This is a genomic window from Streptomyces angustmyceticus (genome assembly GCF_040701845.1).
GTDB classification, from domain to species: Bacteria; Actinomycetota; Actinomycetes; order Streptomycetales; family Streptomycetaceae; genus Streptomyces; species Streptomyces angustmyceticus_A.
Window position 1 is genome coordinate 1 of sequence record NZ_JBFBHQ010000003.1, and the last position, 57,671, is coordinate 57,671.

At 72.2% G+C, this 57,671-nt stretch carries 41 protein-coding genes, 7 tRNA genes and 1 riboswitch (1 of these 49 running past the window's edge); of the genes, 24 read left to right on the forward strand and 24 right to left on the reverse strand.

The annotated features are described in order from the left end of the window. Window positions 1-602: 602 nt before the first annotated feature. Window positions 603-1,163, reverse strand: coding sequence for a MarR family winged helix-turn-helix transcriptional regulator (locus AB0411_RS07445; RefSeq protein WP_152104820.1), 561 nt, complete (start codon window positions 1,161-1,163; stop codon window positions 603-605). Window positions 1,164-1,352: 189 nt separating this feature from the next. On the opposite strand from AB0411_RS07445, the gene AB0411_RS07450 reads away from it, so the two are divergent. Beyond that, window positions 1,353-2,651, forward strand: coding sequence for an MFS transporter (locus tag AB0411_RS07450; RefSeq protein WP_366416912.1), 1,299 nt, complete (start codon window positions 1,353-1,355; stop codon window positions 2,649-2,651). A gap of 84 nt (window positions 2,652-2,735) precedes the next feature. Here the strand turns inward: AB0411_RS07450 and AB0411_RS07455 are convergent, their stop codons facing one another. Beyond that, entirely contained in the window at window positions 2,736-4,544 is a 1,809-nt protein-coding gene (locus AB0411_RS07455; protein ID WP_366416327.1) for an ATP-binding SpoIIE family protein phosphatase, read from the reverse strand. A gap of 309 nt (window positions 4,545-4,853) precedes the next feature. Then, the gene (locus AB0411_RS07460) at window positions 4,854-6,233 is read right to left on the reverse strand and encodes an NAD(P)/FAD-dependent oxidoreductase (RefSeq protein WP_366416913.1); all 1,380 of its coding nucleotides are present in this window, start codon (window positions 6,231-6,233) and stop codon (window positions 4,854-4,856) included. 446 nt (window positions 6,234-6,679) lie between these two features. Between AB0411_RS07460 and AB0411_RS07465 the strand changes: the two genes are divergently transcribed. Together AB0411_RS07465 and AB0411_RS07470 are read left to right on the forward strand one after the other, a co-directional pair. After that, the gene (locus tag AB0411_RS07465; protein WP_366416329.1) at window positions 6,680-7,594 is read left to right on the forward strand and encodes a TetR/AcrR family transcriptional regulator; all 915 of its coding nucleotides are present in this window, start codon (window positions 6,680-6,682) and stop codon (window positions 7,592-7,594) included. 331 nt (window positions 7,595-7,925) lie between these two features. Then, window positions 7,926-9,953: a sigma-70 family RNA polymerase sigma factor gene (locus AB0411_RS07470; protein WP_366416330.1), complete on the forward strand. Its 2,028-nt coding sequence runs from the start codon at window positions 7,926-7,928 to the stop codon at window positions 9,951-9,953. Here AB0411_RS07470 and AB0411_RS07475 read toward each other — a convergent pair. After that, the gene (locus AB0411_RS07475) at window positions 9,940-13,623 is read right to left on the reverse strand and encodes an AfsR/SARP family transcriptional regulator (protein WP_366416331.1); all 3,684 of its coding nucleotides are present in this window, start codon (window positions 13,621-13,623) and stop codon (window positions 9,940-9,942) included. The genes AB0411_RS07470 and AB0411_RS07475 overlap by 14 nt on opposite strands. 319 nt (window positions 13,624-13,942) lie before the next feature. Further along, on the reverse strand, window positions 13,943-16,027 hold the full coding sequence (locus AB0411_RS07480) for an asparagine synthase-related protein (protein ID WP_366416332.1): 2,085 nt from the start codon (window positions 16,025-16,027) through the stop codon (window positions 13,943-13,945). An 810-nt stretch (window positions 16,028-16,837) separates the two neighbouring features. Between AB0411_RS07480 and AB0411_RS07485 the strand changes: the two genes are divergently transcribed. The 6 genes from AB0411_RS07485 to AB0411_RS07510 all read left to right on the forward strand — a co-directional run bounded on the left by AB0411_RS07485 (window position 16,838) and on the right by AB0411_RS07510 (window position 24,307). Then, window positions 16,838-18,286: an MFS transporter gene (locus tag AB0411_RS07485; protein WP_159481635.1), complete on the forward strand. Its 1,449-nt coding sequence runs from the start codon at window positions 16,838-16,840 to the stop codon at window positions 18,284-18,286. Window positions 18,287-18,595: 309 nt separating this feature from the next. Further along, a complete protein-coding gene (lhgO, locus tag AB0411_RS07490; protein ID WP_152104815.1) occupies window positions 18,596-19,807 on the forward strand; it encodes an L-2-hydroxyglutarate oxidase in 1,212 nt (403 codons plus the stop codon). 279 nt (window positions 19,808-20,086) lie between these two features. Then, window positions 20,087-21,010, forward strand: a complete 924-nt coding sequence (trmB, locus tag AB0411_RS07495; RefSeq protein WP_366416333.1) for a tRNA (guanosine(46)-N7)-methyltransferase TrmB — start codon at window positions 20,087-20,089, stop codon at window positions 21,008-21,010. 28 nt (window positions 21,011-21,038) lie between these two features. Then, window positions 21,039-22,340, forward strand: a complete 1,302-nt coding sequence (locus tag AB0411_RS07500) for a PrsW family intramembrane metalloprotease (RefSeq protein WP_366416335.1) — start codon at window positions 21,039-21,041, stop codon at window positions 22,338-22,340. 149 nt (window positions 22,341-22,489) lie between these two features. Next, entirely contained in the window at window positions 22,490-23,878 is a 1,389-nt protein-coding gene (locus tag AB0411_RS07505) for a YDG/SRA domain-containing protein (RefSeq protein ID WP_366416337.1), read from the forward strand. Window positions 23,879-24,004: 126 nt separating this feature from the next. After that, window positions 24,005-24,307 carry a hypothetical protein gene (locus AB0411_RS07510; protein ID WP_366416338.1) on the forward strand — a complete coding sequence of 101 codons (303 nt, stop codon included), beginning with the start codon at window positions 24,005-24,007 and terminating at the stop codon, window positions 24,305-24,307. A 174-nt stretch (window positions 24,308-24,481) separates the two neighbouring features. On the opposite strand, the gene AB0411_RS07515 is transcribed toward AB0411_RS07510, so the two are convergent. Both AB0411_RS07515 and AB0411_RS07520 read right to left on the reverse strand, forming a co-directional pair. Next, complete coding sequence (locus tag AB0411_RS07515; protein ID WP_366416339.1) at window positions 24,482-25,438, reverse strand: aldo/keto reductase; 957 nt, start codon at window positions 25,436-25,438, stop codon at window positions 24,482-24,484. Between the two features lie 75 nt (window positions 25,439-25,513). Next, window positions 25,514-26,632 carry a M23 family metallopeptidase gene (locus AB0411_RS07520; protein WP_366416340.1) on the reverse strand — a complete coding sequence of 373 codons (1,119 nt, stop codon included), beginning with the start codon at window positions 26,630-26,632 and terminating at the stop codon, window positions 25,514-25,516. A gap of 11 nt (window positions 26,633-26,643) precedes the next feature. Next, a riboswitch (cyclic di-AMP (ydaO/yuaA leader) is annotated at window positions 26,644-26,785 on the reverse strand. Window positions 26,786-27,089: 304 nt separating this feature from the next. Here AB0411_RS07520 and AB0411_RS07525 point away from each other — a divergent pair. After that, complete coding sequence (locus tag AB0411_RS07525; protein ID WP_366416341.1) at window positions 27,090-28,280, forward strand: DUF2332 domain-containing protein; 1,191 nt, start codon at window positions 27,090-27,092, stop codon at window positions 28,278-28,280. Between the two features lie 117 nt (window positions 28,281-28,397). Here the strand turns inward: AB0411_RS07525 and AB0411_RS07530 are convergent, their stop codons facing one another. The 5 genes from AB0411_RS07530 to AB0411_RS07550 all read right to left on the reverse strand — a co-directional run bounded on the left by AB0411_RS07530 (window position 28,398) and on the right by AB0411_RS07550 (window position 33,790). After that, a complete protein-coding gene (locus tag AB0411_RS07530) occupies window positions 28,398-29,540 on the reverse strand; it encodes a PP2C family protein-serine/threonine phosphatase (protein ID WP_366416342.1) in 1,143 nt (380 codons plus the stop codon). A 281-nt stretch (window positions 29,541-29,821) separates the two neighbouring features. Further along, a tRNA-Lys gene (locus tag AB0411_RS07535) sits at window positions 29,822-29,897 on the reverse strand. A gap of 177 nt (window positions 29,898-30,074) precedes the next feature. Beyond that, window positions 30,075-32,213, reverse strand: a complete 2,139-nt coding sequence (locus AB0411_RS07540; protein ID WP_366416343.1) for a DEAD/DEAH box helicase — start codon at window positions 32,211-32,213, stop codon at window positions 30,075-30,077. Window positions 32,214-32,506: 293 nt separating this feature from the next. Beyond that, on the reverse strand, window positions 32,507-33,187 hold the full coding sequence (locus tag AB0411_RS07545) for a hypothetical protein (protein WP_366416344.1): 681 nt from the start codon (window positions 33,185-33,187) through the stop codon (window positions 32,507-32,509). 252 nt (window positions 33,188-33,439) lie between these two features. Beyond that, window positions 33,440-33,790 carry a metallopeptidase family protein gene (locus AB0411_RS07550; RefSeq protein ID WP_366416345.1) on the reverse strand — a complete coding sequence of 117 codons (351 nt, stop codon included), beginning with the start codon at window positions 33,788-33,790 and terminating at the stop codon, window positions 33,440-33,442. A gap of 121 nt (window positions 33,791-33,911) precedes the next feature. Here AB0411_RS07550 and AB0411_RS07555 point away from each other — a divergent pair, with 121 nt between their 5' ends. The 4 genes from AB0411_RS07555 to AB0411_RS07570 all read left to right on the forward strand — a co-directional run bounded on the left by AB0411_RS07555 (window position 33,912) and on the right by AB0411_RS07570 (window position 35,974). Beyond that, the gene (locus tag AB0411_RS07555) at window positions 33,912-35,618 is read left to right on the forward strand and encodes a metallophosphoesterase family protein (protein WP_366416346.1); all 1,707 of its coding nucleotides are present in this window, start codon (window positions 33,912-33,914) and stop codon (window positions 35,616-35,618) included. A gap of 82 nt (window positions 35,619-35,700) precedes the next feature. Next, a tRNA-Glu gene (locus AB0411_RS07560) sits at window positions 35,701-35,773 on the forward strand. A gap of 48 nt (window positions 35,774-35,821) precedes the next feature. Beyond that, a tRNA-Asp gene (locus AB0411_RS07565) sits at window positions 35,822-35,896 on the forward strand. A gap of 4 nt (window positions 35,897-35,900) precedes the next feature. Beyond that, window positions 35,901-35,974 (forward strand) — tRNA-Phe (locus tag AB0411_RS07570). 44 nt (window positions 35,975-36,018) lie between these two features. Here AB0411_RS07570 and AB0411_RS07575 read toward each other — a convergent pair. Both AB0411_RS07575 and AB0411_RS07580 read right to left on the reverse strand, forming a co-directional pair. Next, a complete protein-coding gene (locus AB0411_RS07575) occupies window positions 36,019-36,225 on the reverse strand; it encodes a hypothetical protein (RefSeq protein ID WP_366416347.1) in 207 nt (68 codons plus the stop codon). Between the two features lie 97 nt (window positions 36,226-36,322). Continuing rightward, on the reverse strand, window positions 36,323-37,432 hold the full coding sequence (locus AB0411_RS07580) for an ABC transporter permease (RefSeq protein WP_366416348.1): 1,110 nt from the start codon (window positions 37,430-37,432) through the stop codon (window positions 36,323-36,325). 135 nt (window positions 37,433-37,567) lie between these two features. Here AB0411_RS07580 and hrpA point away from each other — a divergent pair, with 135 nt between their 5' ends. The 3 genes from hrpA to AB0411_RS07595 all read left to right on the forward strand — a co-directional run bounded on the left by hrpA (window position 37,568) and on the right by AB0411_RS07595 (window position 42,464). Beyond that, complete coding sequence (gene hrpA / locus AB0411_RS07585) at window positions 37,568-41,686, forward strand: ATP-dependent RNA helicase HrpA (RefSeq protein ID WP_366416349.1); 4,119 nt, start codon at window positions 37,568-37,570, stop codon at window positions 41,684-41,686. A 94-nt stretch (window positions 41,687-41,780) separates the two neighbouring features. Next, a tRNA-Asp gene (locus AB0411_RS07590) sits at window positions 41,781-41,855 on the forward strand. Between the two features lie 375 nt (window positions 41,856-42,230). After that, window positions 42,231-42,464, forward strand: a complete 234-nt coding sequence (locus AB0411_RS07595; protein ID WP_366416350.1) for a DUF6274 family protein — start codon at window positions 42,231-42,233, stop codon at window positions 42,462-42,464. 528 nt (window positions 42,465-42,992) lie between these two features. On the opposite strand, the gene bldC is transcribed toward AB0411_RS07595, so the two are convergent. Beyond that, complete coding sequence (gene bldC / locus AB0411_RS07600; RefSeq protein ID WP_003949541.1) at window positions 42,993-43,199, reverse strand: developmental transcriptional regulator BldC; 207 nt, start codon at window positions 43,197-43,199, stop codon at window positions 42,993-42,995. A gap of 512 nt (window positions 43,200-43,711) precedes the next feature. Next, the gene (locus AB0411_RS07605; RefSeq protein ID WP_366416351.1) at window positions 43,712-44,548 is read right to left on the reverse strand and encodes a hypothetical protein; all 837 of its coding nucleotides are present in this window, start codon (window positions 44,546-44,548) and stop codon (window positions 43,712-43,714) included. Between the two features lie 197 nt (window positions 44,549-44,745). Here AB0411_RS07605 and AB0411_RS07610 point away from each other — a divergent pair, with 197 nt between their 5' ends. Next, window positions 44,746-45,864, forward strand: coding sequence for a Leu/Phe/Val dehydrogenase (locus AB0411_RS07610; RefSeq protein ID WP_366416352.1), 1,119 nt, complete (start codon window positions 44,746-44,748; stop codon window positions 45,862-45,864). A gap of 317 nt (window positions 45,865-46,181) precedes the next feature. Continuing rightward, window positions 46,182-46,427 carry a DUF3073 domain-containing protein gene (locus tag AB0411_RS07615; protein WP_042151574.1) on the forward strand — a complete coding sequence of 82 codons (246 nt, stop codon included), beginning with the start codon at window positions 46,182-46,184 and terminating at the stop codon, window positions 46,425-46,427. A gap of 169 nt (window positions 46,428-46,596) precedes the next feature. Here AB0411_RS07615 and purM read toward each other — a convergent pair whose 3' ends face one another. From purM to purS, 8 genes are all read right to left on the reverse strand, one after another. Continuing rightward, entirely contained in the window at window positions 46,597-47,667 is a 1,071-nt protein-coding gene (gene purM / locus AB0411_RS07620) for a phosphoribosylformylglycinamidine cyclo-ligase (protein WP_366416353.1), read from the reverse strand. A 34-nt stretch (window positions 47,668-47,701) separates the two neighbouring features. After that, complete coding sequence (gene purF / locus AB0411_RS07625) at window positions 47,702-49,261, reverse strand: amidophosphoribosyltransferase (protein ID WP_366416354.1); 1,560 nt, start codon at window positions 49,259-49,261, stop codon at window positions 47,702-47,704. 321 nt (window positions 49,262-49,582) lie between these two features. Next, entirely contained in the window at window positions 49,583-50,380 is a 798-nt protein-coding gene (locus tag AB0411_RS07630; protein WP_366416355.1) for a maleylpyruvate isomerase family mycothiol-dependent enzyme, read from the reverse strand. Between the two features lie 196 nt (window positions 50,381-50,576). Next, window positions 50,577-51,422: a M23 family metallopeptidase gene (locus AB0411_RS07635; protein WP_366416356.1), complete on the reverse strand. Its 846-nt coding sequence runs from the start codon at window positions 51,420-51,422 to the stop codon at window positions 50,577-50,579. Between the two features lie 34 nt (window positions 51,423-51,456). Next, the gene (locus AB0411_RS07640) at window positions 51,457-51,969 is read right to left on the reverse strand and encodes an ArsR/SmtB family transcription factor (RefSeq protein ID WP_366416357.1); all 513 of its coding nucleotides are present in this window, start codon (window positions 51,967-51,969) and stop codon (window positions 51,457-51,459) included. Window positions 51,970-52,099: 130 nt separating this feature from the next. Next, the gene (gene purL / locus AB0411_RS07645; protein WP_366416358.1) at window positions 52,100-54,349 is read right to left on the reverse strand and encodes a phosphoribosylformylglycinamidine synthase subunit PurL; all 2,250 of its coding nucleotides are present in this window, start codon (window positions 54,347-54,349) and stop codon (window positions 52,100-52,102) included. Next, a complete protein-coding gene (gene purQ, locus AB0411_RS07650; RefSeq protein ID WP_088798563.1) occupies window positions 54,346-55,026 on the reverse strand; it encodes a phosphoribosylformylglycinamidine synthase subunit PurQ in 681 nt (226 codons plus the stop codon). Before purQ ends, purL begins: the two co-directional genes overlap by 4 nt. Beyond that, complete coding sequence (purS, locus tag AB0411_RS07655; RefSeq protein WP_042151546.1) at window positions 55,023-55,268, reverse strand: phosphoribosylformylglycinamidine synthase subunit PurS; 246 nt, start codon at window positions 55,266-55,268, stop codon at window positions 55,023-55,025. The genes purQ and purS overlap by 4 nt, the downstream gene beginning before the upstream one ends. Before the next feature lie 300 nt (window positions 55,269-55,568). Here purS and AB0411_RS07660 point away from each other — a divergent pair, with 300 nt between their 5' ends. From AB0411_RS07660 to AB0411_RS07680, 5 genes are all read left to right on the forward strand, one after another. Next, complete coding sequence (locus AB0411_RS07660; protein WP_086720559.1) at window positions 55,569-55,889, forward strand: histone-like nucleoid-structuring protein Lsr2; 321 nt, start codon at window positions 55,569-55,571, stop codon at window positions 55,887-55,889. A gap of 119 nt (window positions 55,890-56,008) precedes the next feature. Further along, window positions 56,009-56,080: transfer RNA gene (locus AB0411_RS07665), tRNA-Gly, on the forward strand. A gap of 73 nt (window positions 56,081-56,153) precedes the next feature. Beyond that, a tRNA-Gly gene (locus tag AB0411_RS07670) sits at window positions 56,154-56,226 on the forward strand. 253 nt (window positions 56,227-56,479) lie between these two features. Then, window positions 56,480-57,526 (forward strand): ABC transporter ATP-binding protein, encoded by a 1,047-nt coding sequence (locus AB0411_RS07675; protein ID WP_366416359.1) that lies wholly within the window; start codon window positions 56,480-56,482, stop codon window positions 57,524-57,526. Further along, window positions 57,523-57,671: the beginning of an ABC transporter permease gene (locus tag AB0411_RS07680; RefSeq protein WP_366416360.1), read on the forward strand. It continues 670 nt past the right edge of the window; only the first 149 of its 819 coding nucleotides appear in the window; the start codon lies at window positions 57,523-57,525; its stop codon lies beyond the right edge, outside the window. Before AB0411_RS07675 ends, AB0411_RS07680 begins: the two co-directional genes overlap by 4 nt.

Here is a 57,671-nt window from a genome sequence, read left to right on the forward strand (position 1 = left end):
AGGAACCTCATCCACCGAAGTGGACGGGGTATCAACATATCTGGCGTTGACTTTTGGCACGCTGTTGAGTTCTCAAGGAACGGACGCTTCCTTTGTGCCTGTTTCACCAGGCTCTCCGGGCGCTTCCCTTCGGTCTTGCGTTTCCGACTCTATCAGATCCTTGCGGTTCCGATTTTCGCCGGTGCGTTTCCGCCTTTCGGCTTCTTCGCGGTTCCAACCGTACCAGATCCGTTTCCGTCTCCGGCGCCCTGTTGGAGCGGGCCCGGCCGTTCGGCTTTCGCTTTCCGGCCTTTCCGACTCTATCAGATCCGATTCGTTCCGTTGCCGGTCCGAATTCGTTTCCGAATCCCCGTCGGAGGGGGTCCGCCGTGGTGCGGCTAATTGTGCGGCCGCGCCTTTCGGCGTGATCACTACGTTAGCGGAATTCCTCGTTGACGCATAATCACGTCACGGTCGAATTTCGGCATGCCGAAATTGGTCCCGGTGAGGGGCCGTGCAGTAGTGGTGTGCCGCGAAGCGGCGGGATGGTCGCCTCGGAACCGTTCCGGCTCTGGGGCAACTCGGAGAACACTACGGATGGGGGATGGGCGTGTCAACCTGCGTCAGTCAAGGTCACTCAGACGCCCGTCGGCATCCGGCTGGGCGTCCTCGACACGGCGCAGCAGACGGGTCAGGACCTGGCCGAGGAGCTGCCGTTCCTCGCCGGAGAGGTCCTGGAGGAGGTCCTCCTCGAAGACCGAGGCCAGGCGCATCGCCTCGAGCCACTTCTCGCGGCCTTCGTGGGTGAGCGCGACGATCACGCGGACGCGGTTGGTCTCGTCGCGCTCCCGCGTCACCAGACCCTCGTTCGCCATGCGGTCGATGCGGTGGGTCATGGCGGCCGGCGTGAGGCCGAGCAGTTTGGCGAGTTCGCCGGGGCCCAGTTCATAGGGGGCTCCGGAGACCACGAGGGCTTTGAGGACCTCCCACTCGGCATTGCTCAGTCCGAGGGTGGCGGTCTGCCGCCCGTAGGCGACGTTCATCCGTCGGTTGAGGCGCTGGAGAGCGGAGACGACCTGCTCCACCTGCGGGTCGAGGTCCTGGAATTCGCGCTGGTAGGCGGCGATCTGTTCCTCGAGGCTCGGTTCGGCCGCGCCGGCGGCCGCATCTGAGGGCTCAGGCATGCGGCGCAGTATGGCATGGAAGTCATTGGCGTTGAAGTTCTTCGGGGTGTACTCTTCAACTTCGAACTTTAGAGTTGAAGTCTTCAGGGTGAGACTGTCCGGCTCCGGACGAGTCTCACCCTGGCGTCTGTCCCGGCTCTCCCGGTTCGTCTCCGTATCCGTTCGATGACCTGACCTAGGTAGGTGAGTGTGACCACCGCGATGGGCGCCGCGTTGCGCCGGATCCAGCTCGGGAACGCGCTGAGTGCGTTCGGGAGCGGCTTCACCGTTCCGTATCTGTACGTCTATGTGGCGAAGGTGCGGGATCTCGGCGCGAGCACCGCGGGTGCGGTGCTCGCCATGCTGGCGGTGGCCGCGCTGGTCGTCCTGCCGCTGACCGGTCGTGCCATCGACCGGCGCGGGCCCCTTCCGGTGGCCATCGTCGGTTCGGTCTCCGCCGCCATCGGATCCCTGGGGATCGGGCTGTCCTCCACCGAGCCGCTGGTCATCGCGTCGGCCATCGCCCTCGGTGCCGGCATAGCGGTGATCCAGCCGGCCCTCGCGACGATGATCGTGTGGTGCTCGACGACGCTGACCAGGTCACGGGCGTTCGCCACCCAGTTCTTCCTGAACAACCTGGGGCTGGGCGTCGGCGGACTGGTCGGCGGCCTGCTGGTCGACGAGACGCATGCGTCGAGCTTTGTACGGCTGTTCGCGATCGAGGCCGCGATGTTCCTGGTGCTCGGCGCGGCGGTGGCGACCGTCCGGCTGCCGCGGGCACCGAAGGTCGAGGACGCGGTGCCGACCGAGGAGCGTGCCAAGGGTGCCTGGCGGGCGATGTTCGCCGACCGGCGGATGGTGTGGCTGTGCGTCCTGGGGTTCGTGCTGTTCTTCGCCTGCTACGGGCAGTTCGAGTCGGGGCTGGCGGCCTATGCGACCGAGGTCACCCGGATTCCGCCGGCCAGCCTGGGGATCGCGCTGGCGGCCAATACGGCGGCGATCGTGGCGGCGCAGTTCGTGGTGCTCAAGCTGGTCGAGCGCCGGCGGCGCAGCCGGGTGATGGCGCTGGTCGGGATGGTCTGGACGGTGGCGTGGATAGCCGCCGGGCTGTCCGGGCTGGTGCACGGCGCGCAGGTGGTGGCGACGACGCTGCTGATCTCGACGTACGCGCTGTTCGGTATCGGTGAGTCGATGCTGTCGCCGACGGTGGCTCCGCTGGTGGCCGATCTGGCGCCGGCTTCCCTGATCGGGCAGTACAACTCGGCGTTCGCCCTGGTCAAGCAGTTGGCGCTGGCGGTCGGTCCGGCCGTGGGCGCGCTGATGGTGGGGCACGGGATGTACGTGGCGTACATCGGGATGCTCGTGGTGTGCGCGCTGGGGATCACGGCGTTGTCGCTGTGGCTGGGACGGATGCTGCGTCCGGCGCAGGACAATCCGCACCGCGCGGTGGCGTCCCTGCCGGCGGCGCGGGTGCCGGCCGAGGCGGAAGCCGTGGCCTGCAGCGCCTGAGCCCCGCGCCCGGTGCCGTGAGAGGCCCGCTTGCTCCAGTGTGCCGCCGGCCCCGTCCGATGGGACGGGGCCGGCGGCACACCGCTATCCGCGGGGCAGCGCGAATTCGCACCACACGGCCTTGCCGCCGCCCGGGGTGCGGCGGGAGCCCCAGGAGGAGGCGATCGTGGCGATGATGGAGATGCCCCGGCCGGCCTCGTCGACGGGCTCGGCGCGGCGGCGCCGCGGGAGGTGGTCGTCGCCGTCGGTGACCTCGACGATCAGCCGGCGGTCCGTGCGGCGCAGGCGGAGGCGCATGGGCGGGGTGCCGTGCTGGAGGGAGTTGGCGACCAGCTCGCTGGCGGCCAGCACGCCGAGGTCGTGCAGCTCGGGCGGGAAGCGCCAGGAGGCGAGGACCCCGGAGGCGAAGGCGCGGGCGCGCGGGGCCGCTTCGGTGCCGCCGTGGAGTTCGAGGGCGGCGTTGTGGAACAGCTCGGCGTCGTGACCGGTCCGTTCGGGGTGCTGCAGGACCAGGATGGCGACGTCGTCGTCGTGGCTGGCGGTGATGCCCAGCGAGCGCAGCAGGCGGTCGCAGACGATGTCCGGTGCGCCGGCGGCACCGGCGAAGGCGCGTTCCAGGGCCTCGACGCCGTGGTCGATGTCCTTGTCGCGGCGCTCGACCAGGCCGTCGGTGTAGAGGACGGCGCTGCTGCCGGGGCCCAGGGGGACCGAGCCGGAGGTGTGCAGCCAGCCGCCGGTGCCCAGGGGCGGGCCGGTCGGCTCGGCGGCGCGGCGGACCGTGCCGTCCGGGTCGCGTACGAGGATGGGCAGATGGCCGGCCGAGGCGTAGACCAGCCGGCCCTCGTTCGGGTCGTGGACGGCGTAGACGCAGGTGGCGATCTGGCTGGCGTCGATCTCGGCGGCCAGGCCGTCCAGGAGCTGCAGGACCTCATGGGGCGGGAGGTCGAGGCGGGCGTAGGCGCGGACCGCGGTGCGCAGCTGGCCCATGACGGCGGCGGCGCGCACCCCGCGGCCCATGACGTCGCCGATGACCAGGGCCGTACGGCCGGCGCCGAGGGTGATGACGTCGTACCAGTCGCCGCCGACCGCGGCGTCCGTGCCGCCGGGCTGGTACGTGGCGGCGACGCGGAGGTCGTCGGGCTGCTCCAGTTCCTGGGGCAGCAGGGAGCGTTGGAGGGTGACCGCGGCCTCGCGCTGGCGGGACTCGCTGGCGCGCAGCCGCTCGGCGGACTCGATCTGGTCGGTGACCTCGGCGCCGAAGACCAGGACGCCCTTGTGCGGGGCGACGCAGGCGACCTCGGGGTCGGGGGCCGGGCCGCTGGCGGCGACCTCGATCGGGGTGCAGGTGAAGGTGTAGTAGCCGTCGCGGGAGCGGTCGCCGCCCGCGCCTCCGGGGACCTTGCGGGACTTGACCGTCCGCGGTCTGCCGCTGCGCAGGACCTGGTCCATCAGGGGGAGCAGGCCGAGAGTGTCGAGCTCGGGGAGGGCCTCGCGGGCGGTGCGGCCCGCCGGGCGGGGGCCGAAGACGCCGGCGTAGGCGCCGTTGACGTAGGCGAGGCGGTGCTCGGGGCCGTAGACCACGGCGACGAGGGCGGGGATGGTGCCGAGGATGTCGTGGACGGACAGGGCGTCGACCGTGGGCGGCAGGGCCGCGGGGGCGACGTCCCGGGAGGGCGCCGGTTCCGCGTGTTCGGCGCGGGCCGCGGGGACGGAGCCCGTGGTCGCGCCGGACGGGGCGGCAGGGGTGCCGTCGGCCGCCGCGGGCGCGGCGGGCGGGGCCGGGGCCGCGGTGGCCGGGGTTCCGGACGCGGGGCGGGGTGCGGCGCGGTCGGACCGCGCGGCGGCTCGCCGTTGGGTGCCGGGGAACTTGGCGCTCCAGCGCGTGAAGATCACGGAGGGGTACCTCTTACTTCGCGTCGTCGCGCGGGATCGGGCCGTCGGCATGGCGGAACCTCCCGGCCGGGGGCCGGGCAAGGGTCGGCTGGGGGCACTCTCGGCGCCCTCGTGCTGAATGCAGCAAACGTCCAGAATCCTCGTGATTGTCACTCTTTGCAGATACGAGCCCACCCATGGTCACACGTCCAGTGTGGCCGACCGGACGGACATCCGTCAGACGTCGGGGTGCCGGCATGGAGTTCCGGCCTCCGGAAATTCCGGCGTTCCCGGGGCTGACGAAACGTCACCTCTTCGGGGTACGGCGCGTCAACTGGCCTCGTTGTGCCGTCCGGTCCCCGCCGCGAGCTCGAACTCCGCGCGCGGGTTCTCCAGCGACCCGAGCGAGACGATCTCGCGCTTGAACAGGCCGGCCAGCGTCCATTCGGCGAGCACCCGCGCCTTGCGGTTGAAGGTCGGGACCCGGCTGAGGTGGTAGGCGCGGTGCATGAACCACGCCGGGTAGCCCTTCAGCTTGCGCCCGTAGACGTGCGCGACGCCCTTGTGCAGGCCGAGCGAGGCCACCGAGCCGACGTACTTGTGCGCGTAGTCCTGGATCGGGCCGCCGCGCACCGCCGCCGCGATGTTCTCGGCGAGCACCTTGGACTGGCGGACGGCGTGCTGCGCATTGGGGGCGCACAGGGCGCGCGGCGCGTCGGGCCCGGCGGGCGGCGGCGCCGTCAGGTCGGGGACCGCGGCCGCGTCCCCGGCCGACCAGGCGTGTTCGACGCCGTCCACCTGGAGCGCGGGAGTGCACTGGAGGCGGCCGTGGGCGTTCAGCGGCAGTTTGGTCGCGGCCAGGATGGGGTGCGGTTTGACGCCCGCGGTCCACACCAGGGTCCGGGTCGGGAAGCGGGAGCCGTCGCTGAGCCGGGCGACCCGCTTCTCGCAGGACTCCAGCCGGGTCTCCATCCGTACGTCGATGTTGCGGGCCCGCAGCTCACGGACGGCGTAACGGCCCATGTCGGGGCCCACTTCGGGCAGGATGCGGTCGGTCGCCTCGACCAGGATCCACTTCATGTCCTCGGGCTGGATGTTGTGGTAGTAGCGGACCGCGTAGCGGGCCATGTCCTCCAGTTCGGCCAGCGCCTCGACGCCCGCGTAGCCGCCGCCGACGAAGACGAAGGTGAGCGCGGCGTCGCGGACCGCCGGGTCACGGGTGGAGGAGGCGATGTCGAGCTGGGCGAGGACGTGGTTGCGCAGTCCGATGGCCTCCTCGACCGTCTTGAAGCCGATGCCGACGTCGGCCAGGCCCGGGACGGGCAGGGTGCGCGAGACCGAGCCGGGTGCCAGGACCAGTTCGTCGTACTCCACCTCGACGGCGCCGTTGCCGGTCTCCTCCGCGGCCAGGGTGGTGATGGTGGCCCGGCGGTCGCCGTGGTCGACGGCGGTGACCTCGCCGATGACGACCTTGCACTGCGGCAGCACCCGGCGCAGCGGTACCACCACATGGCGCGGGGAGATCGAACCGGCCGCGGCCTCGGGCAGGAAGGGCTGGTAGGTCATATACGGCTCGGGGTCGACCACGATGATCTCGACGGTGCCCTGTTGCAGCTCCTGCTTCAGCTTCCGCTGCAGCCGCAGGGCGGTGTACATCCCCACATAGCCACCGCCGACAACGAGAATGCGCGTCACGTCGTTCGAAGACACAGTCTTCACAGAGGTTCTCCTCGCGGTGTCGACCAGGCCCCGGGCGGCACCGATCCGGAGGACGGCCGGCGGCGCGGCCACCATCGGGAGCTGCACCCCCGGGAAAGCACAGCACTCTTCCATGACGCACCGCCGGAGCGCCTTTGTCCACAGGCCCGTCGAAATGTATGACCGGCCGCGACCCTGGGGACGGAACGGCAGGTTCCGCGCGCGAAGGCACAGCTTCCCTGGTCAGAGGGTGGGTGACGGCAAAAGAGCGGGGGTGCAAACCTGGCGGATCGGCCCCCTTGGTCCGATCGGGGGGCGCATTGCGCGGAACGCCCCCTTCATTCTTGACCCGGGCTCAACTATGTTCGTACCTCGTTGGGGTGCACCCTGTCATCGGTACGCCCTGACTGTCAGGGCGGGGAGTCTCCGGGGGGAGACGACATTACCGGGGGATCACTATGCATATTCAGGGCTCTCATTGGCCGACCACCGTCGCGATGGCACAGACCTCCGACGGCGCCGGGAGCGACAAGGAGCACGACAGAACCAACGGCACCCACCACGGCAGGAGCAACGGCGCCGCGGTGAGCAACGGTGCCCGGACGGGGACGGGCGGCCGGAGCACGCCGCTGCGGGTGGACGCCCAGCGCAATCTGGAACACGTGCTGCGCGCCGCGCGCGAGGTGTTCGGCGAGCTGGGGTACGGCGCGCCCATGGAGGACGTGGCACGGCGGGCCCGGGTCGGCGTCGGCACGGTCTACCGCCGGTTCCCGAGCAAGGACGTGCTGGTCCGCCGCATAGCCGAGGAGGAGACCGCACGGCTGACGGACCAGGCGCGTACGGCGCTGGGACAGGAGGACGACGCCTGGTCGGCGCTGTCCCGCTTCCTGCGGACGTCGGTCGCCTCGGGTGCCGGACGGCTGCTGCCGCCGGGCATCCTGCGGGCGAGCGCGGACGCCGACCGGTCCGCGGAGTCGTCCGGGGACGGCGCGGACGGGCCCCGGGTGCCGGACGGCCTGAGCGAGGCGCGGGTGCCGCAGCAGCGGATGGCGCCCGGCACGGACGGGGTACCGGTCGATCTCCGGCTGGTCGCCCCGCGCGACACCCCGGAGGGCGAGCCGGCCTCGCCGGCCGAGGCGGCGCCGGCCGACGAGGAGATGACCGGTGCCGGCGCGCTGCTGGAGGTCGTCGGGCGGCTCGTGGAGCGTGCCAAGACGGCGGGTGAGCTGCGCGCCGATGTGACGGTCGCCGACATCCTGTTAGTGATCGCCACGGGCGCGCCGACGCTGCCCGATCCCGGCCACCAGCAGGCCGCCTCCGCGCGGCTGCTGGAGATCCTGCTGGAAGGGCTGCGGTCGCGGCCCGTCGGATGAGTTCCGGTGACCGGCCCCGCCTGTGCGGGGACCCGATGTCGGGGTCTGCCCGCGGGCGGGGGCCGGTCGGCCGGACGGTGTCGTAGGAATGCGCGGGCCTCGTATGCCCTTCAGGGGGCTTTGCGGGGCCCGCGGAGCGAGTGGCCCGTGTGGGGGCCGCTGAGGCCGTGGCCCGTAGGCGCGGTACGGCCCGGACGGGTGCCTGCCCGTACGGGTGTCCGTGGGTGCACCCCGGATGAGTGGATGGCGGTCAGGACCCCCGACCGCGGGGGTGCGGTGTGGCACGCTGGCGCGGTGTTCCGGTGTGACGGCGGCTTCGGGAGCCTCGAAGATGGGTGTTGACGGGCGGGACGGGCGGCGCGACGGCGAGGCCGGAGTGGACCAGGCCGGTGCCGAGGGGACGCCGTCCGGGCAGATCCCCGGTCAGGCCGGGCCGTTGAGGCCGGACAGCGCGGCCGGCGGGCCGGGCGAGCGGCACGACCGCGCCCGCCACCCGGCGGACGAGGGGCCCAGCGTGCCCCCGCAGCGCGACGGTTCCCGCCGGGCGGTCCCGGCCGCCGCCCCCGCAAGCGGCGAACTCCCGCCGTCCGATACGCAGTTGCTCGCCGAGCTGCGCGCCGGGGACGACGGCGCGTACGAGGAGCTGTACCGCCGGCACGCCGAGGCGGTGCGGCGCTACGCCCGGAACTGCTGCCGGGACGTGCACACCGCGGAGGATCTGACCGGTGAGGTCTTCGCGCGCACCCTGCAAGCGGTGCGCGGCGGCTCGGGCCCCGAGTCCGCGGTGCGCGCGTACCTGCTGACGACCGTGCGCCGGGTCGCCGCCTCCTGGGCGAAGACGGCGCGCCGGGAGCAACTGGTCGAGGACTTCGCGGTGTTCGCGGTGACGGCGACCGCCGCGCCGGGCGAGAAGGCGACCCTGGACCTGGGCGCGGAGGTGCGCGCCCTGCACGAGGCCGAGCAGTCGATGGCCGTGCAGGCGTTCCGCAGTCTGCCCGAGCGCTACCAGACGGTGCTGTGGCACACCACCGTCGAGGACGAGTCGCCCAGCGAGGTCGCGCCGCTGCTCGGGCTGACCGCGAACGCCACCGCCGTATTGGCGCACCGGGCCAGGGAGGGCCTGCGGCAGGCGTATCTGCAGGCCCACGTCAGCCGGTCGCTGACGGCCGGCGGCGACTGCGCGCGGTACGCCGACCGGCTCGGCGCCTATGCGCGCGGCGGGCTGCGGACGCGGGCCGAGCGGGGGCTGCGCAAGCATCTGGACGAATGTGCCCGGTGCCGGCTGGCCGCGCTGGAGGTCGAGGACGTCAATCAGCGGATCGGGGCGCTGCTGCCGGTTGCGGTCATCGGCTGGTTGGCCGCCGGGTACGCCGTCAAGGCGGCGGCCGCCGCGGTGGGTGTCGCGGGAGCGGGCGCGGCGGCCGGTGCCGGTGCGGCGGCGGGCACTGGTGGTCAGGGCGCGGCGGCGGCCGCGGGCGGTGGGGGTTCCGGTGCGGCGGGAGGTGCCGGTGGTGCCGCCGTGGGCGAGGGGTTGGGCGCGGCGGTGAAGGTCGGTCTCGGCGTGGGGGCGACGGTGGTGGCGGGCGCGGCTTTGGCACTGGCGCTGACCGGGTCCCCGAAGCCGTCGCCGCAGCCGCGGGCCGGATCGGCGCAGCAGGCCCCGGCCGCGCCGCACAAGCCGGCGCCTTCGCGGTCGGCGCTGCCGCCGGCGGCGGGCGCCGCACCGGCCCCGGAGCGGAGCGCGCAGCAGAGCCCGCGCCCGAAGCCGAAGCCGACCGCTCGTACGCGGGGGCCGGAGCCGACGGCCGCCCCGTCGCACACGCCGCAGCGGCCCGGGCCCCACCCGGCGCCGCCGTCGGCTCCGGCCCCCGAGCCAGCGCCGCACCGGCCCGCGCCGAAGCCACCGAAGCCGCCGCTGCCCGCCACGACCGTGTACCGGCTCAACGCGCTCGATCGCGACTTCACCGGCGACGGCAGCACACCGGAGGTGCGCACCGTCGCGAGCAGCTGGATGTGGCAGCGACGGTCACCGAAGATCGCCGGCACGAGGTACCCGCATGGCGTGAGCGTGCATGCGCGGTCCTCGGTGACCATCGACCTCAACCGCCGGTGCACCGCGTTCGACGCCGTGGCGGGCATCGACGATCTCAGTCTGGGGCTGGGGGCGCTGCGCTTCTCCGTCTACGCGGACGGGGTGCGGCAGTGGCGGTCGGCGGTGGTGCACGGCGGGCACCCGGCGGTGCCGGTTCATGTCCCGCTGTCGGGCCGTCGGACGCTGCGGCTGGTGACCGAGTCGGCGTCGCCCTTCGACGTGGTGGCGCTGGGGGACTGGGCGCGGTCGACGATCAGCTGTCGTTGAGGGAGCGGGGCGGCCGGGGGTCTGCGGGGCACTGGGGCGGGGGATGGGCTTCGGGGCGCGGAGCCGGGCCGTCGGCTTCGAGGCGCGGGGCCGCGCCGTCGGCCTCAGGGGACGGGCTCAGGAGGGCCAGGGCCGCGGCGGGGGTGAGGCGGGTGCCTTCGGCGTGCAGGGTCTCGTAGCGGCGGGCGGGGGGTATACCGCCCCCTCCGCCAGGACGTCCGCCGTCACGTCCCCGGTCGTGTGCGCCGCCCCGTCCGGCGTCGTATACGCCGTCGCCCGCGCCGTCATGTCCGCTGCGGCCCCCGCCGTCCAGGTCGCCCTCGTGTCCGCGGTCTTCGCTGCCCGCGCCCGCGTCGTCCAGCGTGGCGCGCAGGGTGGCCGTCGTGTGCTGTACGTCCTCCTTCTCGGGGACGGTCCGGGGCAGGTCGCCGCGCCAGGCGTCGGCGGCGCCCAGCAGCCGGGCGGCGTCGTGGGGGCGGCCGGCGCGCTGCAGTGCCGGTGCCGCGGACTCCACGACGGCGGCCAGCACCGGCGGGGTGCAGTGCAGCGTCAGCCCGAAGCTCAGCGCCTGATGGCACCGGCTCAGTGCCTGCGCCGGTTCGTCCGTCTCCGCCGCCAGCCGGCCCGCCAACGCATCGAGTACCACGGCGAAATGGGGCGGCGGAGTCCCCAGAGCGGCGGCCGCACGTGCCGCCTCGCACGCCTCGCGCGCCTCCTCGGGCATCCCGTGCCGCAGCGCGATCCGGGCGCGCAGCATGTGGTTGAAGGCCTGCGGGTCCTGTACGCCCCACTCGACGGCCTGCTCGTCCGCCCGTATCAGTGCCTTCTCGGCACCGTCCACATCACCGGCGGCGAAGTGGAGTTCGGCCAGCCGGGACAGCAGGAACGGCCCCTCCGTGTGCGCACCCAGCTCGCAGGTCAGCGCGAGCGCCTCCGCGTAGGCCGTACGCGCCTCGGCGTAGCGGCCGCGGAGCTGGCGTATCCGGCCGGTGGCGGAGGCGACCTGGGCGAGCATCCAGCGGTCGCCGACCCGCCGGGCCAGCGCGGTCAGCTCCGGCTCGTCCGCCTCCGCCGACTCCAGGCCGCCGGGCAGATCGAGCGCGAGAAGCGTACGGAACATCAGGGAGACGCCCAGCTCCCACCTTCCGCCCAGCGCACGGGTGGTAGCGACGGCGCCGTCCATGAGCGAGAGCATCTCGTCGTAGCTGCCGTGGAAGAACGCGGCGAACGGCCAGAGCAGGCCGGGGAAGCGGGCGCTGCGCGGATGCGGGCCGCGGCAGGTGGTCAGCAGCCGGTCGATCAGGGCGCGGTTCTGCGGGATGTCGGCATGGCGGTCGAGGCGCTGGTCCTGGAGCAGGAAGAGGCGCAGCAGCCGGAGTTCGGCCTGGGGCCAAAACGCCGGGTCGGTGTCGGCGAGGTGCTCGGGGGCGGGGTGGAGGGCAGCGGTCCGCTCCACCCAGGAGGCGCCCTCCTCCCGGTAGTTGCGCAGCCACCAGAACCAGCCCATGGCCAGCACGACCCGCTGTGCGGTGTCCGCGTCCCGGCCGGTGACCGCGCGGTGCAGCACGGCCCGTACGTTGTCCACCTCGGCCTCGATACGCGCCAGCCACGGCAGCTGCTCGGCGGAGCGCACACGCGGCTCGGCGTCCGTGACGAAGTCCAGGAAGTGCCGGGTGTGCCGCGCGAGGGTGCGCCGGTGCTCCTCGGGGCGGCCGGTGGCCCGCTCCCTGGCGTAGGCGTGGATGGTCTCCAGCATCCGGTAGCGGGGCTCGGCGCCGCGGTGGTCGACGACCAGCAGCGACTTGTCCACCAGCGCCCCGAGCAGGCCGAGCACGTCCCCGGCCCGGTCGCCGCAGACCGCTTCGGCCGCCGGGAGGGTGCAGCCGCCGGCGAACACCGACAGCCGGCGCAGCAGTGCGCGCTCGGGCCCGTCGAGCAGTTCCCAGGACCAGTCGACGACCGCGCGCAGCGTCTGCTGGCGCGGCAGCGCGGTCCGGCTGCCGCTGGTCAGCAGCCGGAAACGGTCGTCGAGCCGGCCGGCGATCTGGCGCGGGGAGAGCAGTCGCAGCCGGGCCGCGGCCAGCTCGATGGCGAGCGGCAGACCGTCCAGCCTGCGGCATATCTCGTCGACCGCCGCGGGGTCGTCAGCGGCCCGGAATTCCGGCCGTACCGCCACCGCCCGCTCGGTGAACAGCTGGTGCGCGGGGGCCGGCGGCAGCGGCTCCAGCGGGCGGACGGCCTCGCCGGGTACGCCCAGCGGCTCCCGGCTCGTGGCCACCACGGTCAGCCCCGGGCAGTGCCTCAGCAGCAGATCCGCGAGCGCGGCGGCGGCACCCACGACGTGCTCGCAGTTGTCGAGGACGAGCAGCAGCCGGCGCGATGCGCAGTGGTCGATGATCCGGGCCGCCGGGTCGGCGTGTTCGGCGGCCCGGCCGGCCTCCATGGCCGGCGAGAAGACGGTGGTGTCCCGTCGCCCGAGCGCGGACAGCACGGCTCCCGGCACCGCCTCCGGGGCGTCCAACGGGGCGAGTTCGGCGATCCAGACGCCGTCGGGGTGTTCCCCGGCGAGCGAGCCCGCCAGTTGCTCCGCGAGCCGGGTCTTGCCGGAGCCACCCGCTCCGGTGAGCGTGACGAGCCGGGTCCGGCGGGATCGCAGGGCCTCCTGGAGGGAGACGAGTTCGGCCTCGCGTCCGACGAAGGAGTTGAGCCGGGCCCGGAGATTGCCGTTGCGGAGCGTGGCGTCCGGGGGCGGCGCCTCGGAGGGGGCCGCGTCCGGGGACGCCGTCCCTGGGAGCGACGTGTTCGCAGCCGTCGTCCCTGGGGGAGGCACGTTCGGAGCCGTCATCCCTGGGGGCGTCAGGTGCGGAGCCGCTGCCGCCGGGGCCGTCGCCTCCGATGCCGCCGGCTCCCCTGCCGCCGTATCCCGGCCCGTCTCCTTCGGCTCCATCTTCTGCGCCAGCAACCGGGCGTGCAGCGCGCGCAGTTCGGGACCGGGGTCCACGCCCAGCCGGTCCGCGAGCTGCTGCCGGGTCTGCTCGTACACGGCCAGCGCGGCGGCGTCCCGTCCCGCGCCGTGCAGCGCCCGCATCAGCTGGACGCGGAACGGCTCGTCCAGGGGACGGTCCGCGGTCAGCTGCCGCAGCTCGGGCAGCAGCTCCTCGGCGCGGCCGAGCGCCAGGTCCGCATCGATCCGGCCGTGCAGCGCCGCCAGCCGCAACGCCTCGGGGCCGTGCGCGGCCCCCGCCCCGTCGGGCAGGTCCCTCAGCACCGGCCCGCGCCACAGCGCGAGCCCCGTGCGCAAGGTCTCGGCCGCCGTGGCCGCGTCCCCCTCCTGCAAGCTGCGCGTACCGGCGTCGACCAGCCGCTCGAACCGCAGCAGATCGACCTCGGCCGGCTCCGTGACCAGCCGATACGCTCCGGGCAGCGACTCCACCGCGCCCTTGCCCAGCGTCCGCCGCACCCGCCCCACCAGTGCCTGCAACGCGCCCGGCGCATCCTGCGGCGGCGCGTCGGCCGCCCACACCTCGTCGATCAGCGTCCGCACGGCCACCGGACGCCCGCCCCGCAGGGCCAGCGCGGCCACCAGCGCCCGCACCCGCGGGCCGCCCAGCGGTACCGGCTGCCCCTGCGCGTCCAGGACCTCCGTCGCCCCCAGAATCCGAAATCTCACCCGGTCATTGTCCCGACGCACACCGCTCCCCCGATTTTTATCCACAGCCCGGCTCGCCCCGGCTTTTAGTTGTCCACAGGCCCGCGCGGGCCGGCCCTCTGGTGCCCACAGCCCCGCGCGAACCGGCTCTGTGCTGCCCACAGCCCCCGATGGGACCGGGCCCTCGTTGTCCACAGCCCCGCAAAGGCGGCTCCCGCTCCCGGTTCCCCCGCCGCCCGCCCGCGCCGGGGCGGGACGGCACCACGGGCGGCCGCCGACCGCCACCCGCGCAGCGCAACCCGCCACTTCAGCGTCGCCCGATGACAGCGACGCCCCGGCCTCACGCCAGCCGCGCGCGGGGCACCACGCCGCCCGCGACCGCCTTCTGGCGCGGCGCACCCGCCCCCGTCCAGCACGTTCCCCGCCGCGTCACCAACCGCCGCAGCCACAGCTCCGTGGAGACCAGCTCGGCCAGCCCGTCCAACGGGAGCGCCGCGCCCTCCGCCGCCGACCGCAGTGCCTTGCGGACCACCCGCGCCTCCACCAGGCCGGCGTCGGCCAGCAGCGGCGCGTCGAAGAGCCCCACCAGGTCACCGACCGCGCCGCGCAGCCCGGCGCGTACCGCGGCCGCGTGGGTGAGCTGCGAGGTGGCGCCCCAGCCTGCCGGCAGGTCCCGTACGCCGGCCCCGGCCAGTACGGAGCGCAGCACGGCGGCCCGCGCCCCGGGCTGCACCCGCAGGGTGTCCGGCAGGGCGCGGCAGGCGAGCACCACCTGGTTGTCGAGGAACGGGGCGTGCAGCCGCTGGTCGCGGACCTCGGCGGCCTGCTCGAAGACGCGGTGGTCGGCGGCCTGGCGGGCGAGCGCGGCGCGGGCCCGCCGCTCCCCGGGGCGGCCGGCGGCGGGCGAGCGGTGCGCCGCGTCACCGAGCCGAACCGATACTTCTGCCAGCGCCTCCCCCGTGAGCCAGCGCGCCGCCGGCCCCGGCCCGCACCAGGCGAGCGCGGCCAGCGAGGCGTCCACGGCCCCGCCCGCCACCGGCTCGTCGGCGAACCGCCGCTCCAGGAGGCGCCGCGCCGTATCGGCGAGGCCGTCCGTGTACGGCGTACGGGCGAGCCTGCGGGCGGCCCGGTAGACGGTGAACGGGACGAGGACGGACTGCGCGAAGGGGCCGTCGGCCCTGGCCAGCGCGGTGACCGGGCGCAGCAGGTGCCGCCGGCGGCGGTCCATGAGCAGGTCGGCGAGGCGGGCCGGGTGGGCGTCGAGGACCTGGCGCGCGCCGTGTCCGACGAAGTGGTCCGCGCTGCCGGCCAGCAGGCGCCGGCGGTGGCGGCCGGCGGTGGTGAGGGAGGGGCCCGGCTCGTCCGTGAGCGGGCCCATGCCGAGGTCCGCATACGGGAGGGCCTCTTCGCCGGCCGCGACGACGACATGGTGCAGCCGCGGATTGTCGGCCAGGGCGCGGGCGCGCTCCAACTCGGCGTCGTGGTGGACCTGTCCGCCGCCCGTGGCACGGTCGTTGAAGGTGACGGCCAGGAGGCGTTCGCCGTGGCCGCCCAGGCGTCCGGGCCGGCCGGGCAGTCCGGCGGCCAGCAGGGCGAGAGTTGCGGAGGCGCTGCCTCCCGAGAGGTCGGCGCCGATGCCGGGGGCCGGTGCCCCGCGCGCCGCGCGCCGTTCGGCGGGCCCCATGCCGGGCACCGGCCCGGGGTCGAGGCCGTCGTACCCGTCCGGATCGGGCGCGTGCCGCGGCACGGCCAGCCGGGCGCGGACGGCCTCGACCAACGCGTCGCGGACACCGTCCACGGCTTGTTCCGGGGCGAGTTGGGGCGCGGCGACGGCGAGCGAGGCGGTCGGCTCGTAGGAGGTGATGTCGCTGGCGCCGCCGCGCAGCACCAGGGCGTGGCCGGGCGGGATCCGGCGGACGCCTTCGTAGGGCGTGCCGGCGCCGAGCGCCTCGGGGATGTCCGGGCAGGCCAGCAGCGCGGCCAGGTGGCCGATGTCGAGGCCGGCCTCGACGAGGTCGGCGAGCGGGAGGGCGGCGGTGGCGTAGGCGGTGCCGCCGGCCCAGGGGGTGTGGAAGACGGGGCGGGCGCCGGCCAGGTCGCCGGTGACGGTGATCCGCCGCCCCACCTGGACGACGGCGGTGTAGCTGCCGGGCCAGGCGGTGAGGTGGCGCAGCGCGCCCCCGCGCGCCGCGAACAGCCCTACTTTCAACTGGTCATTGGTGGCGCCGCAGACGCCGAAGACGGCGAGCCGGGTCTCGGGGTCGGCCTGTACGACGCGGACCTCGTCCGGCCGCCAGTCGCCGACCGCCCAGAGGGGGTCCGGGTCGCCCCAGAGGAGCTGGGCGCCCACCGGGAGGACCGCGCGGGGATCCTCACCGGCCGCCGGCCCCGTGGCGGCACTGCTCCACCCCACCAACCAGCGCATCGCCGCCTCCACCCGAGTTCCCCGTGCGCCGGGGCCAACGGCCGCCCCGTACAGCGGATGCCCGGCCGGCACCGGGCTGTTGTGGCGACCATGCTGCCATGACAGGGGCGCACAGGAGGCGCAGAAGCGGGCCCGTATACATGTGGTGCGCGGCGCGTGCGCCCGCTCGGGGCCGCCGGCGAGCCCACGGGAGCGTCACGGTCCCCTGCGGACGGGTCGCCGAGGGGCGGAGCGGACGAGGCGCGGAGCGTCGCGGGACGGCCGTGCGGACCGTGCCGCGGCGCGCCCCGCACCGGGCGCGAGCGCTCCGCCGCTCCGGCCCCGGGAGGCCCCCCGTGTGGCCCCCGGGGCGACCCCCGAGCGGGCGGCGGCGTGAAATCATCACCCGTCGATTTTCGGCCAAAGTCCTTTCCCCACAGCCCAGTTGACGTATGCGGGCATGGCGTCAACCGGCGCCACGGCCGGCCGGAGACCGTGCGCGCGACGGTCCGGGAAGCGGGCTGCGCCCCCCGGACCGGACCGTCACCCGCGGGGAATGAGGTGACGGTATCCCCCAGCCCACTGGATCCAGTACAGCGGGCCGACCCACGCAGAAGACATGGAAGCGCTCCCGATATCGGGCGGCCAGCGCGCACGGACGGGCGCACGGGCACACGTACCCGGAGCACATGCCAATTCCCGTACCCCTGTTTGAACACGAATCTCGCCATCCGGGATACCGGCCCTTAACGGTCGGGATCCGGCGAACTACTCTGGGTGGACGCATGCCCCGGGGTAGCGGGGCGGCCGTCGCTGTGTCGAGGGGTGCGCATGTCCAGGGATATACGCGGGCCGAACGAAAAGCTCGGCACTGTTCTCGCCCTCGCGGGTATCAGCAATGCCGGACTGGCACGCCGGGTCAACGACCTCGGTGCGCAGCGCGGACTGACGCTCCGCTACGACAAGACGTCGGTGGCGCGGTGGGTCTCCAAGGGCATGGTGCCGCAGGGCGCCGCGCCCCATCTGATCGCGTCCGCGATCGGCAGCAAGCTCGGCCGGCCGGTCCCGCTGCACGAGATCGGGCTGGCCGACGCGGACCCGGCGCCCGAGGTCGGCCTGGCGTTTCCCCGCGATGTGGGCGCCGCGGTGCGCTCCGCGACCGAGCTGTACCGGCTCGATCTGGCCGGACGGCGGGCGGGTGGCGGCGGCATCTGGCAGAGCCTGGCCGGATCCTTCGCCGTCACCGCGTACGCCACCCCCGCCTCCCGCTGGCTGATATCCCCGGCCGACAGCTCGGTGGCGCGGGAGGCGGCCGAGGCCCGCGACAAGGACGCCGCGGCGGCCGGCGACGGCGGGATCCCGCAGCACGTCGGCCACAGTGACGTCAGCAAGCTGCGCGAGGCGGCGGAGGACGCGCGCCGCTGGGACTCCAAGTACGGCGGCGGCGACTGGCGTTCGTCCATGGTGCCGGAGTGCCTCCGGGTGGACGCCGCCCCGTTACTCCTCGCCTCGTACAGCGACGAGGTGGGCCGTGCGCTCTTCGGGGCGACCTCCGAACTCACCCGGCTCGCGGGGTGGATGGCCTTCGACACGGGCCAGCAGGAGGCCGCACAGCGGTACTACATCCAGGCGCTGCGGCTCGCCCGCGCCGCCGCCGACGTCCCGTTGGGCGGCTACGTCCTCGCCTCGATGTCCCTCCAGGCGACCTACCGCGGCTTCGCCGACGAGGGCGTCGACCTCGCCCAGGCCGCCCTGGAACGCAACCGCGGCCTGGCGACGGCCCGCACCATGAGCTTCTTCCGCCTGGTCGAGGCGCGGGCGCAGGCCAAGGCCGGCGAGGCGCGCGCCTGCGAGGTGGCGCTGAAGGCCTCCGAGGGCTGGCTGGAGCGCTCCCGCGGCGGCGATCCCGACCCCTCCTGGCTGGACTTCTACTCGTACGAGCGGTTCGCCGCCGACGCCGCCGAGTGCTACCGCGATCTGCGGCTGCCCCGCCAGGTCCGCCGCTTCACCGAGCAGGCGCTGTCCCGGCCCACCGAGGAGTTCGTCCGCTCGCACGGTCTGCGCCTCGTCGTCTCCGCGGTCGCCGAACTGGAGTCCGGCAACCTGGACGCGGCCTGCGCGGCGGGCACCCGAGCGGTCGAGGTGGCCGGCCGGATCTCCTCCGCCCGCACCACCGAGTACGTCCGTGACCTGCTGCACCGCCTGGAGCCGTACGGTGACGAACCCCGGGTGGTCGAGCTGCGGGAGCGGGCGAGACCGCTGCTGGCGGCGCCGGCATAGAGACGGGCTGTGGGGTGGGACGTGCGGGCGGGCCGTACGAACGGGCCGTCTGGACGGGCCGTAGGGACGTCTCGCCTGAGGGCGGGCGGGTCGCATACGGGGCGGGTCGTACGGGCAGGCCGTGCGTGCCGGAGCGGTTCGGCACGCCACCCGCCGGTGGGTCGCCCCCGGCGGCCCGCCGCGTCGGGCTCCCGGGCCTGTCCGATCGGCATTGTCAGTGCCGGCCGTCATGATGGGATACGTCGTCGGCGATGATGCGCGGGTCCGCGGCGACGGGCGGGCCTGCGGTCATGCGGTTGGGGAGGTGCAGTGGCGGCGTACGACTGCGATGTGCTGGTGATCGGTGCCGGCATCGTCGGACTCTCTACGGCCTACGCGATCACGCGTGCCGCGCCCGGCACGCGTGTCGTGGTCCTGGAGAAGGAGTCGGGTCCGGCCCGTCATCAGACCGGCCGCAACAGCGGTGTGATCCACAGCGGCATCTACTACCCACCCGGCTCGCTCAAGGCCCGCTTCGCCCTCCAGGGCTCGGCGGAGATGGTGAAATTCTGCACCGAGCACGACATTCCGCACGAGGTCACCGGCAAGCTGATCGTCGCCACGGACCGCAGCGAGCTGCCGCGGCTGCACGGCCTGATCCAGCGCGGCCGCGAACACGGCCTCCCGGTGCGCGAGCTGGGCCCCGCCCAGATAGCCGAGTACGAACCCGAGGTGCGCGGCCTGGCCGCCATCCATGTCGGCACGACCGGCGTCTGCGACTTCGGCGCCGTCGCCCGCCGCTTCGCCCGGCTCGCCGAGGACGCCGGCACCCGGATCGTCTACGGCACCGAGGTCACCACCATCGGCCGCCGCCCCGGCCGGGTGGCGGTCCGCAGCGCCGACGGCACGGTCCACCGCGCCCGCGCCCTGGTCAACTGCGCCGGCCTGCACTGCGACCGGATCGCCCGGCTGGCCGGTGACGCCCCGGGCATGCGGATCGTCCCGTTCCGCGGCGAGTACTTCACCCTCGCCCCGGAGCGCGCCGCACTCGTCCGCGGCCTGGTCTACCCCGTCCCCGATCCGGCCTTCCCGTTCCTCGGCGTGCATCTGACCCGCGGCATCGACGGCGCCGTCCACATCGGTCCGAACGCCGTCCCCGCCCTGGCCCGCGAGGGCTACGACTGGCGCACGATCCGCCCCGCCGAGCTGGCCGGCACCCTCGCCTACCCCGGCTCCTGGCGGATAGCCCGCCGCCACTGGCGCTACGGCGCCGGCGAACTCCACCGCTCCCTGTCCCGGCACGCCTTCGCCGACGCGGTCCGCCGCCTGCTCCCGGCCGCCCGCGAGGAGGATCTGCTCCCGTCCCCGGCCGGCGTCCGCGCCCAGGCCGTCCTCCCCGACGGCACCCTCGTCGACGACTTCCTCTTCGCCCAGTCCCCCGGCATGATCCACGTCCTCAACGCCCCGTCCCCGGCCGCGACGGCTTCGCTGCCCATCGGGCGGGAGGTGGCGCGACGGGTGCTGGGGCTGGTGGGGGACTGAGCCGGGCCGGAGACCCGCCCGGCCGGCTGGGCACGGGGAGCCCGCCCGGTCAGCCGGGTACAGCCGCAGGAGTCGGGAGACCGACCGCCGCTGCCGCCCCGGCCCCGACCCCGTCCTTTTCCGGGCCCGGCCCCCGGCTCCGGGCCCGAGCCCGGGCGCTCAGCCACCCTGGGCGCTCAGCCCCCCCCGGCCGTCAGCCACCCCAGTCGCTCAGCCACCCCGAGCGCTGAGTCGCGCCCGGGCCCCTCCCCCGCCCACCATCCGTAGAATCAACTCACTGTGTCCGAGAATCCCGCCACCCCCGCCACCGACGCCCCCGAAGCGAACGCACCGGAAGCCGGCGCTCCGGCAGCCGCTGCCCAGGGCTCGCCCGCCCGGGAAGCCGCCTCCCGGCAGCCTGCCTCCCAGGCAGCCGACGCCCCGGCATCCCGCCCCCTCGGAGCCACGGCCGTCTCGGCCGCCACGCCCCGCCGCGGAGAGCCCATGTTCCCCGACGGGACCGGCCCCGCCGCCGACCCCGCGGGGTCGCATCACGAGCGTCGGATCCGGTCGTTCCAGCCGCGCCGCAGCCGGGTCTCGCCCAGCCAGGCGGACGCCCTGCGCCGCCTGTGGCCCACCTGGGGGCTGGACATCGACGGGCTCTCCCGGATCGACCTCGACGAGTTCTTCGGCGGGCTGCCGGTCGTGCTGGAGATCGGCTTCGGCATGGGCGAGGCCACGGCACAGATGGCCGCCGCCGACCCGGGCACCGGCATCCTCGGCTGCGACGTCCACACCCCCGGGCAGGGCAACCTGCTCGGCCTCGCGGAGCGGAACGGCCTGTCCAACGTCCGGGTGGCCAACGGCGACGCGATCATCCTGCTGCGCGAGATGCTGGCCCCCGCCTCCCTCGCCGGCCTGCGCGTCTACTTCCCCGACCCCTGGCCCAAGAAGCGCCACCACAAGCGCCGCCTCATCCAGCCGGAGTTCCTCGCGCTGGCGACCACCCGGCTCGCGCCCGGGGCCCTCGTCCACTGCGCGACCGACTGGGAACCGTACGCCGAGCAGATGCTGGAAGTCCTCTCCGCCGAGCCGACACTGGAGAACCTCCACTCCGGCTATGCACCGCGTCCGGACTTCCGCCCGCTCACCAAGTTCGAGGGCCAGGGCCTGGACAAGGGGCATGTCGTGCACGACCTCCTCTTCCGCCGGCGCGACGCGTAGGGCGACCGCCGCTCGTTAGGGTCGACGGGTGTACCCGCCCCAACCGCCGCCGCACCCGCCGTCCGCGCCCGTCCCGCCCCCGTACACACCCCACCCGCACGCGGAAGCGGCCTCGCGCCCCCGTCACCGGACGGCGCGCTGGCACAGCACCACCCTCCGCGCCGTCGCCCTGGTCTCGATGTTCGCGCTCTCCGGCGTGATCATCATCGGCATGGTCCGCCAGGAGACCGGCACCGAGGGCTTCCTGGTGGGCCTGGGCCTGGCCGTCTTCCCCGTACCGCTCCTGATCGCGGCCTTCTGCTGGCTCGACCGCATCGCGCCCGAGCCCTGGCGCAACCTCGCGTTCGCCTTCGCCTGGGGCACCTGCGCCGCCACCCTGGTGGCGCTCCTCGCCAACGGCTTCGCGACCGACTGGCTGGCCGCCAACATCGCCTCGACGTCCGCCTCCGAGGCCGAGGCCTGGGGCGCCACGGTCATCGCCCCGGTCGTCGAGGAGGTGGTCAAGGCCGCCGCCGTCCTCCTCCTCTACCGCTTCCGCCGCAGCGACTTCGACGGCATCACGGACGGCATCGTCATCGCCGGGATCACCGCCACCGGCTTCGCCTTCACCGAGAACGTCCTCTATCTGGGCAACGCCTTCGGCGAGGACCAGTCGATGGGCCACTCCGGCCTGGACTCCCTCACCGCCGGCACCTTCTTCCTCCGCATCATCGTCTCCCCCTTCGCCCACCCGCTCTTCACGATCCTCACGGGCCTCGCCTTCGGCATCGCCGCCACCCGCTACCCGCGCCGCCGCGCCGCCCGCATCGCGCTCGCCCTCCTCGGCCTGCTCACCTCGGTCCTCCTGCACGCCATCTGGAACGGCGCCTCCGCCCTCGGCGACCTCGGCTTCCTCACCGTCTACGGCCTCTTCATGGTCCCCGTCCTCCTCGCCCTCACCTGGCTGGCCATCTGGGCCCGCAACCAGGAACTGCTCTCCCTGCGCGGCTACCTCGCCCCCTACATCACCGCCGGCTGGCTCGCCCCCACCGAACCCGCCGCCCTCTCCTCCCTCAAAACCCGCGCCCTGGCCCGCGACCTGGCCCACGACACCCAGGGCCCCGCCGCCGCCCGCGCCGTCGCCGAATACGCCACCATCGCCACCACCCTCTCCTTCCACCGCCGCCGAGCCCACCTCCTGGGCCCGTCACCGGACTTCTACACCCGCGAACAGCACTTGCTGGAGCATCTGCGGCATTACCAGCCGTGGGGGCGGACGGCGTTGGTGGATGCGTGGGTTGCCAGGAAACAGCCATGCGGCTCCGGAAGCTCGCATGGCCACAGAATCTGACGTCACCTGCTCAAGCTGAGCCCGATAAGAGCTACCCCGCAGCGGGCTCAAATCTCCATCGACAGGGGGGTGCGGACCACCTTTACTGGTCAACTAGCCCTGTTTTATGGCTGATCCACCCGCACCCTGAGATCGAGGGAAACGCCAAGTTGTCCGAGACCCAGCAGGAACGTGCCGCTCGCTTCTTGGAGGCGCTCGCCTCCCTGCCTCTCCGTCGTCCGTCAGGTGAACCATCGAGAGACCAGCCCGTCGCACTCCTGTGGGCGATCAGCCGTGCGGTCGAACGCTCAAGCCGTCTCACCTCATGGAACAAGGCAAAGACCGACCTTCGGGCCATGCTTGCAGAATACGACCTAGTCGATTCGCGTTCAGCGCCCGAGAAGACTTTCCTGGACTTGCATCAATTCCCTTTCTGGGAGTTTCTCGGCGCGAACGGCACGTTGCCAGACTTCAAGGACCCTGAAGCGCCCACGTGGCTTGCCGAGCAAGCACACCAGGGCGGACTGGAGACCTCTCTACACGAACAGCTCTCGTCAGATAAGGGCCTGTGCCGGAATGCAGTAGAGCTGCTACACGAACAATACTTTCAGGACTATCGCCTCGACTTACTTCTCCTGGAAGCGGGAATTCCTGGAGCGGAATTTGATGGCTTCGGCCACCCACCACACGTACAAGTGGGGGATACCTTCAAGAGGCGGCGGACCTTGGCGCGAGCAAGGGTTCACCGGCCAACCATGGCAGGAATTTGTGGCACAGGAGCCAGCGGCGCCGAGTCCATCGTCGTGTCCGGAGGCTACGAAGACGACGAAGACTATGGCGACGAGATAATCTACACCGGACAAGGAGGACGCGACGAGAAAACGAAGAAGCAATGCAAGGATCAAGACTTGACGCTGGGGAACGCAGCGTTGGTGACCAGCTACTCGACCGGGACGCCTGTACGCGTAATTCGCGGGTCGGGCGGTGACCGTCGACACTCACCTGCGGCCGGACTCCGATACGACGGCCTCTACCGAGTAGAGGAGTACTGGTCGCAACGCGGCGAATCGAACTTCCTCGTATGGCGCTATCGACTTCGTGCCCTCGACACCATCGACAAACAGGCTGCCAAGAACATCACGCGCGCATTCCCTACGGGAAATTCCACCCCCGGACGCAAGGAAACCTCCACTCAGCGCATCATCCGGAGCACTAAGGTAGCCGACTACGTAAAGCAGCTACATGCATACACGTGCCAAGTGTGCGGGCTGCGCCTTGAAACCCCCACGGGCGCCTACGCCGAAGCCGCGCACATTAAGCCACTTGGTCACCCGCACGATGGCCCCGATGAGATCGATAACGTCCTGTGCCTATGCCCCAATCACCACACGGCCTTCGACTTCGGAATGCTGATAATTAACGATGACCGGACCGTGACGCAACGAGGTTCCAAACCGCACATGTACCAACTGCGTGAGATTCCCGGTCATGTCATCAATTCACAATACCTCGCGTATCACCGAGAGCATCACGAACACATAGACGGCGCGTCAGAATAGCCTTCACTCCAATCTCACGCCAGGTGGTTTTGCCGTGCGCGGCAGCCGTCACTTCGCATCGTGCGGGACCCCTGAAGATCGCACGTAAACTCGTCAAAGTTGCCCCTCGATGTGGAGGTTTCTCTCATGCCCGCCGTACCCACAAGCGCGATTGCCGCCACCGGCCTGGTAGGCGGTTACGCCGCCGCTCGTTGGACGAAGAAGCGGCCGCTCGGTGGGGTGGCGCTGGCTGCGGCTGGGGCGGTGGCGGCCAGGGAGTGGCGGCGGAGGGCGGGGAATGCCACGGCGGTGGCGCTGGGCGGGGCGTATGTGGCGGCGTTTGCCGGGTCGCATCCGTTGGCCAAGAAGATCGGGGCGTGGCCTTCGGTGTGCGCGGTGGCGGGTGGGGTGGCGCTCGCTTCATGGGTGGCGGTGGATCGCCGGAAGTAGAGCGGAAGCGGAGTCGGAGGAGAGCCGGAGAAGAGCCGGAGGAGAGCCGGAAAAGGGCGCGGGCAGAGCAGCAGGGCGGCACCGATCACCAGCACATCGCAGTCGTACGCCGCCAGGAGAGGGGAGAGGGCGTGCCGGCAAGGCCCGCCCCCTCCCCCTTCTCTCGCGCGTGGGTCAGGCCGAGGCCTCCGTGAGGATGGTCAGTTCGGCGTCGCTGAGGGTCAGGTCGGTCAGGGCGAGGAGGGCCGGGAGCTGGGCCACGGTGCGGACGCTGGCGATGGGGGCCGCGACGGTGGGCTGGGCGGCGAGCCAGGCGAGGGCGACGGTGGCGGGTTCGACCTGGTGGGTGGTGGCGACGGTGTCGAGAGCCTGCAGGACGCGCAGTCCGCGGTCGGTGGCGAGGTGCTTGGCGGCGGCGCCGGAGCGGGCGCTCTCGGTGGGCGTGTCCGGGCGGTACTTGCCGGTCAGGAAGCCGGAGGCGAGGGCGTAGTACGGGATGGCGGCGACGCCGTGGCGGGCCGCGACGTCGGCGAGTTCGCCCTCGTAGGTGTCGCGGGAGACCAGGTTGTAGTGCGGCTGGAGCGCGACATAGCGGGCCAGGCCCTCGCGGGCGGAGAAGTCCAGGGACTCCTCCAGGCGCTTCGCCGAGATGTTGGACGCGGCGATCTCGCGGACCTTGCCGGCCCGGACGAGGTCGTCGAGGGCGGTGAGGAACTCCCCGACCTCGACCGACTCGTCGTCGTAGTGGGTGTAGTAGAGGTCGATGTAGTCGGTGCGCAGACGGGCGAGGGAGAGGTCGACCGCGGACTTGATGGTGGCGGCGGACAGGCCCTTGAGGTCCGGGTGGGCGCCGACCTTCGTGGCGATGACGACCTCGGAGCGATTGCCCCGGGCGGCCATCCAGTTGCCGAGGACCGTCTCGGACTCGCCGCCCTTGTTGCCGGGGACCCAGGCCGAGTAGACGTCGGCGGTGTCGATGAAGTTGCCGCCGCCGGCCACATAGGCGTCGAGCACGGCGAAGGACTCGGCTTCGTCGGCCGTCCAGCCGAAGACGTTGCCGCCGAGGGACAGCGGAGAGACGGAGAGCGAGCCGAGGGCCCGGCGGCTGTGCGGGGTGTGTGTCGCGGTCATGCGTGATGGCAACGCCGGGGGGCGCGGAGTTATTCCCTCCGCTCTCTCCCCCCGGCGGCAACTCCCGTCAGGCGGTCACACGTTGATGCCGTGGTCGCGCAGCCACGGCATGGGGTCGACCGGGTCGCCGGCGTCGGGGCGCACCTCCAGGTGGAGGTGCGGGCCGGTGACGTTGCCGGTGGCCCCGACGCGGCCGATGACATCGCCCGTGCCGACCTTGCCGGACGTCTTGACCATCGAGGACAGGTGGCAGAACCAGAGCTCGGTGCCGTCGTCGAGGGTGAGCACGATGCGGTAGCCGTACGAGCCGGCCCAGCCGGCCTGGGTGATGGTGCCGCCGTGCACGGCCTTGACGGGAGTGCCGGTCGGCGCGGCGAAGTCCTGTCCGGTGTGGTCCGCGGCCCAGCGGTCGCCGGCCTGGCCGAAGCCGGCGGTGAGGGTGAACGACGAGACGGGGGCGATGAAGTTCTTCGCCAGCTTGGCGAGGCGGGCGGCCTCCGCCTTCTTCCGGGCGGCTTCCTCGGCCTCGCGCTTGGCCTCCATCTCGGCCGCCTTCTTGGCTGCGGCGGCCTTCTCGGCCGACTTCTGGTGGGCGGCGGCGTCCTTCTCGGCAGCCTTGACGGCGGCCTGTTCGGCGGCCTCGCGGGCCTCCTGGTCGGCGGCGCCCTGCTGCGCGTCGGCCTGCTGGAGGATGCGGCTGCGCAGCGCCTCGCCGGCGTCCGCGCCCGAGCCCGTCCGGGCGGCCTGGGTGAGGGGTCCGGAGGCGGCGGCGGCCGACGCGTCCGTGCCGGCGGCCGCGGAGTCCGCGTCGGAGTCCGCGTCCGATATGAGGTCGCCGACGCCGGGGAGGGACGCGGCGTCCGGCAGTTTGCCGGCGAGGTCGTCGGCCATCCCGCCGACGTCGGGCATCGAGATCGGCACCGGCGGGCGGCCCTCGGCCGACGCCATGCCACCGGCCCCGACCGCGGCGATGACGCCGACGCCCAGGACCGTGCCGCCGCGGGTGAGCCCGCCGCTGCGCTGCTTGGCCACCCGGTGTTTGCCGCGGACCGAGCGGACGGAATCCTCGGTGGGATTCCACTCCTCCCACGGCCCGTCGTTGCCGCCCTCCGCCCCGCCGGGGCCGGGGAAGGCACCTCGGTCATCGAGGTCGTAGGCGGACGGACCCTCGGGGGCAGGCCTGTTGGACGCCACGGAGGCGCTCTCCTTTCCTTCCTTCTCGCCTACCGGGTTAGCTGACGGGTTCGGAGCAGGAAGGTCTCCTACGGGCGCCCGCTGGCGGAGAGCGTCCGATTCACCCCAAGGAAGTGGTTCCCCGGTTCCCTGGTGCAGTGGTGCAGTTCGAGGTGCTGGAGGTGCGTGAAAAGCGCATGCGGGATTCGGCGTCGGCGCACGGTGCCGCCTCTTGCGACGGCTGGGACGACCGCGCTGCGTTATCGGACAGTAATAGAGATCGCAGCCGATTTCCAAGCCTTCCCACGATTCCTTAGCGGCTGCGCACAAGCTGTGGCATGGACTTTTTCTGCCGACACGGCCACAAACCGGGCGAGTTGACCGCGCGGCCCTAAACGATCTCGCGCTGATTGTGCGTCAGTCGTTATGCGGAGGGGTGCCCCTCGGTTACGGAACGTGAGAGCAGTAACGTCGGATCATGGTCGTCAACGTCGGGAACACCGGGAACGTCGCGAGGGCTGCCGCCGGCACCTGGGGAGTGGCGGAGCGGTACCGGGAGTTCTCCTGGCGTCGGGCGCGCGGACGGTCCGCGGCGCACGAGGAGCTGAGCGCGCGGATCGGCCAGGACCCCGAGCTCTGCGATCTGCTGTCGGGCTCGCTGCCGGCCGGCGCCACCCAGCAGCCCGACCTCCTGCTCGCCGCCGTCCGCTACCTCGACGGCCCGCACGCCGAGCTGGGGCCGCGCGGTGACGTGGCGTACGGCCGCTGGCGCGAGTGGACGGTCCGGCACTGGGACGAGGTGCGCGCCGTGATCATGCAGCGCACCGCCCGGGCCGACGAGCCGGCCCGCTGCGCGACCCTGCTGCCGCTGCTCGCCCGCCTGCCGCAGCCGCTGGCCCTGCTGGAGGTCGGCGCGTCGGCGGGGTTGTGCCTGTACCCCGAGCGATACCGCTACCGGTACGAAGGCGACGAGGACGGCGGGGCCGCGGGCGGGGACCGGGGCGGCCCCCGGGAGGACGCCCGCCGAGGCGGCACCCTCCTGGCCGAGGCGGGGCCCCCGGAGAGCCCGCTGGTGCTGGAGTGCCGTACGGGAGGGGCGGCCGACGCGCTGCCCGTGCCCGGCCGGCTCCCCCGGATCGCCTGGCGGGCCGGTATCGACCTCGACCCGCTCGACCCGGTCGCCGACCCGGACGATCTGCGCTGGCTGCAGGCGCTCGTCTGGCCGGGCGACGGGGCGCGGGCCGCACGGCTGGCCGCGGCCGTCGAAGCGGTGCGGCCGCTCCCGCGGCCGCGGATGGTGCGCGGCGATCTGCTCCACGAACTGCCGTCGCTCGCCGCCGAGGCGCCGCCCGGGGCGACCCTGGTGGTCTTCCACAGCGAGGTGCTGTCCGGCCTGTCGCCCGCCCGCCGCGAGGAGTTCGCGCATCTCGTCCGGTCGCTGCTGCGCGGACGGCCCGGCGGCGGTCACTGGATCTCCCAGGAGCACCACTCCCTCACGCCCTGGCTCACCACCCCGGCCCAGCGCTCATCGCACCCCCGGGACACCCCGCTGCTGACCCTCGCCCTGGACGAGCGCCCGGTCGCGCTCACCGGCCCGCACGGCGAACTCCTGCACCGGCTGCCGGCGTCGGGGCCCGGGACGGCGGCGGAGAGCGCGGCAGGCGGCTGAGGCCGCCCGTACGACACCGGGACGCGGGCATGGCGGGAGCCTGAGCACGCCCGCGCGCCCCGGCGCGCCGCCACCCCGCGCCCCCTCCCGAGCCCCTGACGTCCCGCTGCCCCTCCCCTACACCCCCATGGGCCGCTGCACCGCCAGCAGCGCCATGTCGTCGGCCGGTGCGCCGCCCGTGTGCCGTGCGACGTCCTCGACGAGGGCGTCCAGGAGGGCGTCCGGGCCCGGGAAGCGGCGGCCGCGCAGTCTGCTCGGCGGGTGGTAGAAGCGGCCCAGCAGGTCCCTGGCCTCGGTCACGCCGTCGGTGAAGCACAGCAGCTGGGCGCCGGCCGGGAAGAACGTCTCGTCCGAGCGGTCCGGCCAGCTCGCCACCTCGCCCATCCCCAGGGGCAGCGCGGGCGCCTCCGGCACCAGTTCGCGCAGCCCGCCGTCCGGGGTGAGCAGCAGCGGGGAGGGGTGCCCGCGGTTGAGCACCCGCAGCACGGACTGCCCGTTGGCGGGGATCTCGGCGAGCACGGCAGTGGTGAACCCCTCGAACTGGTCCAGCCCGGCCCGCCGCCCGCCCTCCCGTTGCAGCGCCCGCTCCAGCCGCCCTGCCACCGCCTCCAGCGTCGTCTCCTGCTCCGCCGCCTCACGGAAGGCGCCGACGACGACCACCGCGGCCTCCACCGCCTCCAGCCCCTTGCCCCGTACGTCCCCGACGATCAGCCGTACGCCGTGCGGGGTGTCCTGCACGGCATAGAGGTCGCCGCCGATCCGGGCGTCGGCCCGTGCGCCCACGTAGCGGGCGGCGACGGCGAGGCCGGCGAGCTGCGGGGGCGGCGGGGGCAGTACGGCGCGCTGGGCGGCCTCCGAGATGTCCCGGGCGGACGCCAGATGGGCGTCGCTCCGGCGGACCAGCCGGTTGATGCCGAGGGCCAGCAGGGCGACCACGACGACCATGGCGCTCTCCGCCACGGACGCGCGCTGGTCCTCCAGGGCGCCGCGGTAGGTGACGGCCCAGATCTCGCCGAGCACGGCGGCCAGGGCCGCCAGGGCGGTGGCGCGCAGGGAGGAGAGCGCCGCGGCGGTCAGCGGGGCGGCGCAGAAGAAGGGGGCGGCGGTGTAGGCGGCCGGCGTCGCGATGCCGAAGGCGAGGCCGCCGGCGATCAGGAGGACGGGCAGCAGGCGCACCAGCCGGCGGCCGGACGTGACCGTCCCGCCGTGGCGCACCTGCCGCTCCCCGTCGTCCCTGGAGGGCGCTTCGTCCTGGAGCATCCGCACCGGCCTCTTCCCACTCCCGCCCGTCCGTACGAGCACCGTGGTGGCGGCCGCGTCGACGTACCCAGGGTTTCCGCTGCGGCGCCGGGCGGCGAATCGTCGGGGGCCGGACGGGTCACACGGCCGGTGGCGTCACAAGATCGCTCACCGCGGGGCCACTTGGCGGACCGCCCCGCCCGGACCCGACCGGGACCGGAAAACGCCGAGGGCCCGGACCACATGCGGTCCGGGCCCTCGGGGCGCTGCTGTGCAGGCCGGACGGTTCTCCCGTCCGCTTCTGGTGGGCCATCAGGGGCTCGAACCCTGAACCAATGGATTAAAAGTCCACTGCTCTGCCAATTGAGCTAATGGCCCGCACCGAGCAGCATAGCCCGAGCGAGTGCCCCCGCCCGAAGGCATTAAGGATCAAGCTACCCGGCAAGGCCCCGAGGAGCCCATCGGCGGGCCGGCCGCGGCCCCCCTTCCGCCCCTCAACGCGCAGGGCCCGTACGGCACTTGCGTGCGTACGGGCCCTGCGGTCAGCGGGTGTGATCAGCCGTTGCGCTTCCAGCGCGGCTTGTCCTCACGGCGGCCGAAGGAACCGGTCGCGGCACCGCGGTGGTCGTCCCTGCGGCCGTACGGACGGTCGCCGCCGGAGCGGTGGCCGCCGTGCGGCGGACGGCCGCCGGAACGGTCGTCACGGTTGAACGGACGGTCGCCGCCGCCGGAGCGGTAGCCACCGGAGGAACGGCCGCCGGAACGGTCGTCACGGTTGAACGGGCGGCTCGGACGGTCGCCGCGGTCGCGGTTGAAGCCGCCACCGGGGCGGTCGTCACGGCGGTCGCGGTTGAAGCCACCACCGGAACGGTCGTCACGACGGTCGCGGTTGAAGCCACCACCGGAACGGTCATCGCGACGGTCGAAGGAACGGCCACCGGAACGGTCGTCACGACGGTCGCGGTTGAAGCCACCGCCCGAACGGTCGTCACGACGGTCGAAGGAACGGCCACCGGAACGGTCATCACGACGGTCGCGGTTGAAGCCACCGCCCGAACGGTCGTCACGACGGTCGAAGGAACGGCCACCGGAACGGTCATCACGACGGTCACGGTCGAACGACCGGCCACCGGAACGGTCGTCGCGACGGTCGCGGCGCTCGAAGTTGCCCCGGTCGTCGCGGCGCTCGTCGGCGGCGGCCTGGGCCGGCACGGCGGCCTCGGCCGCGGCCTCGGCCTCGGCGGTCTCGGCCGCGGCGGCCAGCGCCTCGGCCGGGTCCTCGCCGCGCTCACGGGCGGCGCGGGCGGTCAGCCGGTCGGCCTCCTCGCGCAGCTCGGCGGCGCGGCGCTGCAGGCGCTCCAGCTCGCGGGTGAGCTGGCTCACCTCGCGCTCGGCCTGCTTGGCGGTGTTGTTGGCCGACTCGGCCTGGACCTCGGTGAGGGAACGCGCGCCGGTGATCCGGGCGACGTCCTCGTCGAAGGCGCCGGAGCCGCCGACGATGTGGCGCGAGGCGTCCACGCCCGCGTCCTCCATCAGCCGGAAGATCTGCCGGCGCTGGTGCGGCAGCGACAGCGAGACGACGGTGCCGGACTGGCCGGCGCGGGCGGTACGGCCCGAGCGGTGCAGGTAGTCCTTGTGGTCACCGGCGGGGTCGACGTTCAGGACCAGGTCGATGCCGTCGACGTGGATGCCGCGGGCGGCGACGTCGGTGGCGACCAGCGCGTTGACGTAGCCGTCCTTGAAGTCCGCGAGCACCCGGGTGCGCGCGCCCTGCGTCATGCCGCCGTGCAGCGCGTCGGCCTTCACGCCGGACTCGACGAGCTGCTCGGCGATGCGGTCGGCGCCCAGCTGGGTGCGGACGAAGATGATGGTGCGGCCCTTGCGGGCGGCGATGGCGGCCGTGACCGGCGCCTTGTCCTTCGGCTTCACGACCAGGACGTGGTGGGTCATGGTGGTGACGTTGCCCTGGGCGCTGTCGACCTCGTGGCTGACCGGGTTGGTCAGGTAGCGCTTGACCAGGGTGGAGATCTCGTTCTCCATCGTGGCGGAGAACAGCATCCGCTGGCCGCCGTCCGGCACCTGGTCGAGCAGCTCGGTGACCTCGGGCAGGAAGCCCAGGTCGGACATCTGGTCGGCCTCGTCGAGGACCGCGACCTGGACGTTCTCCAGGGAGCAGGCACCGCGGTTGATGATGTCGCGCAGCCGGCCCGGGGTGGCGACGAGGACGTCGACGCCGCGCTCCAGGGCGTAGATCTGGTTGCCCATGGACGTACCGCCGCAGACGACCTTCATCTTGAGGCCGAGGACGTCGCCGTAGGGCTGGAGGGCGTCCGCGACCTGCATCGCGAGCTCACGGGTCGGGGTGAGGATGACCGCGCGCGGCTTCTTCTTCTCGGTGTGGCCGTCGGCGAGGCGGGCCAGGGTCGGCAGACCGAAGGAGAGGGTCTTGCCGGAGCCGGTACGGCCGCGGCCGAGGATGTCCTTGCCGGCCAGCGCGTCCGGGATGGTCGCGGCCTGGATCGGGAAGGGGGTGGTGACGCCGTTCTGCGCGAGCTTGCGGACGACGCCCTCGGGCAGTCCGAGGGAGGCGAAAGTGACGGTGTCGGTCTCGGGCGCCTCGTCGGCCGCCGTCACCTCGGGAACCGTCTGCTCGTCGAGTGCGGGCATGACGGACTGCTCAGTGGAAATGGACATGCGAAATGCGAAACCTTCCGGAGTCTCGGCACGCGCCCAAACTCCGTGTGTTTCACACGACCGCCTCTATGCGGTCAGCCACGGCAAGGGAGAGAACGCGCCACGCGGCGCGCTTCTGTTCTGGCGCCGGGCAAATGGGATCAAACGATCTACCACCATACGCACTCCGCCCCCCGGATGGCAAATGACCTTGCGGCCCCCGCCGTCCGCCCCCTGACGCCCCCGTACGCACCAGGCTACGCGCCCCCGCCCGGCGCCCGATTCGTCCGGCCGCTATGCCCCTCCCGCTCCCGCTATGCCCCTGCGCCGTCGTACAGGTCCGACTGCGACGACTGTGAGGTCTGCAACGGCGACATCGGCGCGACCGGGGACGGCCCGGAGGCCTGGGTGCTCGGCGGCGGGGGGCTGGCGGGCGGCGGGGTCGCCGGTGCGGTGGGCGTACTGGGCGGGGGCGTGGCCGGCGGGGTCGCGGGGTGGTCGGGGCGGGTCGGCGAGGGCTTCGGGTGCCCGGGCCGGCCGCCGTGCCCCGCGGAGCCGCCGTGCGCCCCGCCGGTCCCCGGCTCGGGCCCCGACGGCTGCACGGGCTGGGACGGCTCGCCGGGCTCGGACGGCGTCGGTTCCGCGCTCCCCGCCTTCTTCTTGCCCTTGTCGTCGCCGCCGGCCGGGCGGCCGGCGCCGTGGTGGCCCATCCGCCGCGGCCCGCCGCCCTGGCCGTCCACGGTCACCCCGCGGCCGGACAGCCCGTCCTTCCCGTCGTGCCGCGCGGCGGAGCCGGAGGGTCTCGGTTTCTCCTCCGGATCGCTCACGCTCATACAGCCGGCCAGCGAGGCGGCCAGCGCGGAGACGGCCACGGCCGCGGCGACGGCCCGGGAGTGCCTGCGGCGCGCCGTCGGACGTGACGGGGCGGCAGGATCGGCCGACGACGAGGACGGTGTCGGCGTCGGGGGCGAGGGGTGGCAGGGGCTCGGGCGCACGGCGGGACCTCCGGATCCGGAGCGCAGGGACAGCGGCACGGACGCCCTGCCCAACTCCCGCCGCCCGCCCGAGGACACGCACGGGGCCCGCCCGATCGCGCCGGTCACGCTCTTTGGCCGGGCCCGGACCCGCGCGCTCCCACCGGGCGGGCGACGCGCAACCGGCCCGTGGGAGCCGCCCCCGCGGGCCCGGTCCGGGGCCCTGCCAGCCGGAGCGGACCCAGGGGGCACGGAGATCCGGGGAGGACGCCCCTAGCCGTAGCCGAGCGCGTGGAGCCGCTCGTCGTCGATCCCGAAGTGGTGGGCGATCTCATGAACGACCGTCACTTCGGTCTCCGCGACCACGTCCTCGCGCGTGGCGCACATCCGCAGCGTCGGCCCCCGGTAGACGGTGATCCGGTCCGGCAGCACCCCCGCGTACCACTCCCCGCGGTCGGTCAGCGGCGTCCCCTCGTAGAGCCCGAGCAGCTCGGGGTCCCCGGCCGGGGGCTCGTCCTCGACGAAGACCGCCACGTTGTCCATCAGCCGGGTCAGCTCCGGCGGAATCCGGTCCAGCGCCTCGGCGACCAGTTCCTCGAAGTCCTCGCGCGTCATTTCCAGCACACCACCATTCTCCGCCACCCGGCCCCACCCCCGATCGTCCCGGCCCGCCCGCCACTCCGCACCCCAACCGGAAGCGAACGCTCCTCGCTTAACGGCGCCCACGACCGGGCATACGGGACCAATGGCCCGCGCCGCGCGCTCCCGGACATCGCACCCCGACCCTCCGCGCCACCCGCTGCACCGGCTGCTCCGCACCTGGCTCGACGGCGTATCCGCACTGCCCGCGGCCGTCCGCCGCGCCTACCGCTCCCGCCGTACGGCCCCCGCCGCCACCCGCGGCGGGCCACCACGCTCCGCACCCCCGCTCGGCACCGCCCCGCGCCGCCCCCTGCGCTCCGCCCTCGGCCTGATATCCGTCACCGTCCTCGGCGCCTGGCTGGGGCTGGTCCTGATCGGCGGCGTCCGGGCCCCCGTCGGCCCGATGGACACCAGCATGGCGCTGCGCCCCTCACTGACCGGCGGCACCAGGATCGACGTCCCGCCCCTCGGCGACCTGGAACTGAGCAGCCACTACGGACCCGTACGGCTCGATGTCGACGTCGACCGGCTGGACCCGGTCCGCTCCCGGGCGCTGGTCGACCACCCCGAGCGGTTCGCCGGCCTGCAGGACGAGGTCACCCACGACGTCACCCGCGCCACCCTGGGGCTGGCGCTGCACTCCTGTGCCGCCGTGGCGTCCGGCGCGGCCGCGCTGGGACTGGCCGTCTACCGCCGCCCGCGCCGGGCACTGGCCGCCGGGGGGCTGGCGCTCGCCCTGCTCGCCGCCTCGGCCGGCACCGCCTACGCCACCTGGAACCCCAAGTCCGTACTGGAGCCGAGGTTCTCCGGGCTGCTCTCCTCGGCCCCGTCCGTGGTCGGCAACGCCCGCAACATCGTCAGCGAATTCAACGTCTACCAGAAGGAGTTGGCGCGCCTGGTCACCAATGTGACCAAGCTCTACGACGCCACCTCGACGCTGCCGGTCTACCAGCCGGACCCCACCACCATCCGGGTGCTGCACGTCTCCGACATCCACCTCAACCCCGGCAGCTGGCGGATCATCGCGTCCCTGGTGAAGCAGTACCGGATCAACGTGATCATCGACACCGGCGACACCATGGACCACGGCTCGGCCGCCGAGAACCACTTCCTGGACCCGGTCCCGTCCCTCGGCGCCCCGTACGTCTGGGTGCGCGGCAATCACGACTCGCGCAGCACGCAGAAGTACCTGACCGGCCGCCCCCGCGTCACCGTCCTGGACCACGGCAGGGTCGCCCGGGTCGCCGGGCTGCGCCTCGCGGGCGTCGGCGACCCGCAGTTCACCCCGGACCGCTCCGTGGTGACGGCCGGCGACCCCGCCGAGCGCACCGCCGGCGGCCGGCTCGCCGACTCGCTGCGCACCCAGCGGCTGGCCGGCACGCCCGTCGACATCGCGCTCGCGCACAACCCCGCCGCGGTGACCGAGGCGGACGGCCTGGCCCCGCTGGCGCTGGCCGGCCACCTCCACCACCGCGAGAACACCACGCTCCCCCAGGGCACCCGGCTGATGGTCGAGGGCTCCACGGGCGGCGGCGGGCTGCGCGCGGTGCAGAACAAGAAGCCCGCGCCGGTCGAGGCGTCGGTGCTCTACCTGGACCGGACGACCAAACGGCTGCAGGCGTGGGACGAGATCACCCTCGGCGGACTGGGCCTGTCGCGGGCCGAGGTCAGCCGCCACCTCCCCCGCGAGAACCAACCCGGCGCCACCCCTTCGCCGTCCGGCTCCCCCCACCCGGCCGGAGGGCCGTCCGCCGCGCCGGACGGCCCGGCCCACCGCCCGGCCAGGGTCCCTTCCGGCGGCCCCCGGTAAACCGTTTTGGCGAACGGTCCTCCCATCCCATATGCTTCTCACGTCCCCGACGGCGCCGGTAACGACGCCAAGGTGGCCACCAGCCCTCATCGTCTAGTGGCCCAGGACGCCGCCCTTTCAAGGCGGTAGCACGGGTTCGAATCCCGTTGGGGGCACGCAACACCGTGTGCGAGACTGGCTCACGCCGCTTTCGCGCAATGCAAGGTCCTGTGGAGCAGTTTGGAGTGCTCGCCACCCTGTCAAGGTGGAGGCCGCGGGTTCAAATCCCGTCAGGACCGCTGCGGCTGGGTAGCTCAGTTGGTACGAGCGATCGCCTGAAAAGCGATAGGTCGCCGGTTCGACCCCGGCCCCAGCCACACCCATTGGGAGAAGGCCCCGATTCCTGGAATCGGGGCCTTCTTCATATCCGGTCGGCGCCGGATTCCGCGGCGCGCCCGTCCTCCGGCTGCCAGAAGATCAGCCGGGCGCCGCCGCTGATCGCCCCCGTCGCGCCCAGGCCCAGTGCCATCCGCACCCACCGCGCCTCGCCGTCCCAGTCGTGCGGCGCGCCGAAGACCAGCCAGCCGGCGAACGCGATGCCCGCGACCATCAGGGCAATGCCCGCCATTCGTCGTAAACCCTTGTCCATACGGTCATCCTCGCGCCTGCGCGAAGGCGTCGTCATGCGGTTTTCCGCAGGGTGCCGCGGCGGCGGGAGCACCGTCTCAGGCGTCCCCGGCGAGCGCCGGCGCCGTCTCGCGGCCACCCGGGTGGCGGTGCCGCCAGATCCAGAAGACCGTGCACGAGAGCAGCGACCAGCCGGCCAGCACCAGGAAGGGGAAGGCGTGCTGGTGGCCGCCGAAGTAGACGGCGGTGTGCTGGGCGTTGACCGAGCCGCCCGGCGGCAGCCAGCGGCCGACGAGACCCAGGGCGGAGGGCAGCAACGGCCAGGAGACCGCGCCGCCCGAGGAGGGGTTGCCGAGCAGCACCATCAGTCCCCAGGTGGGGATCATCGCCCAGCGCCCGATGAGGGCGTTGAACATCGTGAAGACCATGCCGGACGTGAACATCGTCAGCGCCAGGATCAGCCAGGACTCCGTGAACGGCAGGCGCAGCGCGCCCAGCCACCAGTCGACCACCGCGGCGATGGCGAAGCCGCCCAGCAGCGCATAGACCGCGGTGCAGGCGATCCGTTCGGCCGGTTCCAGGGCGCGGGCGTGCACGCTGAGCTGGATCGCGCCGACGAAGCCGATGATCACCGCGGCCAGCGAGATGTAGAACAGCGCCAGGCCGCGCGGATCGCCCTTCTGCAGCGGTTTGACGTCCCGGATCCGGACGTCCACACCGGTCGCCCTGCCGACCTGTACGCCCGACTGGGCCAGCAGCTGGGCCACCGTGGCGCCCGAGGCACTGGAGAGGTCCAGCTCCACGCCCTTGCCGCGGGCCCGCAGGATCGCGAACTCCTCCTGCTCGTCGACGGCCCGCCGGGCCCGGCCGTACGTGGGGTAGCCGGTCAGCCGGAGCGAGGCGTTCAGTGCCTTCTCCATCCCCTGGGTGAACCTCTTCACCGCCGGGGTGTCGGGGGAGCCGACCACGGCGGTGGGGATGGACCGGGGGGTCGGATTGGCCATGGCGTACGTGTACGAGCCCGCGAACAGGCCGGCCGCCGCGGCGACGATGAGGGTCAGCACGACCGCGGGCAGGTAGGGCGACTTCTTGAAGGCCGCCCACTGCGCCGCCACGGTCCCGGGCCGGCCGTGGGCGCCGTGCGGAGCGGGCCCGCCGGGCGCACCGGAATCGCCGGGCGCACCGGAATCGCCGCGATGATCGGACATAGGGACACGCTAAAGGAGCCATGCCGGACATACCCGGGCAGATGCCCCGGGTGCGGCGGCCTCGGTGCCCGTGATCCGGCCGTGCGGGCAAATGGTTCGCCAGTCGATTACGTGAGGTGAGATCCTGGGGGACGTATGTCCAGTCAGCCTGCCTCCGCCCTGCCCGACGGCGCTGCTCCTTCCCCGCCCGGCACCCCCGCTCCCACGCTTCCCGCCCTGCTGGAGCGGCTGCCCGAGCTGATGCTGCGCGACCAGCAGCGGCTGGGCCGCCGGCTCGACGGCGCGCGCCGGATCCGCAAGCCCGACGCCCGGGCGGCCGTGCTCGCCGAGATCGCCGGCGGCATCGACGAGGCGGAGCTGCGGGTCGAGCAGCGGCGCGCCGCGGTACCCGGGATCACCTATCCGGAAGAGCTGCCGGTCAGCCAGAAGAAGGACGAGATCCTCGCCGCGATCCGTGACCACCAGGTCGTGATCGTCGCCGGTGAGACCGGCTCCGGCAAGACCACCCAGATCCCCAAGATCTGCCTGGAGCTCGGGCGCGGCATCCGGGGCCTGATCGGGCACACCCAGCCCCGCCGGATCGCGGCCCGTACGGTCGCCGAGCGGGTGGCCGAGGAGCTGAGGACCCCGCTGGGCGAGGCGGTCGGCTGGAAGGTCCGCTTCACGGACCAGGTCGGCGGCGACACCCTCGTCAAGCTGATGACGGACGGCATCCTGCTCGCCGAGATCCAGACGGACCGCGAGCTGCGCCAGTACGACACGATCATCATCGACGAGGCGCACGAACGCAGCCTCAACATCGACTTCATCCTCGGCTATCTGGCCCAGCTGCTGCCCCGGCGCCCCGACCTGAAGGTCGTGATCACCTCCGCGACCATCGACCCGGAGCGATTCGCGCGGCACTTCGGCACCTTCGCCGCCGTGGACGCGGGGGGCGGCCGGGGCGCCTCGGGGACGCCGGACGGCTCCGGCGGCGACGAGGCGAAGCCGAGCGCCCCCATCGTGGAGGTCTCCGGCCGTACGTATCCGGTGGAGGTGCGCTACCGCCCGCTGCTGGAAGAGGGCGGCCAGGACGCCGACCGGGACCAGATCACCGCGATCTGCGACGCCGTGGACGAGCTGCAGGCGGAGGGCCCCGGCGACATCCTGGTGTTCCTCTCCGGCGAGCGGGAGATCCGCGACACCGCGGACGCGCTCAACAAGAAGGCCCTGCCGTTCACCGAGGTCCTCCCTCTCTACGCGCGGCTGTCGCACGCCGAGCAGCACCGCGTCTTCCAGCGGCACACGGGCCGGCGGATCGTGCTGGCCACGAACGTCGCCGAGACCTCGCTGACCGTCCCGGGCATCCGGTACGTCATCGACCCCGGCATGGCCCGTATCTCCCGCTACAGCTACCGCACCAAGGTCCAGCGGCTGCCCATCGAGCCGGTCTCGCAGGCCAGCGCCAACCAGCGCAAGGGCCGCTGCGGCCGTACCAGCGACGGCATCTGCATCCGCCTGTACTCCGAGGACGACTTCCTCTCCCGGCCCGAGTTCACCGACGCCGAGATCCTCCGCACCAACCTCGCCTCCGTCATCCTGCAGATGACCGCGGCCGGCCTCGGCGACATCGAGAAGTTCCCGTTCATCGACCCGCCGGACCGCCGCAACATCAAGGACGGCATCGATCTGCTGGTCGAGCTCGGGGCGCTCGACACCCAGCAGAAGTCCCCCCGGTCGGGACAGAAGGGGCAGCAGCTCACCCCGCTCGGCCGCAAGCTCTCCCAGCTGCCGGTCGACCCGCGGCTGGCGCGGATGGTGCTGGAGGCCGACCGCAACGGCTGTGTCCGCGAGGTCATGGTCATCGCGGCGGCGCTGTCCATCCAGGACCCGCGCGAGCGGCCCGCCGACAAGCAGCAGCAGGCCGATCAGCAGCATGCCCGCTTCAAGGACGAGACCTCCGACTTCCTCGCCTTCCTGAACCTCTGGCGCTATGTCCGCGAGCAGCAGAAGGAGCTGTCCTCCTCCGCCTTCCGCCGGATGTGCCGGAGCGAGTTCCTGAACTACCTGCGGATACGCGAGTGGCAGGACATCTACTCCCAGCTGCGGTCGGTCGCCAAGACCATGGGCATCCACCTCAGCGAGGAGGACGCGGCGCCGGACCACATCCACACCTCCCTGCTCTCCGGTCTGCTCTCGCACCTCGGGATCAAGGACACGGACGCCAAGAACGAATATCTGGGCGCCCGCAGCGCCAAGTTCGCGGTGTTCCCCGGCTCCGCGCTCTTCAAGAAGCCACCGCGCTGGGTGATGTCCGCCGAGCTGGTCGAGACGTCCCGCCTGTGGGCGCGGGTGAACGCGAAGATCGAGCCGGAGTGGATCGAACCGCTCGCCCAGCACCTGGTCAAGCGGACGTACAGCGAGCCGCACTGGGAACAGAAGATGGCCGCGGTGATGGCGTACGAGCGGGTGACGCTCTACGGCGTCCCGATCGTCGCCCAGCGCAAGATCGCATACGGCCGTATCGACCCGGAGACCTCGCGGGACCTGTTCATCCGCAACGCCCTGGTCGAGGGCGACTGGCGCACCCACCACCGCTTCTTCCACGACAACCGCAAGCTCCTCGGCGAGGTCGAGGAGCTGGAGCACCGCGCCCGTCGCCGCGACATCCTCGTGGACGACGAGACGCTCTTCGACTTCTACGACCAGCGCATTCCCGCCGATGTGGTCTCCGGGGCGCATTTCGACGCCTGGTGGAAGAAGCAGCACCGGGAAGAGCCGAAGCTGCTGGACTTCGAGCACTCCATGCTCATCAACGAGTCCGCCGAGGCCGTCACGAAGGACGACTATCCGGATTCCTGGCGGCAGGGAAAGCTGAAGTTCAAGGTCACCTACCAGTTCGAGCCGGGCGCGGACGCGGACGGCGTGACCGTCCACATCCCGCTCCAGGTCCTCAACCAGGTCTCCTCCGAGGGCTTCGACTGGCAGATCCCGGGCCTGCGCGAGCAGCTGGTGACCGAGCTGATCCGGTCGCTTCCCAAGCCGATCCGCCGCAACTACGTCCCGGCGCCGAACTTCGCGGCCCGCTTCCTGGACACCACGGTCCCCCTCCAGGGCGCCCTGACGACGTCTCTGGCCGCCGGGCTGCAGCGGATGGTGGGCGTACCGGTCGAGGCCGCCGACTTCGATCCGGGGAAGATCCCCGACCACCTCAAGATCACCTTCCGGGTGATCGACGAGCGGCGCCGCAAGCTCGCCGAGGACAAGGACCTGGAGGCGCTGCGGCTCGCGCTCAAGCCGAAGACCAGGGCGGCCATCTCCAAGGCCTTCGAGCAGGCCGCCGAGCGGCCCGCCGGGGACCGCGGGGAGGGCGCGGGCGCCGGGCAGACGGCGGCCGGCCCGGAGCAGCGGACGGGGCTGACGTCCTGGACGATCGGCACCCTGCCGCGCACCTTCGAGACCCGGCGCGGGGGCCAGCCGCTGAAGGCCTACCCGGCGCTGGTCGACGAGGGCAGCAGCGTCGCGGTACGCCTCTTCGACACCGAGGCCGAACAGCTCACGGCGATGTGGGCGGGCACCCGGCGGCTCATCCTGCTCAACATCCCGTCCAATCCGGCCAAGTTCGCCCAGGGCAAGCTCAGCAACCAGCAGAAGCTGGCACTGTCCCGTAATCCGCACGGCTCCATCGGGGCGCTCTTCGAGGACTGTGTGACCGCCGCCACCGACCGGCTGATCGCGGCCCGGGGCGGCCCGGCGTGGGACGAGGAGTCCTTCCGCAAGCTGTTCGACGCCGTGCGCGCCGATCTGGTGGACGTCACGCTCCGGACCGTCCAGCAGGTCCAGGAGGTGCTGGCCGCCTGGCAGGCGTGTGAGCGCCGGCTGAAGGAGACGGCGTTCCCCTCCCTGCTGCCGTCGCTCACGGATGTCAAGGAGCAGCTGGCGGCGCTGATCAAGCCGGGCTTCGTGACGGCACACGGCGCCAAGCGGCTGCCGGACCTGATGCGCTATCTGGTGGCCGCCGACCGCCGCCTGCAGCAGCTGCCCACCCACGCCGAGCGGGACCGCACCCGGATGGCGAAGGTGAAGGAGATGCAGGACGAATACGCCTGGCTGCTGGAGCAGTTCCCGCAGGGGCGCCCGGTGCCGGCCGCGGCCCGGGAGATCCGCTGGATGATCGAGGAGCTCCGGGTGAGCTACTTCGCGCACGCCCTGGGCACCGCGTACCCGGTCTCCGACAAGCGGATCGTGAAGGCGGTGGACGCCGCCGCGCCCTAGGAACGAGGGCCACCGGTACCGAGTTCGACCGCACCCCCTGACCTGCTGTAGAGTCTTGCTTCGCAGCCCGCCGCAAGCGGAAAGCGAAACGCAAGGTCCTGTGGAGCAGTTTGGAGTGCTCGCCACCCTGTCAAGGTGGAGGCCGCGGGTTCAAATCCCGTCAGGACCGCATTTTCACGGCCCGCATCCTTCTCGGATGCGGGCCGTACTGCTGTCCGGACCGGCCCCGCCGCGCGACCACCTCCTCCCGGACACCACACGCCCCGTCAGGCCCCGTCCACACGGCCCGCATCACGAACCCGCGCACGCACCACCCCGGCGCTCCCCCCACCCACGGGCCGAGGGCATCTGCCCCCTCTTCCCCGACCGCTGAGCAGCACCGACGCGCGCCCCGGCCGGGCCCACCGGAAGGGGCCCGCACCTCCGTCCCCACCCACCCCCGCCGAATGCGGTGCGTAGCCGGATTGCAGCCCGCCGTATTGACTGCGGCACGTACCGCCGGTACTCACTGAGGAAGGGCATGGGGGCCGGGGAGGTATGTGCAATGACGGTTGCGGTACGGCACGAGACCAGGGCGCTGCTGCGGGCCCATCTGTCGGCGGCCACGGGCTATCGCCATCTGATGCGGCACTGCCCCATCTGCCACCAGCTGCTACGACTCGCCATGGAGCCGCACACGGCCCGTTCGGGGGGCCCGGCGCCGACGCCCGCCCCCGCGCCGTCGCCGACCGCCTGTGAGCCGCCGGCGGCCGAGGACGAAAGTCCCGCGGCCGGATGACCAACGGCGCATGCGTCACCGCCCGTGCGGTGACACGCTGTTGGGCGTGGCGGGGGAAGTTCTCTACCGCAGCGGACGTATCGTCTTCAAGCGCCGCGTAGTGTGACGGGTGTCACTGAACAAGTTTGGCGCGATGCGGAACTTACACCCCCCATACAACCGGTCAATTTAATATGTGCAATTGCACTACCTGTGAACGACTCAGTAACGAGCCCGCAGGGTCCGCGCACGAAGGCCCTTACAGGACCCCTGAAGGCGCCCTGACCGGCGTCCGGGGTGGTGTCGGCGCCGGGGCGGCCCGACCGCTCTGACGGGCCCTGGAGCGGGCGCACACAAAAAGATCGCGCTGGACCCGGCGGAGTCCAGCGCGATCGGTGACGTACCCAGATGGAGCGGGTGTGGGGCCTGTTGGGGCAGGCGCCGCGTCATATGGAGCTGTGTGGAGCGTGGTGAAGCAGGTGAAGCCAGGGGTGCAAAGCAGGCGCTTTCGGGTTGGGGGCCCCGAAAACGACCTGGTTATGCGGTTGTTCAGGCCTCGCTGCGCTGCTGCGGGATACCCGCAAGCAGTGCGCGGACCTCAGCCTCGCGGTAACGCCGATGCCCTCCGAGCGTGCGGATGGACGTGAGCTTGCCTGCCTTGGCCCAGCGGGTCACCGTCTTCGGGTCCACGCGGAACATCGTGGCAACCTCGGCAGGGGTAAGCAGCGGCTCGGCGTCAGGGGTGCGAGCGGTCATGAGCGGCCTCCTCGGGAGAACCGAACCATCACGGTTCTTTCCTCTAAATTCTGCACCTTGACCCACGTTGCCCGAAATGGCGGACGCGGGCCGAGTCGGTTATAGGACGAACGGCTTGTCCTCGGCACTACAACTACACCATCTGTCCAGCCACGTCGGCCAAACCGATGGAATTGCCCTCTCAGGTGTTCAACCTCGGCGGAAGCCGATGGACCGTGCCATAGCGGACAGTCACCCGTCCGTGACGATCAGTCACAGCGTGATCAGTCGCCACGAGACCCCTCAAGGAACGCAATACCGATCTATCCGCCCTTAGTTGGACGGAAGGAGCCCACGTCGGGCTCCTTGTCCTATTTTGGCACGAGGGTATGGCTTGGGAGCAAGACCCGAAGTCAGTGCTTTAGGTCACGCTTGAGGCAATCGCCCGGATAGGGACCTACGTCCTTTGCCGCCCGGCCACCGAAAAGCGAAGGAACCGATTCCGCATACCTACCATTGCACCGCACCGGCGCTCAGCTGGAGAACTGGCGTTCCCGCACCGCCCGCCACCGCTGGGAAAGCTTCTCGTACGCGACCCCGGCCCGCTCGCCGTCCCCCTCGCGCAGCGCCGCCAGCCCCTCCGCCACCTCGGCGGCGGAGCGGTCCTCGGCGAGCTGCTCCTCGGGCACCGCGTGCACCAGCCCTCCGTAGTCCAGCTCCACGAGCGAGCGCGGATGGAATTCCTCGAGCCAGCGCCCCACATCTACCAGGCCGTCGATCAGCGGCCCCTCTTCCAGGGCGTCGCGCAGCGTGCGCAGCCCCCGCGCGACCCGCCGCCGCGCCTCCACCATGGGCGTCCGGTAACGCATCACGGGCGCCTGCTCACCCTTGGTGTACTCCCGCTCGTCGTCGTCGAACAGCACGAACCAGCGGACCGGGACGTGCCAGGCGGCGCCGCGGATCCAGGGCCTGGCGTCCGGGTTGCGCTCCCGCCACCGCTCGTAGTCGCCGGCCGCCTGCAGCCGCACCACCGGGGGCAGCGCGGCATCCAGCACCGACGCCGGCAGCAGCTCGTCCAGCGCCTCCAGGGCCTGCCAGCCGCGCAGCCGGGTACGCCACGGACAGACGCAGGTCACCTCGTTCAGCACGGCGACGAAGGCGTCCGCGCTCTCGTGCACCGGCACCGGCACCGGCGGGGTCGCCAGCAGGTCGGCCAGCGCCCGGCGCTGCTCGTCCTGGGCGGTGGGGGTGTCCTCCCGTTTGGCATAGCGCGCCCAGTGGCTGCGCTCCGGCTCGGGGAACGCGGCCAGCGGCTCGTAGACCCGCAGATATGCCATGTACGGGACCTTCACCGACGACGCCAGGGCCACGCCCGCTCCTTCAAAGGGGAAGTCCACCGCCGGGCGCTCCGGAGGGCCCCCGCCGGCCTGCGATACGACCAGATCGTCCCATGCCCGTCCCCCGGGAGAGGGTGATCCTCGGCACCCGACCGATCAACCGGCCCCGCAGGTCTTACGCTCTTTTCAACCGGCCCTCCCCACCCGAAGGAGGGCGTCCTTCGCGACTTATGGGAGTCACCACAGTGACTGACGTACGTCCGGCCCACGCCGGCACCGACGGCGGCGTTCTGCACACCCTGTTCCGATCGGAGCAGGGGGGCCACGAGCAGGTCGTTCTCTGCCAGGACCGTGCCAGCGGCCTGAAGGCCGTGATCGCCATCCACAGCACCGCCCTGGGCCCCGCCCTCGGCGGCACCCGCTTCCACGCCTACGCCTCCGAGGAGGAGGCCGTGCTGGACGCCCTGAACCTCTCGCGCGGCATGTCCTACAAGAACGCCCTCGCCGGGCTGGACCACGGCGGCGGCAAGGCCGTGATCATCGGTGACCCCGACCTGATCAAGACCGAGGAACTCCTGCTCGCCTACGGCCGGTTCGTGGCCTCGCTCGGCGGCCGCTACGTCACCGCCTGCGACGTCGGCACCTACGTCGCCGACATGGACGTCGTCTCCCGCACGAACAAGTGGACCACCGGCCGCTCCCCCCAGAACGGCGGCGCCGGCGACTCCTCCGTCCTGACCGCCTACGGCGTCTTCCAGGGCATGCGCGCCTCGGCCCAGCACGCCTGGGGCGACCCGACGCTGCGCGGCCGCAAGGTGGGCATCGCGGGCGTCGGCAAGGTCGGCCACCTCCTCGTCGAGCACCTCCTCCAGGACGGCGCCGAGGTCGTGATCACGGATGTCCGCGCCGACTCGGTGGCCCGGGTCCGTGCCAAGTACCCGCAGGTCACGGCGGTTGCGGACACCGAAGCGCTGATCCGCACCGAGGGCCTGGACGTGTATGCGCCGTGCGCCCTGGGCGGTGCGCTGAGCGATGAGTCGCTGCCGGTGCTGACCGCGAAGGTGGTGTGCGGCGCGGCCAACAACCAGCTCGCCCACCCCGGCGTCGAGAAGGACCTGTCCGACCGCGGCATCCTCTACGCCCCCGACTACGTCGTGAACGCCGGCGGCGTCATCCAGGTGGCCGACGAGCTGCACGGCTTCGACTTCGACCGCTGCAAGACCAAGGCGGCGAAGATCTTCGACACCACGCTGGCGATATTCGCTCGTGCGAAGGCCGACGGCATTCCGCCCGCCGCGGCCGCCGACCGTCTGGCCGAGCAGCGCATGGCGGAGGCGCGGCGCGCCTGACCCGGCCGAACGGCGGCCTGATCGGCCGGAAACACAGCCTTGCGCGGCCCGCCGCGGACGGTCGGGGGAGACATCCCTCACCACCCGTCGGCGGGTCGCCGTACAGGACAGGTTAAAATCGCAGTTGACCAGCGGGGACGGGGCACCTTGCAGGTCGTGCCGAGCGGCGGGTGATGCGGGCGACGTACCGTATGGCCGCGGAAGCAGGTACCGTTAAAGCCCTACGGGCCGGTCTCTCTGTCGAGAGCCCGCTCTGATCCATGAACGCGTGTCAAGACTCTGGGGCCATCGAGCCCCGTCATTGAGGGGGTCGACCCATGGGGCGCGGCCGGGCCAAGGCCAAGCAGACAAAGGTCGCCCGCCAGCTGAAGTACAGCAGCGGTGGGACGGATCTCTCACGACTGGCCGACGAGCTGGGTGCAACGCAGTCGAACCAGCAGCCTCCGAACGGAGAGCCGTTCGAGGATGACGAGGACGACGACCCGTACGCACGGTACGCAGAGCTGTACAACGACGACGAAGAGGACGAGGGCGACTCGTCGGACCAGCGTCGTCGCGCTTGAGTCTCTGCTCGCGGCACCCATAACAGCATCACGGACCCGGTCCTGGGCTTTGCCCGGACCGGGTTCTGTGCTGCCCGGATGACCCCGGGGACCGCGGCCGTACCGACGGCTGCCCGGGAGGGTGGCCCCTCCCGCGGCCCGTACACGGCCGCGGGAGAGCTCCGTCCGCTCAGCTCGCGTAGTCACCGGTCAGGGTCACTGCCTCGGCGCGGTCGCCGCGGTCGGTGATCTCGCCGCTCACCCAGGCGTCCACACCGCGGTCGGCCAGCGTGGTCAGGGCGGCCTCCACCGAACCCTGCGGAACGACGGCCATCATGCCGACGCCCATGTTCAGGGTCTTCTCCAGCTCCGGGCGGGCGACCGAGCCGGCCGCGCCGACCAGGTCGAAGACCGGGCCCGGCGTCCAGGTGGTGCGGTCGACGGTGGCGTGCAGGCCGTCCGGGATCACCCGGGCGAGGTTGTTGGCGAGGCCGCCGCCGGTGATGTGCGAGAAGGCGTGCACCTCGGTCGTCCGGGTCAGCGCCAGGCAGTCCAGCGAGTAGATCTTGGTGGGCTCCAGGAGCTCCTCGCCGAGCGTGCGGCCGAACTCCGGGACGTCCCGGTCCAGGGCCATTCCCGCACGGTCGAACAGCACATGGCGGACCAGCGAGTACCCGTTCGAGTGAAGCCCGGAGGACGCCATGGCGATCACCGCGTCGCCCGTACGGATACGATCCGCGCCCAGCACCCGGTCCGCCTCGACGACGCCCGTACCGGCGCCGGCGACGTCGAACTCGTCCGCGCCCAGCAGCCCCGGGTGCTCCGCGGTCTCGCCGCCGACCAGCGCGCAGCCGGCCAGCACACAGCCCTCGGCGATGCCCTTGACGATCGCGGCGACCCGCTCCGGGTAGACCTTGCCGACGCAGATGTAGTCGGTCATGAACAGCGGTTCGGCGCCGCAGACGACCAGGTCGTCGACGACCATGCCGACGAGGTCGTGGCCGATGCTGTCGTAGACGCCCATCTTGCGGGCGATGTCGACCTTGGTGCCGACGCCGTCGGTCGCGGAGGCCAGCAGCGGGCGCTCGTACCGCTTGAGGGCGGAGGCGTCGAAGAGGCCGGCGAAACCGCCCAGGCCGCCGACGACCTCGGGGCGGGTGGCCTTCTTCACCCACTCCTTCATGAGGTCCACGGCGCGGTCGCCGGCTTCGATGTCGACGCCCGCGGCGGCGTAGCTGGCACCGGAGGATTCAGCGGACATGGCTGAGCACTTTCCTGTCGTGTGTGAACGAGCTCTACGGGCGACGCAGCGCGTCGGCGCCGCCGACCCCGGCGGTGAGCGTCTGGACGCCGTCCACGTCGGACTTCGTCCGGCTCGCGGTCTCCGACTCCAGGAGGTGCTTGCCCAGCAGATCCGGGTCGGGCAGGTCCATCGGGTACTCGCCGTCGAAGCAGGCGCGGCAGAGGTTCGGCTTGGCGATGGTGGTCGCCTCGATCATGCCGTCGATGGAGATGTACGCGAGCGAATCGGCGCCCAGCGACTTGCCGATCTCCTCCACGCTCAGCCCGTTGGCGATCAGCTCCGCGCGGGTGGCGAAGTCGATGCCGAAGAAGCACGGCCACTTGATCGGCGGGGACGAGATCCGGATGTGGACCTCGGCCGCACCGGCCTCGCGCAGCATCCGGACCAGGGCGCGCTGGGTGTTGCCGCGGACGATCGAGTCGTCGACGACCACCAGGCGCTTGCCGCGGATGACTTCCTTGAGCGGGTTGAGCTTGAGACGGATACCGAGCTGGCGGATGGTCTGCGAGGGCTGGATGAAGGTCCGGCCGACGTAGGAGTTCTTGACCAGTCCGGAGCCGTAGGGGATGCCGCTGGCCTCGGCGTATCCGACGGCGGCGGGCGTGCCGGACTCCGGCGTCGCTATCACCAGGTCGGCGTCGGCCGGCGCTTCGGCGGCCAGCTTGCGGCCCATCTCCACCCGGGAGAGGTACACATTGCGGCCGGCGATGTCGGTGTCCGGGCGGGCGAGGTAGACGTACTCGAAGACGCAGCCCTTGGGGCGGGCCTCGGCGAAGCGGCTGCTGCGCAGGCCGTTCTCGTCGATGGCGACCATCTCGCCGGGCTCGATCTCCCGGATGAAGCTGGCGCCGCAGATGTCGAGGGCGGCGCTCTCGGAGGCCACCACCCAGCCGCGCTCCAGGCGGCCGAGGACCAGCGGGCGGATGCCCTGCGGGTCGCGGGCGGCGTAGAGCGTGTGCTCGTCCATGAAGCAGAGCGAGAAGGCGCCCTTGACCTTCGGCAGGACGCGCGGGGCGGCCTCCTCGACGGTCAGCGGCTTGCCGTCCTCGTCGACCTGGCCGGCCAGCAGCGCGGTGACCAGGTCGGTGTCGTTGGTGGCCGCGACCTGGGTCGCCCGGCCGCCCTCGCGGGGCAGCGCGGAGACCAGATCCGCCAGCTCGGCGGTGTTCACCAGGTTGCCGTTGTGGCCGAGCGCGATCGAGCCGTGCGCGGTCGCACGGAACGTCGGCTGGGCGTTCTCCCACACCGAGGCACCGGTGGTGGAGTAGCGGGCATGGCCCACGGCGATATGGCCCTGGAGAGAGCCGAGTGAAGTCTCGTCGAAGACCTGGGACACCAGGCCCATGTCCTTGAAGACGAGGATCTGGGAGCCGTTGCTCACCGCGATGCCCGCGGACTCCTGTCCACGGTGCTGCAGCGCATACAGCCCGAAATAGGTGAGTTTGGCGACCTCTTCACCCGGAGCCCAGACACCGAAGACGCCGCAAGCGTCCTGGGGGCCCTTCTCGCCGGGGAGCAGGTCGTGGTTGAGTCGTCCGTCACCACGTGGCACGGCACCGAGTCTAGGGCAGGTCGCGCATTCATCCGAACCGGGGATGGCCCCGGACCTGGATGAGTGCATGAATGACATGGGTTGGACTTGACGTGGCCACGACGCCCAAGGGGCGCGTGCCGGCGCGCCGGCACGCCCCGGATCCCTTGGCCCACCTGGTGCGCCGCGGGGTGCGGGGCGCGTGGCGCAGGCGGTGTGGATCTTGCGGCTCGGGGGCGCGTTCCGCTCCGTGTGAGATGCGCGACGCCCCTCGGTCGGGACCGGCGCCGCGTGCGGGGCGCCGAGCCGTCGGCCGCGTGCGGGGCGCCCGGCCCGTGCCCGTCAGCTCAGCAGGGGCAGGAAGCCGCCGATGTCGGACCGTTCGCCGCTGGCGCCGACGGTCGCCGCGGCCAGCTCCTCGGCCCAGGACGTCCGGCCGGTGGCCAGCCGGATCCAGGTCAGCGGGTCGGTCTCGACGACGTTCGGCGGGGTGCCGCGGGTGTGCTTGGGGCCCGCCACGCACTGCACCACGGCGAACGGCGGAATGCGCAGCTCCACCGATCCGCCGGGCGCCCGGTCCGCCAGGGTGTCGGCCAGCAGGCGGGTGGTGGTGGCCAGTGCCTGGCGGTCGAAGGGGATCGTGGTGCCGGTCGCCGCCGCGAGGTCGTCGCCGTGCACGACGAGTTCGAGACAGCGGGTGACGAGGAAGTCGGCCAGCGGCATCGCGCCGGGCAGGACCGGCACCAGCCGGTCGTCCGGTTCCGGCGCGACGGCCTCGGCGTACTCCGCGGCGGTGCGTTCCAGCAGCGCCACGGGGTCGTGCGCGTCGGCCAGGGCGCGGGTGCGCTCGTCGACGTCGGAGGCGCGCGGCGCGGCCGCCGCCGACCACTCCAGCAAGGTGGCCTCCGCCCGCGCCGGAACCGGCCGCTCAAGACTGCGCGCCACGCTCCCCACGGCCATGGACAGATGCGCCACCAGCTCGCGCACCGTCCAGTCGCCGAGCCGGGTCGGCAGCGCCAACTGGCCTGGGTCGAGGGCGCGTACGGCCTCCTGGACGTGGGCGAGCTGGGCCGTGACGGCGGTACGGGTCTTCTTCGGGTCGTACCGGCGGGGGCGCGGCTTCCGGGCGGTGGGAGGCATGTGCGTCAGCCTACGAGGCGGCACCGACAGACGCCGCCGGATTCAGGGGACGGAGGCCGCGGACCGGACGGGGCCCGGCACCGCCCCGTCCCGGCGCCCCCTTGCGGGCACCGGGACCGGCGGCCAACTCCGCTCTCCCGTAGGACAGTTGGGCGGGCCGCCGGGATACGGGGGCGGCCAGGGGCCCGCCGGCCGGTCAGGCCGTCGGTGTCGTCTTCGTCGTCCCGGCCTCGAACACCTCGCCGTTGCGCGGGACGCCGATGCCCTGCCAGGTGAACGGGACGCCCTGGGCGGTGACCGGGTCGGCGGCGTCCATGAGCTGGAAGTGGACGTGCGGCTCGCTGCTGTTGCCGGAGTCGCCGCACTGGCCGAGGGTGTCCCCGGCCCGCACCCGGTCGCCCGTACGGACGGTGAGCGAACCGCGGCGGGCATGGGCGTAGAGCGCGTGGACGCCGTCGCCCAGGTCGAGGATCACGTGGTTGCCGAGCATCGGCCGGGCGCCGCCGAGCGCGCGGGCCGGGCCCTCCAGGGCGAGCAGGTAGAGGGCCGCGGGCCAGGACGTGCGGCTGAGATGGTCGCGGCTGCCGTCCTCGGCACGGACGACGGTGGCGTCGGCGACGGCGAGCAGGGGCGCGCCGAAGGCCGGGAAGTCCTCGTTGCGCCGGGCCAGGGGCCACCAGCCGAAGCCGGGCCTGGAGTCCGGCTCCGGTTCCGCCACGATGTCGATCGCGTACGCCTGCCCGTAGACCCGTGTGCCGTGGCTGGGGACCTTGTCGGCGGGGCTGTTGAGGGCCTTCCAGCGGCCGGCGACCGGGGCGGCGACGGCCACCGGCGCCACGGCCGGGCCGGTCGTGCCGCCCCCCTCGGCACGGGCCGCCCGGCGGTTCACGCCGAAGCCGATGAGTATCCAAAGGCCCAGGGGAACCCAGCCCCACCAATACGGAATCTCGACGAAGAAGCTCGCGACGACGATCGCGAGGAAGATCAGCAGACAGGCGCGTGCGGCGTTCCTGGCGAGTTTGCGTTCCGTGGTGGACTTCATTCCGTCTCCCCCGTGAGGTCGGTGTGGCCGGGCGTCAGCACCCGGCGGCGGTCAGCATCACCAGCAGCGGTACGACGCGGCCGGCCGGAACCTCGTAGCGGCCGCGGCCGGCCGTCTGGAGCCAGCCGGCGGCGGTCAGCTGCCGCAGGTGGTGGTAGATCTGGCCGGTCGTGCCCGTGCCGTCGAGCTCGGTGAGTTCGGCGGCGGTGCAGCGGCCGCCGAGGATCTCGCGCAGCAGCCGCAGCCGCATGGGCTGGCCCAGCGCGGCGAACGACTCGGCGGCGGCCGCCCAGTCGTCGTCCAGCAGGGCGTCGGTGGCCAGGCCGTACTGCCACTCGTAGCGCAGTCCGGCCGGTGTGCGCACGGCGCCGGTGAAGAGCACTCCGCCGTTGTCGGCGCCGAGTTCGGCCCACTGCTCCTTGAGGCCCCGCAGCGCCCACAGCTCCTCGTCCGGATCCCGCTCGGGCGCGGTGACCGGCTGGGCGGCGGACTGTTCCAGCGCGGCCAGCCGGCGTTCCAGGTCGGCCACCCGCTGCTCAAGATCCATGGAGGAAGATTACGTAATTACGTAATCTCTGGCAATGGTTGCCGGTGCGGGAAAACGGCGACGGTCCGTCCCCGTGGCGGGGACGGACCGTCGGACCGTCAAGGGCGCGGCGTCGCGCCCGGGCTCCGGCTCAGGCCAGCAGGCCCGGGATCGTCGCCTCGTGCGCGTCCTTCAGCTCGCTCAGCGGGATGCTGAACTGCCCCTGGACGTCGATCGCGGCGCCGTCGACCACACCGATCCGGGTGGCCGGCAGCCCCCGCGCACCGCACATGTCGGTGAAGCGGAGCTCCTCGCTGCGCGGCACGGCCACGACGGCCCGGCCCGCCGACTCGGAGAAGAGCAGCACGAAGGGGTCGAGCCCGTCGGGAACGACGAGGCGGGCGCCCTTGCCGCCGCGCAGGCAGGACTCCACCACGGCCTGGACCAGACCGCCGTCGGAGAGGTCGTGCGCCGCGTCGATCATGCCGTCGCGGGAGGCGGAGATCAGCACCTCGGCCAGCAGCCGCTCGCGCTCCAGGTCCACCGCCGGCGGCAGACCGCCGAGGTGCTCGTGCACCACCTGCGACCACGCCGAGCCGCCCAGCTCCTCGCGGGTGTCGCCCAGGAGGTAGAGCAGCTGACCCTCCTCCGCGAAGGCGATCGGGGTGCGGCGGTTCACATCGTCGATGACGCCGAGCACCGCGACGACCGGGGTCGGGTGGATCGCCACCTCGCCGGTCTGGTTGTACAGCGACACATTGCCGCCGGTGACGGGCGTACCGAGGGTCTGGCAGGCGTCGGCGAGACCACGGGTGGCCTCGGCGAACTGCCACATCACCGCCGGGTCCTCGGGCGAGCCGAAGTTCAGGCAGTCGGAGACCGCCAGCGGCTTGGCACCGGACGCGGCGACATTGCGGTACGCCTCGGCCAGCGCCAGCTGCGCGCCCGTGTACGGGTCGAGCTTGGCGTAGCGCCCGTTGCCGTCGGTGGCGAGCGCGACGCCGAGGTTGGTGTCCTCGTCGATGCGCACCATGCCGGCGTCCTCCGGCTGCGCGAGGACGGTGTTGCCCTGCACGAACCGGTCGTACTGGTCCGTGATCCACGCCTTGGAGGCCTGGTTGGGCGAGGCCACCAGCTTCAGGACCTGCGCCCGCAGCTCGTCCGCGTTCGCCGGGCGGGCCAGCCCGGCCGCGTCGTCGGCCTGGAGGGCGTCCTGCCAGTCGGGGCGGGCGTACGGGCGCTCGTAGACCGGGCCCTCGTGGGCGACGGTGCGCGGCGGTACGTCCACGATCTGCTCGCCGTGCCAGAAGATCTCCAGCTGCGAGCCGTCCGTCACCTCACCGATGACGGTCGCGATGACGTCCCACTTCTCGCAGATCTCCAGGAAGCGGTCGACCTTGCCGGGCTCGACGATCGCACACATCCGCTCCTGCGACTCGCTCATGAGGATCTCCTCGGGCGAGAGGGAGGAGTCGCGCAGCGGCACGGTGTCCAGCTCGACGCGCATCCCGCCGGAGCCGGCCGAGGCCAGCTCGCTGGTGGCGCAGGACAGCCCGGCGCCGCCGAGGTCCTGGATGCCGGCGACCAGGTCCTCCTTGAAGATCTCCAGGGTGCACTCGATGAGCAGCTTCTCCTGGAAGGGGTCGCCGACCTGGACGGCGGGGCGCTTGGCGGGCTTGGTGTCGTCGAAGGTCTCGGACGCCAGGACCGAGACGCCGCCGATGCCGTCGCCGCCGGTGCGGGCGCCGTAGAGGATGACCTTGTTGCCCGTGCCGGACGCCTTGGCCAGGTGGATGTCCTCGTGCTTCATCACGCCGATGCAGCCGGCGTTGACCAGCGGGTTGCCCTGGTAGCAGGCGTCGAAGACGACCTCGCCGCCGATGTTGGGCAGGCCCAGGCAGTTGCCGTAACCGCCGATCCCGGCCACCACGCCCGGCAGGACGCGCTTGGTGTCGGGGTGGTCGGCGGCACCGAACCGCAGCGGGTCGACGACGGCGACGGGGCGGGCGCCCATGGCGAGGATGTCGCGGACGATGCCGCCGACGCCGGTGGCCGCGCCCTGGTAGGGCTCGATGTACGAGGGGTGGTTGTGGGACTCCACCTTGAACGTGACGGCGTAGCCCTGGCCGACGTCGACGACACCGGCGTTCTCACCGATGCCGACGAGCAGCGCGTCGTTCTCGGGGGCCTTGTCGCCGAACTGCTTCAGGTGGACCTTGCTGCTCTTGTAGGAGCAGTGCTCGGACCACATGACCGAATACATGGCGAGTTCGGCGCCGGTGGGACGGCGGCCGAGAATCTCGCGGATGCGCTGGTACTCGTCCTGCTTCAGGCCGAGCTCGGCCCACGGCTGGTCGGTGTCCGGCGTCTCGGCTGCGTGCTTGACGGTGTCGAGAGTCATGCGTTGACCAGCTTCTTCAGGATCGAGGTGAAGAATCCGAGGCCGTCGGTACGGCCCGTACCGATCAGCGGCTCCACGGCGTGCTCGGGGTGCGGCATGAGGCCGACGACATTGCCCGCCTCATTGGTGATGCCGGCGATGTCGCGGAGCGAGCCGTTGGGGTTGCCGTCCAGGTAGCGGAAGGCGACCCGGCCCTCGGCCTCGAGCATGTCGAGCGTGCGCTCGTCGGCGACGTACCGGCCGTCGATGTTCTTCAGCGGGATGCTGATCTCCTGGCCGGACGCGTAGTCCGACGTCCAGGAGGTCTCCGCGTTCTCCACCCGCAGCTTCTGGTCGCGGCAGATGAAGTGCAGATGGTTGTTGCGCAGCATGGCGCCGGGCAGCAGGTGGGTCTCGGTGAGCACCTGGAAGCCGTTGCAGATGCCGAGGACCGGCATACCGGCCCTGGCCTGCTCGATCACGGTCTCCATCACCGGCGAGAACCGGGAAATGGCCCCGGCCCGCAGATAGTCGCCGTAGGAGAAACCGCCGGGCAGCACCACGGCGTCGACCTGCTTGAGGTCCTTGTCGCGGTGCCACAGCGGCACCGCTTCGGCGCCGGCCACCCGGACCGCGCGCTGCGTGTCGCGGTCGTCGAGCGTGCCGGGGAAGGTGATGACTCCGATGCGCGAGGTCATGAGTCGACCCGCACGGTGAAGTCTTCGATGACGGTGTTGGCGAGGAAGGTCTCGGCCATCTCGTGGATGCGAGCGAGGGCGGCTTCGTCGACCGGACCCTCCACCTCGAGTTCGAAACGCTTGCCCTGACGGACGTCGGCGATCCCCTCGAATCCCAGGCGTGGCAGTGCGCGCTGCACCGCCTGCCCCTGCGGGTCGAGGATCTCCGGCTTGAGCATGACGTCGACTACGACGCGTGCCACTGGCACTCCCGGTGGTGTGGTGCGTAAGGCGGTGTCCTCACAGTACCGTGTTCGAAAATCTACGCGCATAGATATGCGGTGGGCCCGATCACGGTCCGGTATCGGAGGGAGTGCAGCTCAGGAAAAATTCTCGAAAAGATCCGGGGTCCGGATTGCGGGAAGACACGCTGACGAAATTAACTGGGCTTCACAATGCAATGCCCATCGCTGTACAAATGAAAAAGCATTGATCCCAATCAGCCGGATCCGGAGCATCACCCCATGTCAACAAGGGGTCGCTCCCCGAAAGGACCGATATCCGTGGCGCAGCGCGTAGTAGTAACGCTCTCCGATGACATCGACGGAGGAGAAGCCGCAGAGACGGTCGCCTTCGGATTGGACGGGAAGTCGTACGAGATCGACCTCAATCCCGCCAATGCGAAGAAACTGCGCGGCGCCCTCGCCCCGTTCGTCGAGGCCGGCCGCAAGCGGGCCAAGTCCGGCAAGGCCTACCACCGGACCGCGGTGAACCCCGACCCCGCGGCCGTCCGCGCCTGGGCCCGCTCCCACCAGATGGACGTTCCCCCGCGCGGCCGGATCCCCAAGAAGGTCTACGAGGCCTTCAACGCCGCCAACCACTAACCGACTTCAGCGCGTTCCCCGGCCCGGGCGCAGCCGACTTGCACAGCACCCCTACTGATCAGCTAGAGTCTGGAGCACGCCGAGGGGCGAGGCCGAAAGGCCGGACCTCACGGAGTCACGCGGGTGTAGCTCAGTAGTAGAGCGCCCTCTTTCCAAGAGGGAGGCGCAGTGTGCAATCCCTGTCACCCGCTCTGACAGCTCGACCGGTCAAACGATCAGGTACAGTAGCTGTCGCGCCGCTCGGTGAAAGCCGAGTGGATGCCTGCGGACGTAGCTCAGTTGGTAGAGCGCAACCTTGCCAAGGTTGAGGTCGCGAGTTCGAGCCTCGTCGTCCGCTCAGAATGAGAAGGCCCCGGTCATTGCGACCGGGGCCTTCTTCATTTGCCCGCGATCAGGTAGCACCCTGCTCCCTTCCTTCTCTCCGTCCTCTCCGTTCCCTTTGCCCTCTCCCCTCTCTCGCTTGCCTCTCTCGCTCGCCTCTCTCGCTTGCCTCTCTTGCCGGGCTTCCGGCGGGGGCAACTGACATTTGTCATCGGCTGCGATGACAGCTCGCACTGCCCGGAAGCTTGATCCGGCGAAACGCTGGACTCATGAACATCGGGGAGAAAACCATCGCGGAGGCCGGCCGCGGCGGCGCCGGCGGCGCCGATTCCGGCGGCGGTGTGATCGAAGTCACCGGACTTCGCAGGCGCTACGGCCCGGCCGGGCGGCGTGCGAAGGGGGAGCAGAAACAGGGAGCGCGGAGCCGGGCCGGCGTTCGGAAGAGTTATGAGGCCGTGAGCGGTATCGACTTCAGCGTCGACCGGGGCGAGCTGTTCGCGCTGCTGGGCACCAATGGGGCGGGCAAGACCTCCACCCTCGAACTGCTGGAGGGCCTGGCCGCGCCCACCGCCGGGCGGGTCCGGGTCCTCGGCCATGATCCGTTCCGTGAGCGCGGCAAGGTGCGGCCGCATATCGGCGTGATGCTGCAGGAGGGCGGCTTCCCCGCCGAGCTGACGCCCGAGGAAACGCTGCGGATGTGGGCGGGGTGCACCACCGGGGCGCGTCCGGTCGAGGAGGCCCTCGGGTCCGTGGGGCTGGACCGGCGTCGGGATGTGCGGGTCAAGCAGCTGTCCGGGGGTGAGCGCCGGCGGCTGGATCTCGCGCTGGCGCTGCTGGGGCGGCCCGAGGTGCTGTTCCTCGACGAGCCGACGACGGGGCTGGACACCGAAGCGCGTCATGTCACCTGGGAATTGATCCGCGAGCTGCGGGACGCCGGGACCACGATCGTGCTGACCACGCACTATCTCGAAGAAGCCGAGGAGCTGGCGGACCGGCTGGCGATTTTGCACGAGGGGCGGATAGCCACCGCGGGACATGTCGCGGACGTGGTCGCCGCGCATCCCTCGCATCTCTCCTTCGAGCTGCCCGAAGGATTCCCTCTCGGCGACCTCCCGCCGCTGGCCGAACTCGGCGTCATCTCCCACGAGACGACCGGGCGCACGGTCCGGCTGCGGACGGACGAGCTGCAGCGCGCCGCGACCGGAGTGCTGCTCTGGGCGCAGGACAAGGGGATAACGCTGCGCGGGCTGGATGTCAGATCCGCGTCCCTGGAAGAGGCATTTCTGCACATCGCAAAGGGGCTGGAGAACGCATGAGTGCTTGTACGAGTCAGGTGGTCGGCTATGAGGCGGCGGAAAATCCCGCGGAAACCCGTTCCACGGGCCGTCTACTCTCCCTGGCACGGGCCGAGTTGACGCTTCTCGGCCGCAACAAGTCCGCGCTGTACACCTCGCTCTTCCT

Bases quoted from the DNA above. Each gene is read 5' to 3' on its own strand.
- AB0411_RS07445 (WP_152104820.1), bottom strand. From the start codon at position 1,163: ATGCCTGAGCCCTCAGATGCGGCCGCCGGCGCGGCCGAACCGAGCCTC.
- AB0411_RS07465 (WP_366416329.1), top strand. From the start codon at position 6,680: ATGCATATTCAGGGCTCTCATTGGCCGACCACCGTCGCGATGGCACAG.
- AB0411_RS07470 (WP_366416330.1), top strand. From the start codon at position 7,926: ATGGGTGTTGACGGGCGGGACGGGCGGCGCGACGGCGAGGCCGGAGTG.
- AB0411_RS07480 (WP_366416332.1), bottom strand. From the start codon at position 16,027: ATGCGCTGGTTGGTGGGGTGGAGCAGTGCCGCCACGGGGCCGGCGGCC.
- AB0411_RS07485 (WP_159481635.1), top strand. From the start codon at position 16,838: ATGTCCAGGGATATACGCGGGCCGAACGAAAAGCTCGGCACTGTTCTC.
- AB0411_RS07510 (WP_366416338.1), top strand. From the start codon at position 24,005: ATGCCCGCCGTACCCACAAGCGCGATTGCCGCCACCGGCCTGGTAGGC.
- AB0411_RS07515 (WP_366416339.1), bottom strand. From the start codon at position 25,438: ATGACCGCGACACACACCCCGCACAGCCGCCGGGCCCTCGGCTCGCTC.
- AB0411_RS07525 (WP_366416341.1), top strand. From the start codon at position 27,090: ATGGTCGTCAACGTCGGGAACACCGGGAACGTCGCGAGGGCTGCCGCC.
- AB0411_RS07530 (WP_366416342.1), bottom strand. From the start codon at position 29,540: ATGCTCCAGGACGAAGCGCCCTCCAGGGACGACGGGGAGCGGCAGGTG.
- AB0411_RS07540 (WP_366416343.1), bottom strand. From the start codon at position 32,213: ATGTCCATTTCCACTGAGCAGTCCGTCATGCCCGCACTCGACGAGCAG.
- AB0411_RS07555 (WP_366416346.1), top strand. From the start codon at position 33,912: ATGGCCCGCGCCGCGCGCTCCCGGACATCGCACCCCGACCCTCCGCGC.
- AB0411_RS07575 (WP_366416347.1), bottom strand. From the start codon at position 36,225: ATGGCGGGCATTGCCCTGATGGTCGCGGGCATCGCGTTCGCCGGCTGG.
- AB0411_RS07580 (WP_366416348.1), bottom strand. From the start codon at position 37,432: ATGTCCGATCATCGCGGCGATTCCGGTGCGCCCGGCGATTCCGGTGCG.
- hrpA (WP_366416349.1), top strand. From the start codon at position 37,568: ATGTCCAGTCAGCCTGCCTCCGCCCTGCCCGACGGCGCTGCTCCTTCC.
- AB0411_RS07595 (WP_366416350.1), top strand. From the start codon at position 42,231: ATGACGGTTGCGGTACGGCACGAGACCAGGGCGCTGCTGCGGGCCCAT.
- bldC (WP_003949541.1), bottom strand. From the start codon at position 43,199: ATGACCGCTCGCACCCCTGACGCCGAGCCGCTGCTTACCCCTGCCGAG.
- AB0411_RS07610 (WP_366416352.1), top strand. From the start codon at position 44,746: ATGGGAGTCACCACAGTGACTGACGTACGTCCGGCCCACGCCGGCACC.
- AB0411_RS07615 (WP_042151574.1), top strand. From the start codon at position 46,182: ATGGGGCGCGGCCGGGCCAAGGCCAAGCAGACAAAGGTCGCCCGCCAG.
- purM (WP_366416353.1), bottom strand. From the start codon at position 47,667: ATGTCCGCTGAATCCTCCGGTGCCAGCTACGCCGCCGCGGGCGTCGAC.
- AB0411_RS07630 (WP_366416355.1), bottom strand. From the start codon at position 50,380: ATGCCTCCCACCGCCCGGAAGCCGCGCCCCCGCCGGTACGACCCGAAG.
- AB0411_RS07635 (WP_366416356.1), bottom strand. From the start codon at position 51,422: ATGAAGTCCACCACGGAACGCAAACTCGCCAGGAACGCCGCACGCGCC.
- AB0411_RS07640 (WP_366416357.1), bottom strand. From the start codon at position 51,969: ATGGATCTTGAGCAGCGGGTGGCCGACCTGGAACGCCGGCTGGCCGCG.
- purL (WP_366416358.1), bottom strand. From the start codon at position 54,349: ATGACTCTCGACACCGTCAAGCACGCAGCCGAGACGCCGGACACCGAC.
- purQ (WP_088798563.1), bottom strand. From the start codon at position 55,026: ATGACCTCGCGCATCGGAGTCATCACCTTCCCCGGCACGCTCGACGAC.
- AB0411_RS07675 (WP_366416359.1), top strand. From the start codon at position 56,480: ATGAACATCGGGGAGAAAACCATCGCGGAGGCCGGCCGCGGCGGCGCC.